General features: G+C 44.8%; 48 protein-coding genes (2 of these 48 running past the window's edge). 23 read left to right on the forward strand and 25 right to left on the reverse strand.

Annotation, left to right across the window (positions count from 1 at the left end):
* From R7F07_RS09465 to pspF, 3 genes are all read right to left on the reverse strand, one after another.
* Window positions 1-564 carry the 5' portion of an ABC transporter permease gene (locus tag R7F07_RS09465; protein ID WP_005378122.1) on the reverse strand. Its footprint begins 399 nt before the window's first position, so 564 of the gene's 963 nt are visible here — the first part of the coding sequence; the start codon lies at window positions 562-564; its stop codon lies off the left edge, out of view.
* Window positions 564-2,183, reverse strand: a complete 1,620-nt coding sequence (sapA, locus tag R7F07_RS09470; RefSeq protein WP_017820870.1) for an ABC transporter substrate-binding protein SapA — start codon at window positions 2,181-2,183, stop codon at window positions 564-566. The genes R7F07_RS09465 and sapA overlap by 1 nt, the downstream gene beginning before the upstream one ends.
* Before the next feature lie 205 nt (window positions 2,184-2,388).
* Window positions 2,389-3,396, reverse strand: a complete 1,008-nt coding sequence (gene pspF / locus R7F07_RS09475) for a phage shock protein operon transcriptional activator (RefSeq protein WP_017820869.1) — start codon at window positions 3,394-3,396, stop codon at window positions 2,389-2,391.
* A 232-nt stretch (window positions 3,397-3,628) separates the two neighbouring features.
* Between pspF and pspA the strand changes: the two genes are divergently transcribed.
* From pspA to R7F07_RS09510, 7 genes are all read left to right on the forward strand, one after another.
* Entirely contained in the window at window positions 3,629-4,300 is a 672-nt protein-coding gene (gene pspA, locus R7F07_RS09480; protein WP_005378119.1) for a phage shock protein PspA, read from the forward strand.
* 14 nt (window positions 4,301-4,314) lie between these two features.
* Window positions 4,315-4,548, forward strand: a complete 234-nt coding sequence (pspB, locus tag R7F07_RS09485) for an envelope stress response membrane protein PspB (RefSeq protein ID WP_005378117.1) — start codon at window positions 4,315-4,317, stop codon at window positions 4,546-4,548.
* Window positions 4,541-4,930: an envelope stress response membrane protein PspC gene (gene pspC, locus R7F07_RS09490; protein WP_025766867.1), complete on the forward strand. Its 390-nt coding sequence runs from the start codon at window positions 4,541-4,543 to the stop codon at window positions 4,928-4,930. The genes pspB and pspC overlap by 8 nt, the downstream gene beginning before the upstream one ends.
* Before the next feature lie 161 nt (window positions 4,931-5,091).
* Window positions 5,092-6,123 carry an efflux RND transporter periplasmic adaptor subunit gene (locus R7F07_RS09495; protein WP_005378114.1) on the forward strand — a complete coding sequence of 344 codons (1,032 nt, stop codon included), beginning with the start codon at window positions 5,092-5,094 and terminating at the stop codon, window positions 6,121-6,123.
* Between the two features lies 1 nt (window position 6,124).
* Window positions 6,125-7,222: an efflux RND transporter periplasmic adaptor subunit gene (locus tag R7F07_RS09500; protein WP_136976057.1), complete on the forward strand. Its 1,098-nt coding sequence runs from the start codon at window positions 6,125-6,127 to the stop codon at window positions 7,220-7,222.
* Window positions 7,219-10,329 carry an efflux RND transporter permease subunit VmeI gene (gene vmeI / locus R7F07_RS09505; protein WP_171342730.1) on the forward strand — a complete coding sequence of 1,037 codons (3,111 nt, stop codon included), beginning with the start codon at window positions 7,219-7,221 and terminating at the stop codon, window positions 10,327-10,329. The genes R7F07_RS09500 and vmeI overlap by 4 nt, the downstream gene beginning before the upstream one ends.
* A gap of 72 nt (window positions 10,330-10,401) precedes the next feature.
* Window positions 10,402-10,968 (forward strand): DNA-3-methyladenine glycosylase I, encoded by a 567-nt coding sequence (locus R7F07_RS09510; RefSeq protein WP_136976059.1) that lies wholly within the window; start codon window positions 10,402-10,404, stop codon window positions 10,966-10,968.
* Between the two features lie 24 nt (window positions 10,969-10,992).
* Here R7F07_RS09510 and R7F07_RS09515 read toward each other — a convergent pair whose 3' ends face one another.
* The 4 genes from R7F07_RS09515 to cls all read right to left on the reverse strand — a co-directional run bounded on the left by R7F07_RS09515 (window position 10,993) and on the right by cls (window position 15,891).
* Complete coding sequence (locus tag R7F07_RS09515) at window positions 10,993-11,853, reverse strand: lipase secretion chaperone (protein ID WP_171342729.1); 861 nt, start codon at window positions 11,851-11,853, stop codon at window positions 10,993-10,995.
* A 12-nt stretch (window positions 11,854-11,865) separates the two neighbouring features.
* A complete protein-coding gene (locus tag R7F07_RS09520) occupies window positions 11,866-12,771 on the reverse strand; it encodes an esterase/lipase family protein (protein ID WP_053349513.1) in 906 nt (301 codons plus the stop codon).
* Between the two features lie 248 nt (window positions 12,772-13,019).
* Window positions 13,020-14,225, reverse strand: coding sequence for a cystathionine beta-lyase (locus tag R7F07_RS09525; protein ID WP_053349514.1), 1,206 nt, complete (start codon window positions 14,223-14,225; stop codon window positions 13,020-13,022).
* 211 nt (window positions 14,226-14,436) lie between these two features.
* Window positions 14,437-15,891, reverse strand: coding sequence for a cardiolipin synthase (cls, locus tag R7F07_RS09530; protein ID WP_005378105.1), 1,455 nt, complete (start codon window positions 15,889-15,891; stop codon window positions 14,437-14,439).
* Window positions 15,892-16,321: 430 nt separating this feature from the next.
* Between cls and R7F07_RS09535 the strand changes: the two genes are divergently transcribed.
* The 3 genes from R7F07_RS09535 to R7F07_RS09545 all read left to right on the forward strand — a co-directional run bounded on the left by R7F07_RS09535 (window position 16,322) and on the right by R7F07_RS09545 (window position 19,440).
* Window positions 16,322-17,692 (forward strand): sodium-dependent transporter, encoded by a 1,371-nt coding sequence (locus R7F07_RS09535; RefSeq protein ID WP_065645418.1) that lies wholly within the window; start codon window positions 16,322-16,324, stop codon window positions 17,690-17,692.
* Between the two features lie 82 nt (window positions 17,693-17,774).
* Window positions 17,775-18,467 (forward strand): TIGR01621 family pseudouridine synthase, encoded by a 693-nt coding sequence (locus R7F07_RS09540; RefSeq protein WP_171342728.1) that lies wholly within the window; start codon window positions 17,775-17,777, stop codon window positions 18,465-18,467.
* A gap of 31 nt (window positions 18,468-18,498) precedes the next feature.
* On the forward strand, window positions 18,499-19,440 hold the full coding sequence (locus tag R7F07_RS09545) for a class I SAM-dependent methyltransferase (protein WP_171342727.1): 942 nt from the start codon (window positions 18,499-18,501) through the stop codon (window positions 19,438-19,440).
* A gap of 213 nt (window positions 19,441-19,653) precedes the next feature.
* Here the strand turns inward: R7F07_RS09545 and R7F07_RS09550 are convergent, their stop codons facing one another.
* The 9 genes from R7F07_RS09550 to R7F07_RS09590 form a co-directional block, all read right to left on the reverse strand.
* Window positions 19,654-20,709, reverse strand: coding sequence for an FAD-binding oxidoreductase (locus R7F07_RS09550; protein WP_005378100.1), 1,056 nt, complete (start codon window positions 20,707-20,709; stop codon window positions 19,654-19,656).
* An 80-nt stretch (window positions 20,710-20,789) separates the two neighbouring features.
* The gene (gene hcp, locus R7F07_RS09555) at window positions 20,790-22,451 is read right to left on the reverse strand and encodes a hydroxylamine reductase (RefSeq protein WP_171342726.1); all 1,662 of its coding nucleotides are present in this window, start codon (window positions 22,449-22,451) and stop codon (window positions 20,790-20,792) included.
* Between the two features lie 174 nt (window positions 22,452-22,625).
* The gene (gene norR / locus R7F07_RS09560; RefSeq protein WP_171342725.1) at window positions 22,626-24,155 is read right to left on the reverse strand and encodes a nitric oxide reductase transcriptional regulator NorR; all 1,530 of its coding nucleotides are present in this window, start codon (window positions 24,153-24,155) and stop codon (window positions 22,626-22,628) included.
* Between the two features lie 202 nt (window positions 24,156-24,357).
* Window positions 24,358-24,837 (reverse strand): glycine zipper 2TM domain-containing protein, encoded by a 480-nt coding sequence (locus R7F07_RS09565; protein ID WP_005386695.1) that lies wholly within the window; start codon window positions 24,835-24,837, stop codon window positions 24,358-24,360.
* A 123-nt stretch (window positions 24,838-24,960) separates the two neighbouring features.
* Window positions 24,961-25,572 carry a CDP-alcohol phosphatidyltransferase family protein gene (locus R7F07_RS09570; protein WP_042522015.1) on the reverse strand — a complete coding sequence of 204 codons (612 nt, stop codon included), beginning with the start codon at window positions 25,570-25,572 and terminating at the stop codon, window positions 24,961-24,963.
* Window positions 25,565-26,212 (reverse strand): ATP-binding cassette domain-containing protein, encoded by a 648-nt coding sequence (locus R7F07_RS09575; protein WP_065274385.1) that lies wholly within the window; start codon window positions 26,210-26,212, stop codon window positions 25,565-25,567. The genes R7F07_RS09570 and R7F07_RS09575 overlap by 8 nt, the downstream gene beginning before the upstream one ends.
* On the reverse strand, window positions 26,178-27,887 hold the full coding sequence (locus R7F07_RS09580; RefSeq protein WP_171342724.1) for an ABC transporter permease: 1,710 nt from the start codon (window positions 27,885-27,887) through the stop codon (window positions 26,178-26,180). The genes R7F07_RS09575 and R7F07_RS09580 overlap by 35 nt, the downstream gene beginning before the upstream one ends.
* A gap of 9 nt (window positions 27,888-27,896) precedes the next feature.
* Window positions 27,897-29,057, reverse strand: coding sequence for an ABC transporter substrate-binding protein (locus R7F07_RS09585; RefSeq protein WP_171342723.1), 1,161 nt, complete (start codon window positions 29,055-29,057; stop codon window positions 27,897-27,899).
* Window positions 29,058-29,492: 435 nt separating this feature from the next.
* Window positions 29,493-29,939, reverse strand: a complete 447-nt coding sequence (locus R7F07_RS09590; protein ID WP_005378077.1) for an META domain-containing protein — start codon at window positions 29,937-29,939, stop codon at window positions 29,493-29,495.
* A gap of 184 nt (window positions 29,940-30,123) precedes the next feature.
* Between R7F07_RS09590 and R7F07_RS09595 the strand changes: the two genes are divergently transcribed.
* Window positions 30,124-30,372, forward strand: coding sequence for a DUF1289 domain-containing protein (locus R7F07_RS09595; protein WP_005378062.1), 249 nt, complete (start codon window positions 30,124-30,126; stop codon window positions 30,370-30,372).
* Between the two features lie 135 nt (window positions 30,373-30,507).
* On the opposite strand, the gene R7F07_RS09600 is transcribed toward R7F07_RS09595, so the two are convergent.
* Together R7F07_RS09600 and ushA are read right to left on the reverse strand one after the other, a co-directional pair.
* Complete coding sequence (locus tag R7F07_RS09600; protein WP_005386686.1) at window positions 30,508-30,729, reverse strand: hypothetical protein; 222 nt, start codon at window positions 30,727-30,729, stop codon at window positions 30,508-30,510.
* Window positions 30,730-31,144: 415 nt separating this feature from the next.
* Entirely contained in the window at window positions 31,145-32,833 is a 1,689-nt protein-coding gene (gene ushA / locus R7F07_RS09605; RefSeq protein ID WP_017634888.1) for a bifunctional UDP-sugar hydrolase/5'-nucleotidase UshA, read from the reverse strand.
* Between the two features lie 752 nt (window positions 32,834-33,585).
* On the opposite strand from ushA, the gene R7F07_RS09610 reads away from it, so the two are divergent.
* A complete protein-coding gene (locus R7F07_RS09610) occupies window positions 33,586-34,101 on the forward strand; it encodes a GNAT family N-acetyltransferase (protein ID WP_017634886.1) in 516 nt (171 codons plus the stop codon).
* Window positions 34,102-34,248: 147 nt separating this feature from the next.
* On the opposite strand, the gene rplY is transcribed toward R7F07_RS09610, so the two are convergent.
* From rplY to R7F07_RS09635, 5 genes are all read right to left on the reverse strand, one after another.
* On the reverse strand, window positions 34,249-34,527 hold the full coding sequence (rplY, locus tag R7F07_RS09615) for a 50S ribosomal protein L25 (RefSeq protein ID WP_005378066.1): 279 nt from the start codon (window positions 34,525-34,527) through the stop codon (window positions 34,249-34,251).
* A 284-nt stretch (window positions 34,528-34,811) separates the two neighbouring features.
* Window positions 34,812-36,161 (reverse strand): ATP-binding protein, encoded by a 1,350-nt coding sequence (locus tag R7F07_RS09620; protein ID WP_005378071.1) that lies wholly within the window; start codon window positions 36,159-36,161, stop codon window positions 34,812-34,814.
* Window positions 36,151-36,810, reverse strand: coding sequence for a response regulator transcription factor (locus R7F07_RS09625; protein ID WP_005378073.1), 660 nt, complete (start codon window positions 36,808-36,810; stop codon window positions 36,151-36,153). Before R7F07_RS09625 ends, R7F07_RS09620 begins: the two co-directional genes overlap by 11 nt.
* Before the next feature lie 76 nt (window positions 36,811-36,886).
* On the reverse strand, window positions 36,887-37,252 hold the full coding sequence (locus tag R7F07_RS09630) for a PepSY domain-containing protein (protein ID WP_372008595.1): 366 nt from the start codon (window positions 37,250-37,252) through the stop codon (window positions 36,887-36,889).
* Window positions 37,253-37,407: 155 nt separating this feature from the next.
* Window positions 37,408-39,159: a DEAD/DEAH box helicase gene (locus R7F07_RS09635; protein ID WP_021707635.1), complete on the reverse strand. Its 1,752-nt coding sequence runs from the start codon at window positions 39,157-39,159 to the stop codon at window positions 37,408-37,410.
* A 121-nt stretch (window positions 39,160-39,280) separates the two neighbouring features.
* On the opposite strand from R7F07_RS09635, the gene rsuA reads away from it, so the two are divergent.
* The 3 genes from rsuA to R7F07_RS09650 all read left to right on the forward strand — a co-directional run bounded on the left by rsuA (window position 39,281) and on the right by R7F07_RS09650 (window position 42,283).
* Window positions 39,281-39,982 carry a 16S rRNA pseudouridine(516) synthase RsuA gene (gene rsuA / locus R7F07_RS09640; protein WP_017820850.1) on the forward strand — a complete coding sequence of 234 codons (702 nt, stop codon included), beginning with the start codon at window positions 39,281-39,283 and terminating at the stop codon, window positions 39,980-39,982.
* Window positions 39,983-40,418: 436 nt separating this feature from the next.
* Window positions 40,419-41,621 (forward strand): Bcr/CflA family multidrug efflux MFS transporter, encoded by a 1,203-nt coding sequence (locus R7F07_RS09645; RefSeq protein ID WP_017820848.1) that lies wholly within the window; start codon window positions 40,419-40,421, stop codon window positions 41,619-41,621.
* Complete coding sequence (locus tag R7F07_RS09650; RefSeq protein ID WP_005378053.1) at window positions 41,621-42,283, forward strand: DUF2913 family protein; 663 nt, start codon at window positions 41,621-41,623, stop codon at window positions 42,281-42,283. Before R7F07_RS09645 ends, R7F07_RS09650 begins: the two co-directional genes overlap by 1 nt.
* A 30-nt stretch (window positions 42,284-42,313) precedes the next feature.
* On the opposite strand, the gene R7F07_RS09655 is transcribed toward R7F07_RS09650, so the two are convergent.
* Entirely contained in the window at window positions 42,314-43,765 is a 1,452-nt protein-coding gene (locus R7F07_RS09655; RefSeq protein WP_171342722.1) for a DUF2867 domain-containing protein, read from the reverse strand.
* Between the two features lie 94 nt (window positions 43,766-43,859).
* Between R7F07_RS09655 and R7F07_RS09660 the strand changes: the two genes are divergently transcribed.
* The 8 genes from R7F07_RS09660 (at window position 43,860) to fabV (ending at window position 56,219) form a co-directional block, all read left to right on the forward strand.
* Window positions 43,860-45,236 (forward strand): MATE family efflux transporter, encoded by a 1,377-nt coding sequence (locus R7F07_RS09660; protein ID WP_005378048.1) that lies wholly within the window; start codon window positions 43,860-43,862, stop codon window positions 45,234-45,236.
* Window positions 45,237-45,423: 187 nt separating this feature from the next.
* Window positions 45,424-46,095 (forward strand): ABC transporter ATP-binding protein, encoded by a 672-nt coding sequence (locus R7F07_RS09665; RefSeq protein ID WP_005378040.1) that lies wholly within the window; start codon window positions 45,424-45,426, stop codon window positions 46,093-46,095.
* Window positions 46,076-48,529 carry an ABC transporter permease gene (locus R7F07_RS09670; protein WP_005378038.1) on the forward strand — a complete coding sequence of 818 codons (2,454 nt, stop codon included), beginning with the start codon at window positions 46,076-46,078 and terminating at the stop codon, window positions 48,527-48,529. The genes R7F07_RS09665 and R7F07_RS09670 overlap by 20 nt, the downstream gene beginning before the upstream one ends.
* Entirely contained in the window at window positions 48,529-49,653 is a 1,125-nt protein-coding gene (locus R7F07_RS09675) for a lipocalin-like domain-containing protein (RefSeq protein ID WP_042521997.1), read from the forward strand. Before R7F07_RS09670 ends, R7F07_RS09675 begins: the two co-directional genes overlap by 1 nt.
* A 330-nt stretch (window positions 49,654-49,983) precedes the next feature.
* Window positions 49,984-51,135 carry a Na+/H+ antiporter NhaA gene (nhaA, locus tag R7F07_RS09680; RefSeq protein WP_005378034.1) on the forward strand — a complete coding sequence of 384 codons (1,152 nt, stop codon included), beginning with the start codon at window positions 49,984-49,986 and terminating at the stop codon, window positions 51,133-51,135.
* Between the two features lie 717 nt (window positions 51,136-51,852).
* The gene (locus R7F07_RS09685; RefSeq protein ID WP_005378033.1) at window positions 51,853-52,488 is read left to right on the forward strand and encodes a TetR/AcrR family transcriptional regulator; all 636 of its coding nucleotides are present in this window, start codon (window positions 51,853-51,855) and stop codon (window positions 52,486-52,488) included.
* A gap of 71 nt (window positions 52,489-52,559) precedes the next feature.
* A complete protein-coding gene (locus tag R7F07_RS09690) occupies window positions 52,560-54,842 on the forward strand; it encodes an acyl-CoA dehydrogenase (RefSeq protein ID WP_017634878.1) in 2,283 nt (760 codons plus the stop codon).
* Between the two features lie 174 nt (window positions 54,843-55,016).
* Window positions 55,017-56,219: an enoyl-ACP reductase FabV gene (fabV, locus tag R7F07_RS09695; protein WP_005388648.1), complete on the forward strand. Its 1,203-nt coding sequence runs from the start codon at window positions 55,017-55,019 to the stop codon at window positions 56,217-56,219.
* Window positions 56,220-56,297: 78 nt separating this feature from the next.
* Here the strand turns inward: fabV and R7F07_RS09700 are convergent, their stop codons facing one another.
* Window positions 56,298-57,671, reverse strand: partial view of an aspartate:alanine antiporter gene (locus tag R7F07_RS09700; RefSeq protein WP_005378028.1) — the 3' portion only. 309 nt of this gene lie beyond the right edge of the window; 1,374 of the gene's 1,683 nt are visible here — the last part of the coding sequence; its start codon lies off the right edge, out of view; its stop codon occupies window positions 56,298-56,300.

Here is a 57,671-nt window from a genome sequence, read left to right on the forward strand (position 1 = left end):
CACCAAACATGGCAGCACCATATGCTCAATGACGCTTTGCAGTGCGTGAGCGCGGTATTCACCTTTCGCCATGAATGCGTCGATAATGGCAAATCCGGTTACATGATCAATTTCGTAAAGCAGGTCATATCGTCCTGCCACGGGAAAGAGTTGGTACTCTAATGAAAAAACCATGATAAGTAACAGAGCCACCCAAAAAATTGGGGCGGAATAACCAGACATCGACATGAATGAAATGCTGGTGTCGAGCCATTTACCTTGCTTCATCCCAGCCACGGTTCCAAGTGGAATACCGATCAAAAGGGACACCAAAAAGGCAAAAAAGCACAGTTCCAAAGTGGCAGGGAATACGACGGCGAGCTCGTCATAAATCGCGTTGCCGTTTTTACTTATGCCAAAATCAAGCTGAGAAAGGTTGATTAAGTAAGTTTGCCAACCAGACCAAAAATCAACGTTTGCCCAGTGCGAGAGAGGGTCAAGGCGAAGCAGAGAAAAACCCACTAATGTAAGGATCATCAAAGTGATGATAAATAGGTTAAAGCGTCGAACGGTATACCAAAACATCAGTGAATTCTCTCAACTCTATCAAACGGTTGGGCATTGAAAGGGCTTGATTTGAAGCCTGTCAGCGATTTGTCGTGCACACGGAACTGCACGCCATGCGCCAGAGGAATAACCGGGAACTCTTGATTCAAAATGTTCTGTGCTTGGCGATATAGGTTCAAACGGTAACGCGGTTCTTGAGTTTCTAACGCCAAATCGAGCAAGAAATCGAAGTCATCGTTACACCACATGGACACGTTAAGGCCAACGCGGTCAGACTCGCAAGATAATAAAGGGCGGAAAAAGTTGTCAGGATCCCCGGTATCACCAATCCAACCTGTTAAAAGTAAATCGATATCGTTGATGTTCTCCAAATCCACACGTTCAAACCTATCATCGGTCAGTAGCGTTAATTTAACCCCAATATCGGCAAAATTCGCTTGGATTAACTCCGCAGTCTTGCGAGGGCTTGGGTTAAAAGCACGTGGTTCAAGTGGTACCCACATGGTCAATTCTAGGCCGTCTTCGTAGCCTGCATCTCGAAGTAGTGCCAATGCATAATTCCGGTCATAACGAATTTTTACGCTGTCTTTTTGATAAGCCCATGAATTTGGTGGTAGCAAGGTATAAGCTTGGGAGCCAGTTCCGTAGTAAACCGAATCTAAAATATTTTGACGGTTGATCGCTAAGTTAAGAGCTTGGCGAACTCGAGCATCACTCAGCGCGGTGGTTTCTGTGTTTATCGCAATAAAGGAAACGTTGTTAGCTGGTGTAGCCGTCAGCTCAAGGTTGTCATTTTCTTGAATGACAGGTATTTGGCTCGAAATAGGTGAAGAGAGTACGTCACACTCGTTTCTTAAAAGTTTAGCTAATGTACCCGTGCCTCTGTGAGAGATATCGAACACCACTTGTTCCATTTTTGCTGGTGACTTCCAGTAATTAGAATGACGCTCTAATCGAATCAAATCGTTCACTTGGTACTCTTTTAATTGATAAGGGCCGGTACCGATAGGAAGTTGGTCGATTTCTTCTTTATGATCTTTTGCTGCCAATTGCTGTCCATACTCCGCAGACAAGATAACCGCATGGCTGGTGGCAATATTGGCCAAGAAAGAAAAGTTTGGCTGAGATAACGTAAACCTTACCGTATGCTCATCTATTGCAACCACGTCTTGGAGTAGGTTTTGAAAATCTAACCCTGCAAACCATGGATAAAAACCACCACCTACTTGGTGAAAAGGATGGTCTACATCGATGATTCGCTTGAAGCTAAATACCACATCTTTTGCATTCAATGGGCGAGTGGGTGTGAACCAAGGCGTGGTTTGGAATTTAACACCACGTTTAAGCTTAAACGTGTATTCCGTCCCTGATTCATTTACTGACCAACTCTCGGCGATGCTTGCCACGGGCTGATGTGATTTAGGATCGAGCGTGAGCAGCGTATCGTACAGCTGCGGGCTCAGAGCCTCTGCGGTAATACCGCTATCAATAAGCTGAGGGTTAAACGTGGTCGGCTTACCTTGTCCGCAAAACACAAAGCCAGCTTTGCGAATATCATTGTGGTCAATTTCATCGCCACAAGCGGTCAGTAGGCTAATCCCAATAAGGCTCAGCGATAATCTTATAAAAGCATTCATAATATGAAATGTTCATTGGATCTTGCTCGTTTCGTTTGATCTTACTCTTTCAAAGCTAACAAGCGAAAATGATCTCGCTAATTTATCACCTTTGTGAACTCGCTCCAAACATAAAATCCATACACTGTAAGGTGTTATGCCATAAATGCATGCGAATTAGAGCGCAGTCACGAGCTCGTGTATTGATTGAGTACTCTCGGTCAAGTTAGCTTTGTCCGACCAAACCATATTTTCTAACCATCCCTCGTAATTGGTGATAGCTCAAGCCAAGTAGCTCGGCTGCTTGTCGTTGATTAAACTTGGCTTCTTCCAATGCACGATTGAGTAAATGGATATCTTGTTCCTCTTGCCATTGTTTATAGTCTAGAGGGAATTGGATAGTGTTGCTTGATGCTTCCTCTTCTTGTTGTTCTGCTTGTTTTGCACTATGGCCAAGCGCGCTGTGCCAAACCGTTTCAAAGGGATTGAAAACCAGTTCATCAATTGGGTGAGCATTCAGACCATGTTGGTAAATCGCACGTTCAATCACGTTTTTTAGTTCGCGGACGTTACCGGGCCATTCATATTCAATAAGCGACTGCTGCGCTTTTGGGGTAAAACCGACAAAGTATTCCAGTTGCAGTTCACGACACATTTTCATCGCGTAGTGCTCTGCTAAAGAGAGAATGTCTTCTTTGCGCTCGCGAAGAGGCGGCAACATAATGACATCGAAGGCTAGCCTGTCGAGCAGATCTGCACGAAAATCACCTTGCTCTGCCAATTTTGGTAGGTCGGCATTGGTTGCACAAACAAGTCGAACATCCGCATTGAGAGCGGTATGACCGCCAACTCGCTCATATTCACCATATTCAATGACACGTAATAGCTTTTCTTGAACTAAAAGTGGTGCGGTTGCCAGTTCGTCAAGAAACAAAGTACCGCCCTCGGCACGCTCGAAACGCCCTTTATGTTTACCTTTAGAGCCCGTGAAGGAGCCGGATTCATGTCCAAACAATTCGGAATCTATTAGCCCTTCGCTTAATGTCGCACAGTTGAGTGATAGTAGTGGTTTATCCCAACGTCTTGATAAATAATGCAAACGCTGAGCGATGAGTTCTTTACCCGTACCTCGTTCACCAATGATGAGGACAGGGCGCTCAATGGGTGCAAGTTGTGATACTTTATCTAGTACAGCGAGAAAAGCAGGTGATTCACCAATCAGGTTTTGCTTCATAAAGTCCTTCTTATTTAACAGCCGAGCCATGATTTAGAGATAGAGTTAGTAAATTTCACCAACAGTTGGTGAAAAACATCATAGCACAATAGTGTGTAACGACAACAAAATGAATAACACTCTGATTTAAAAGAAAATTATAAGTTGGCACGTTACTTGTTATATATTCAGGGAGACACAAGGTTAATCACCACCTTGTCGAGTTTAAATAGGAAAAAAGAGGAGTTCCGTTATGGGTATTTTTTCTCGATTTGCAGATATCGTTAACTCAAACATCAGTGCATTACTGGACAAGGCGGAAGATCCTGAAAAAATGATCCGTCTTATCATTCAAGAAATGGAAGACACACTTGTTGAAGTGCGTACTAACTCGGCTAAAGCGATTGCAGACAAGAAAGAGTTGGCTCGTAAGGTTGAAACGTTAGAAGAGCAAATTGGCGAATGGGGCCAAAAAGCGAGCTTAGCATTAGTTAAAGAGCGCGAAGATCTAGCTCGTGCAGCGTTAATTGAAAAGCAAAAGCTAGAGCAAGTGATTAAAGGCCTCCACACTGAGCAAACCTTAGTGGAAGAAACGATCGATAAGCTTACTGGTGAGATTGGTAAGTTGGAAAGCAAAATTGCTGAAACGCGCGCAAAACAGCAAGCACTAGCAATTCGTAACCAAACTGCATCTAACCGTCGTGATGTGCAAAAACACCTGCACACTAGCCGTACTAATGAAGCGATGGCGAAATTTGAGCAGTACTCACGTAAAGTGGATGAAATGGAAGCGGAAGCAGACCTGTATGCTCAAACTGGTAATGCTAAATCGCTAGAACAAGAGTTTGCAGAGTTGCAGGCACAAGACGAAATTGAAAAAGAGTTGGCAAAGCTGAAAGAACAGATGTCATCGAAAGATAAATAAGAAAGGAGCCATTTATGTCGGCATTTTTTATAGCAGGACCAGTGATTGTCTTTTTAATCTTTGTCGCTCCACTATGGCTCTTCTTACACTATCGCAGCAAACGCAAAACAGATAGTGCACTGTCGAGCCAAGATTTAGAGCGCCTTCAGGTACTATCTGAAAAAGCGGAAGCGATGCAGTCCCGAGTTGATACATTGGAGCGCATCTTGGATGCTGAGTCACCAACATGGAGACGCAAGTATGAATAATCGAGAACTGTATCGTGATCCAGTAAATGGCAAAATCTCCGGTGTTTGCGCCGGAATTGCCAACTACTTTGGTGCAGAAGTTTGGTTGATTCGTATTGTAGTGATTTCTGCAGCGCTGTTAGGTGGTACGTTTTTGGTATTGTTAGCGTACATCGCGATGGCGTTTATGTTAGAAAAGCAACCAGTAACGTATTCTGAAAATATCAGAGCGCAGCAAGAGCATACGCTCAAAAGTAAGCCTTGGCAGAAAGGGCAAAGCCCTGATCAACTGCTCAGTGTGTTGGAAAGGGATTTTGACCGTCTTGATGGCAAAATTCGTAACATGGAAGCGTATGTTACGTCTGATACATATAGGGTGAACAGAGAATTCAGTAAGCTCTAGGCATTTTGTATCCAAAGAAGATTTAACTGAAGCAGGCATAAAGCCTGCTTTTTTATCTCAAATTACTAATTTTAAAGCACTATTAATCTTTTCTGCTCTGGAAGTTCGTTCAAAATTCATCTACTTTAAAAATAATCCCCCAATTTTTATGGATGAATGTAATGAGAAAATTGCTCATTCCTATTGCCATCTCGGCTGTCTTGTCGGGGTGCGGTAAAGAACTTCCTCCTGTTCCTGAACCTGAATCGCGTCCTGCGAAGCTATTTACAGTATCTGTTGGCAATGCCCAGTTTGAGCGACATTTTCCTGCCACGACGGAAGCTGGCGATAGAGCAGTACTGACATTTCGAGTTCCAGGGCTTCTTCAAACGATAGAAGTGAATGAAGGTCAAGTCGTCAGTAAAGGTGATGTTTTGGCGTCATTAAACCCAGATGAATATTCTCTGCTCGAACAGCAAGCTCGGGCAAATTTTTTGCTCGCAGATGTGCAATACAAGCGATACCAAAAGCTACGTAAAGACCAAGTAGTATCTGAGCAAGATTTTGATGAGGCAAAAGCGAACCACAACTCGGCAAAAGCTCAATGGAATCAAGCAAAGGCAAACTTAAGATATACCAAACTTGTCGCGCCATATGATGGCACTATTTCGTACATTCCAGCAGAAAACCATGAATATGTTGCCGCGAAAGAAGGGGTGATGAATATTCAGTCCAACCAACTCCTCAAAGTGATATTCCAAATCCCAGACTATCTTCTAAATCGTTACACCCAGGGGAGCGATGTCTCTGCCAGAATGATATTTGATGCGTTCCCCGAGCGAGCCTTTGACTTAACCTTTCAGGAAATCGATACAGAAGCCGACCCTAAAACGGGCAGTTACAAAGTCACGATGGTCATGGAGCGGCCAGCAGAAATAGGCCTTTTGCCGGGAATGTCTGGCAATGCTTACCTCCTGTCCAAAAGTGCAGGAGCGACAAAGATTCCTAACTCCGCGTTGCTAGAAGAAAACGGCAAAACATACGTTTGGCGTGTCGATGAGCAAGGCATTGTGTCTAAAGCCGCAATTGAGATGAATGACAAAAATCAAGTGTTAGCTGGGCTTAACGATGGCGACCAAATCATTATCTCGGGTGTCAGTGTAATTGAACCCGGAATTAAGGTAAGAGCGTGGATTAAGGAAAGAGGGTTGTAATATGAAAGGAATCATCTCTCTAGCGACTTTACTTTCAACGCTTTTTCTCGTTGGCTGTGGGGATAAGGCGCCAGAAAAAGAGCTCGAAACGCCACGAGTTAGAGTTACGTCATTAGCGGGAAACAAGGTGGACGACAACTTGTACTTCCCTGCGGTTGCGAATGCAGCGGATCGCTCTCATTTGAGCTTCAGAGTGGCAGGAGAAGTCAGCAGCATCATGGTAAAAGAGGGCGACAAAGTCACGAAGGGTGATGTTATTGCAACACTAGATCCCACGGACTATGAGTTGGATGTAGATAATGCGAGTGCGCGTTTTTCTGTTGTCGACAGTCAGTATCGCCGCTCACGCCCTTTGGTTGATAAAGGCCTATTAGCTAAGTCTCAGTTTGATGAAATTGCAGCACAACGACAAATCGCCTTAGCAGAGCTTCAGTTAGCCAAACTTCGTCTATCATTTACTGCCTTAAAAGCGCCCGTAGATGGGATTATTTCGCGAGTTAATATCGACCAATTCGAAAATGTTCAAGTCGGACAGCATATCGTTAATATTCACAGCTTGGAGCGAGTCGAAGTGTTGATTCAGCTTCCAGACCGCCTCTATGTGAACCAACCGCCAACGGAAGAGAGACTCACCGCGATCAAAGCATTGGTGCGCGTGCCCAGCGGTAACGAATACAACGCGACGGTAAAAGAGTTTACGACTGAGCCCGATCCAACAACAGGTACGTTTACTGTCACACTGTCGCTTCCTATGCCGGAAGAAGAGTACATTCTAGATGGGATGGCTGTTGAAGTAACTTCTAAAGACGAGAATGTTGGGCTTGATCTCAACCTAGGAATTAATGTTCCTATCGAAGCCATTTTTAATGCGGATGGTGACGAGCTGGGGCGCGAAAACAAATTTGTTTGGGTACTGAATGACGACAATACGGTATCGCGCAAACAGGTGCGAGCAGGTAAGGCATCTAAAACGTCCATTCAAATCCTTGATGGTCTCATGCTCAAAGACAAAGTTGTGATTGCCGGTGTTTCTCGATTAAGGGATGGCATGAAAGTGGAAGTGATACAGGAAATGGCTACGCAGGAGGCCGGTCTATGAGCGATCTTAATAAATCAGTGCCTCAAAGTGATGATGATGTGACCGGTATTGCTGCGTACTTCATCCGAAATCGCGTCATCAGTTGGATGGTTGCACTGATATTTTTGATTGGTGGTATCGCCGCATTCTTTGGTTTAGGGCGTCTTGAGGACCCTGCTTTTACTATTAAAGATGCGATGGTAGTGACCTCTTACCCTGGTGCGACACCGCAACAAGTCGAAGAAGAAGTGACGTATCCAATCGAAAAAGCGATTCAGCAGCTTACTTATGTTGATGAAGTGAATTCGATTTCTAGCCGAGGATTATCGCAAATCACGGTCACGATGAAGAACAATTATGGCCCTGATGATCTGCCACAAATCTGGGATGAGTTGCGCCGTAAAGTGAACGACCTTAAAGGGACGTTGCCTCCAGGTGTGAATGAACCTCAAGTGATCGATGATTTTGGTGATGTTTACGGGATTTTGTTAGCGGTGACTGGCGACGGTTATAGCTATAAAGAGCTACTGGATTACGTCGATTACTTACGCCGAGAGCTCGAACTGGTTGATGGCGTGAGTAAAGTTTCGGTATCCGGGCAACAGCAAGAACAAGTTTTCATCGAAGTATCGATGAAAAAGCTGAGCAGTATAGGTCTTGCTCCGGATACCGTGTTTAATCTTCTTTCGACGCAAAACGTGGTTTCTGACGCAGGAGCGATCAGAATTGGTGACGAGTACATCAGAATTCAGCCGACTGGCGAGTTCCAGAGTGTGGAGGAGCTGGGTGATTTGTTAATTACTGAGTCGGGCGCTCAGGGGCTCATTTTCTTGAAAGATGTGGCGGAAATAAAACGCGGGTATGTAGAAGTACCGAGTAATGTTATTAATTTTAACGGCAGCCTTGCACTGAACGTGGGTGTTTCTTTTGCTGAAGGCGTCAATGTGGTTGAAGTCGGAAAAGCATTTGATCATCGCCTTGCCGAGCTAAAGTACCAACAACCTGTCGGTATCGAAATCTCGGAAATTTACAGTCAGCCTAAAGAGGTGGATAAATCGGTTAGCGGTTTTGTTGTCAGCTTGGCTCAAGCTGTCGGTATCGTCATTATCGTACTTCTGTTCTTTATGGGGCTACGTTCTGGGCTACTTATCGGTTTAATCTTGCTGCTGACGGTGCTGGGTACGTTCATTTTCATGAAGTATCTCGCGATAGATTTACAGCGGATTTCATTAGGTGCCTTGGTTATCGCATTGGGTATGCTGGTGGACAATGCAATCGTCGTGGTTGAGGGGATTTTGATTGGTACTCAAAAAGGGCGAACTCGACTCCAAGCAGCGACCGACATTGTTACCCAAACAAAGTGGCCATTACTTGGGGCAACTGTGATTGCGGTAACTGCATTTGCGCCAATTGGACTGTCTGAAGACTCGACGGGCGAATACTGTGGCACTTTATTTACGGTTCTGCTGATCTCTTTAATGTTGAGCTGGTTTACCGCTATCTCGTTGACACCATTCTTTGCTGATATCTTCTTTAAAGGCCAGAAGATTAAACAAGGTGAAGGGGAAGAAAATGATCCATATAACGGGGTTATTTTCGTTATTTATAAAAAGTTTCTTCAGTTTTGTATGCGTCGTGCTTGGTTTACCGTTGTGGTGCTGATTGCGGGATTAGCGGCAAGTGTTTACGGGTTCACCTTTGTGAAGCAAGCGTTTTTCCCATCTTCGACAACGCCGATTTTTCAGTTAGATGTATGGATGCCAGAAGGAACTGATATTCGAGCAACCAACACAACGCTTAAAGAGTTAGAAAGTTGGTTAGCTAAGCAAGAGCATGTTGACCATATCACGACGACCGCGGGTAAAGGCTTACAGCGCTTCATGTTAACGTACGCGCCAGAGAAAAGTTATGCGGCTTATGGTGAGATAACCACTCGTGTGGAAAACTACGAAGCGTTAAAACCATTAATGGCGAAATTTCGAGAGTATTTAAAAGCCAACTACCCAGAAATCAATTACAAACTCAAACAGATTGAGTTAGGCCCTGGTGGTGGTGCAAAAATTGAAGCGCGCATTATTGGTTCAGATCCAACCGTCCTTCGTACGATAGCCGCTCAGGTCAAGGACATCATGTACGCCGATCCTCAGGCAACAAATATCAGGCATGATTGGCGTGAACGAACCCAAGTTCTTGAACCTCAGTTTAACGAGAGTCAGGCGCGTCGCTATGGCATTACCAAATCGGACGTCGATGATTTCTTGTCCATGTCATTCTCTGGAATGACGATAGGCTTATACCGAGACGGCACGACGCTCATGCCTATCGTGGCTCGTTTACCAGAAGATGAGCGCATTGATATCCGTAACATCGAAGGCATGAAAATATGGAGTCCAGCACAGAGTGAGTTTATCCCACTTCAACAAGTCACAATGGGTTACGACATGCGTTGGGAGGATCCTATCATCGTACGTAAGAACCGTAAGCGTATGCTCACTGTGATGGCAGACCCTGATATTCTAGGTGAAGAAACCGCATCGACGTTGCAAAAACGTTTACAGCCCCAAATCGAAGCGATTCAAATGCCTCCTGGCTATTCACTAGAGTGGGGTGGTGAATACGAATCTTCTGGTGATGCTCAAGAGTCGCTGTTTACTACCATGCCAATGGGGTACTTGTTCATGTTCTTGATCACTGTATTCCTATTTAACTCTATCAAAGAGCCACTCATTGTTTGGCTTACCGTGCCGCTGGCGTTAATTGGTGTCACTACCGGTTTGTTGGCGCTCAACACGCCGTTTGGTTTTATGGCATTGCTCGGCTTCTTAAGCTTATCGGGAATGGTGCTCAAAAATGGCATCGTATTACTGGACCAAATTGAAATTGAAATGAAGTCCGGTAAAGAGGCTTATGACGCGGTCGTTGATGCTGCGGTAAGTCGCGTCCGTCCCGTTTGTATGGCTGCTATCACGACGATCCTTGGTATGATCCCACTGTTGCCAGATATTTTCTTCAAACCAATGGCGGTTACGATTATGTTTGGTTTGGGTTTTGCGACAGTCCTGACACTGATTGTCGTGCCAGTGTTGTATCGTTTGTTCCATAAAGTGGCAGTACCGAAACAGGCTTAGTGCTACTGATATAACGATGAAAAATATCGCGCCTCTAGCTCATCAGTTAGAGGCGCTTTTTAAGGAAGAATAATGACAGAACAAAAAACGTGTGCGTGGGCGACGAATCACCCATTAGAGCGCAAATATCATGATTCCGAATGGGGCGTGCCAGTATATGACGACCAAGTCCTGTTTGAATTTATTACGTTGGAAGGTGCGCAAGCTGGGCTTAGTTGGATTACCATTCTTAAAAAGCGCGAAGGATATAGAGAAGCGTTCGAGAATTACGATCTAGATGCGTTGGAACAAAGAAATGAAGAACGCGCTGAATACATCGTGGAAAACTTCGATGTTGTGAGACATCGCGGAAAGATTAACTCGGTATTCAGTAATGCCAAAGCGGCTAAAGCGTTAATTGCTGAATACGGAAGTTTATCAGACGCGTTGTGGCAGTTCGTGGACGGCGAACCAATCATTAATCAATGGCAACATATGAGTGACGTGCCAGTTTCGACAGAGCAATCCAAAGCCATGAGTAAATTCCTAAAAAAGAAAGGCTTCAAGTTTGTCGGTGAAACCATCTGTTATGCTTTCATGCAAGCCGTCGGCATGGTGGATGACCATATCGTTGGATGTCCTAAAAAGCAGAATAAGTAACGTTTGGCGATTAAGCTAATGTTGTTAGTTCTGGCTATCATGAATACGTTCCAAAGCTTCGATTCGACGCCATTGAGTGGCATCGAAGCTTTGTTTTCTTAAAGCAGTGATTTCTGACTGTTTTTCGTCTTGCCCTAGAAAATCCCTATTCAGAATATTTTGACGCTGCTTTAAGTAAGTGGCGAGTTGAGTCTTAAATGATGCTCTTTGCTCATCAAGCTTTTGCAGCCTCTGCGCTCCGGCATCTCCTACCAGAGCAACACGGGCGATGTACTTGTCTTGTGAATCAAGCTGAGAAGCTTGCTCGAGCTGCTCTGCTAATGCGTTATTGCGTTCACTTTCTCGTATGTAATCCGGTTGTTCTGATAACGCTTGATTGAGAAGGTGTGTTTGACTCTCGATATCCGATGCCTGTTTTTTGATCGTCAGCTTTTCTAATGCAAGCTGGCGAAGTCGGTTTTCTTCGTCAAACAACTGGGTTATCTGCACCTCGTTAAAGTATTGAAGCTGTAAGTTCAGTATTGCTTCATTCAGCATGGTTAACTGTTCAAGCGTTAGGTGGTTGTGCTCAAAAGGCTCTAATGCAGTGAGTGCTTGCTTGTAGGAAAGGTAGGCTTGAAAAAGTGTGGCATCAATATTCAGAGTTTGCTTTGCTAAAGTGTCATCATTGACTTCCGCTTTGATCGTATCGAGATCTTCTTCGCCCAGCCGGCTAAGAGAATATTCGAAGAAATCTTTTGGAGAAGAGACATCGGCGGCTATATCTTGCTGAGATGGCGAATGGTTAGAGGTTATCTCTTGTTGTTTGTCGCTTTGCAACAGAGAAAGCGCTATCACGCCAAATATCGAGAGCAGGATAAAAGTGGTGAGAGCGACTTTCTTCATTGTGATGACCTCTTATAAACCTTGAAGTTTGAGACGATTTGCATGTTGGCGATAAAGCGTGACTGGATCGGTTTCAAAAAGATGATGAATACCGAGTAGGCCGTTAATTTCATCCAAATGGTTCATTTGATAATCATCACGTATGACTTTGCCCAAATGTGTGCTGCACGCACCAACTAAGCCATCATTTGGCCCATCAAAGGCTAAGCCAAGTACCATCATGGCAGCGTCGGTCGGATCGAAAACGTTTGTAAAAGTGGATGATCCGGTCCATGAGTAGTAATAAACGCCATTTGAAGCCAGAAAGTCACCATTACCACATTCACTGGTAGGGACTCCCTCCGGGTAGTGTTGGTTAAACGCTAATGATCCTTCCGTGGTTAATGCTGCTAGTGAGGCTAAAGGGTCTTGGTCGAGATCAGAACCACCTGATAGAAGATTAATAAGAGTAGTTAAGCCTTGCGCCAGTTTTACCGCGAGCTGCTCACTACCCGAACCCTCAGATACGGTGCCACGAACTAAATCTGCTACTTTAGACCCTTTATTAACGCCTCCTATACTCGTAACTGATGCGACTAGGTCAGGACGGACAGAGGCAACATAGCGCGTTGTTGGACCACCATGACTGTGACCAATGAGATTGACTTTCTCTGCGCCTGTTGCTGCAAGTAAGGTTTCTACTTGAGCAAGCAGTTGCTCCCCTCGAACTTCGCTGCTATTGGTCGCGGATACCTGTGCAACATAAACCGTAGCGCCATCTTTTGTTAAGGAATGTGGTATTCCGAAAAAGTAATCAACGCCTGCCAGGGTATCAAAACCAAACAAACCGTGAACCAGAACAATCGGATACTTGGTTTGGGTATAACCTGTTGCAGCGGATACGGAGGTTATTGGGACGGTAACTAAGGTAAAAAGCATTAGCGCTATAAATTTGAGTTTCAAAACTATCTCCTTGTGGTATGACCTCTTATGAATGATAAAAAGTAGGAGAGAAACTCTAAATTTGGAAAGCCTATTTGTGGCACATTATTTCATTCTGTGACTGCTCAATTGAAAAACAACACAAATGATTAACATTAATTAATGATTCGGGTGAATGTTAGTTAATTCTAATTAAGTCAGGGGCTTATAAAAACGCCCCGCAATGCAGGGCGATTCAATCATTGTTATAGGGAGGCTTCTTTTTCAAGCATTAAGGCATTATAACGCGCAAAACCAGCCTCTAAATCAGCGATCAAGTCATTTACGTCTTCTAAGCCAATATGAATACGAACCAAAGTACCTTCAAAGTGTGGGTGAGCTATGGTTCTCAGGCTGTTAAAGCTCTTAGGTTCGTTAGCTAGAATGAGGCTTTCATAACCGCCCCAAGAGTAACCCATACTGAAGTGTTTCATACCATCAAGCAGAGCCGTCGTCGCTTTTGGATAAGACGTTTTGAGAACAAATGAAAACAAGCCGTTTCCACCTGTGAAATCTCGTTTGAAAAACTCATGGCCAGGATTTGTTTCTAAAGCTGGATGGCGGACATGATCAACTTCTGGGCGAGAAGCGAGCCACTGAGCGACTTTTAAACTGCTTTCTGCGTGCTGTCTTAGGCGAACATCCAACGTGCGAATACCTCGAAGACCTAGGTATGCGTCGTCAGGAGAAACGCACTGACCCATCAGGTAGCTTTGTTCACGAAGCTGATCCCAATACTTTTCAGAAGCCACAGCAGTACCTAGCATGACATCTGAATGTCCAACGATATACTTAGTTGCCGCTTGAATGGAAATGTCTACGCCATGCTCGAAAGGAGAGAAGTTCACGCCAGCTCCCCATGTATTGTCTAGCATCACGATGATATCTTGCTCATGGGCAATGCGTGCTAATGTAGGTACATCTTGGACTTCCATGGTTATTGAACCAGGAGACTCCAAGAAAAGGACTTTGGTATTCGGCTGAATCAAGTCTCGGATACCTTCACCGATCATTGGGTCATAATAGGTGGTTTCGATGCCCATTTTCTTCATGATGGTGTTACAAAAGTCACGAGTTGGTTCGTAACAAGTGTCCACCATTAGAATGTGATCGCCAGTTTCAACGAAAGAGAGGATGGCATTTGAAATTGCTGCCGTTCCACAAGGGTAAAGCGCGCAACCAGCTCCACCTTCAATCTCAACCATTGCGTCTTGGAAAGCAAAGTGCGTGTTGGTGCCTCGGCGACCATAAAACAATGTTTTGTTTGCACGATTAATGGTGGCTTGGTTCTTTTCTGCAACGGTATTGAATACCACGGTTGAAGCGCGTTGAACGGGTGGGTTTACAACACCATTTGTCCACTTTTTATCGCGGCCAGCGGTAATGAGTTTGGTTTTTTTTCCCTCTGACATAAAAGTTCCCTGTCTTAAATATTGCGGTTTTGAATATTTAAAACATGGACGACGTAGGTTATGCAAGGGAAAAGTCAACTATCAGCCAATAACAGCCAAGATGAACAGGTAATGATGTCGAGAGGTATCGTGTAGATAGGGAGCTAAAAGAACAAACCTCCAGCAGGATGCATGTAGCGCTGGAGGTTTTTTAGTCGGTGTATTTGAGGTATTAGAGGAGTGGGTTGAAGAGATAGAACACTCGCTCTAAGAACCGAGAAAATAGGCTCCTTTTCTCCCATTCTTCCAATACAACAGTGTGAGATTGCTTAATATAGCTATCTTGTAACCAAGACATTTGCTTGGTGAACTCTTCGTCATCAACGGCGAGGGTCACTTCGAAGTTCAGCCACAAGCTGCGCATATCCATGTTTACGGTGCCAACTAAACAGAATTGGTCGTCAATTACGACAGATTTTGTATGCAGCAAACCACCATAAAACTCATAAATCTTGACCCCTGCACTCAAGAGCTCACTATAAAAAGCGCGTGACGCCCATTGCACCATCATAGAGTCATTTTTATGTGGAATAATGAGTTCAACGTCAATGCCTCGTTGTGCTGTCATCTTTAACGTTTCGAGTAAATCAGCATTGGGCACGAAATATGGTGTTGTGATTCGTACCGAGCGATTGGCTTGGTTTATTGCCAATGTTAATACTTGATAGATCAGATATTCCGGCATACCTGGGCCAGAAGGCACAACCTGAATAGGGTGTTGGAATTCACTCTCATCGATCTTGCATTCAGGTAGTCTTGGTAAATGACGTTCGCCAGTTTCGACTTCCCAATCCCAACAGTGGATGGCACTCAATACGTTTACCGTTGGTCCCGTAATGCGAACCATGATGTCCACCCAATGCCCGACGCCACTGTTTTGCTTGAAGTAAGCCGGGTCAACCAGGTTCATTGAACCGGTATAAGCAATTTCATCATCAATTACGATGATCTTGCGATGTTGGCGAAGATCAAGACGACGTAAGAAAATACGCCACATCTTCACTTCTAGCGCTTGAATAACTTCAATTCCAGCATCCTGCATCATTCGATACCAAGGGCTTCTGAAAAAACGCGGACTACCTGCTGAATCGAGCAATAGCTTGACATCTACGCCGCGTTTAGCCGCTTGGATAAGTGCAGAAGCGACAGAGTCAGCCAAACCACCTGGATGCCAAATGTAGAATACCATTCGAATACTGCTCTGCGCGTTTTCGATGTCTTCAATAATGGAATGCAAAATCTCATTAGGTGACTGTTGCAGCGACAATGTATTACCGCTCAATGCGGGAAGACCAAGGCGGTTGTTACAAAGTTCATCAATTCGGTAGATGTGCCTTCCCATCGTTTCTGGGTTGTGCGCGTTACAGTCGTTCAACTGACTGAACCACTTCTCGAATGGTGTAAACATCTCTTTCGCACGTTCGGCTCGCTTTCTGCCTAAGTTCAGTTCACCGAAGAGGAAATAACATGCGACACCCAGAACGGGAAGGATATAAATGATCATTAGCCAAGCTAAAGACACGCTCACTGCACGGCGCTTTAAAACGACACGAATGGTCACACCTGCGACCAGTAACCAATATAGCCCGATGCCAGCTAAAGTAAGAAAGTGATAAAACTTGTCCATATACGCTCAGAGTAATATGCCCTTCTAGGATATTAAGCATAAAAGTGGGTTGGGGGAATAGATTTCCCATTCAGACGTGGGATTGACCTTATATGAGGAACGAATTTCATAACAGCTGATTCTGTTATTTTAATGTGAAAAATAAGGTCATTCTTTAACTTTTGAACAAAAAAGCAGCATTTAACCTGCGTAACTCGACACTTGTGCGATAAATGTACTTTTTTGGGGTTCCAATTTTAAAGGGGAGCTGCTTTACTTTCTAGACATAGTGCGTCGAACGCTTATTTTATAAGTGTACAATAATTTTTACATAAACTTTTTAGACGCCTATCTCTATGCATACACAACAAACTAATTTTGGAGAAAAAGCGTGGCTACAACTAATACAGCAGCACCACGTGATACGTGGGGGTCTAAACTAGGCTTCGTAATGGCAGCAGCGGGTTCCGCTGTCGGTTTAGGCAATATATGGAAATTCCCTTACACAGCAGGTGAGAGTGGCGGCGGTGCATTCGTTGCTATCTATCTTATCTTTGTAATTTTTATCGGTTTTAGCGTGATGCTGACAGAGTTCGCTATTGGTCGTAAGACAGGTCTTTCTGCCGTAGGTGCATTCAAAACAACTGACCGACGCTGGACGTTCACTGGCGTTATGGGAGTTTTCAGTGGTCTTTTGATCATGGGCTTCTACCCTGTGGTTGGTGGTTGGGCATTGGCCTACATCTTTAAAGTGGGTGGTGGTCTACTCAGCTCGCCAGAAGCAATTGGCGACAGTTTTGGCGGTTTCATCTCAGATCCGATTCAACCTTTAATGTGGATGGGTGTTTACCTGTTCCTTAACGTCATGATCGTGATGAAAGGGATTTCGGGTGGTATTGAGAAAGCCGGTAAGGTTCTGATGCCGCTTCTGTTCTTAATCCTAATCGTTGTTTCTGTTAAGGGCTTAATGCTGCCAGGTGCAATGGCTGGCCTTGAGTTCTTATTCATGCCGGACTTTTCTAAAGTCGACAGCAACGTGGTTCTTGCTGCACTAGGACAGGCGTTCTTCTCACTTAGCTTAGGTATGGGTTGTATGATGACGTACGGTTCTTACCTGAAGAAGAAAGAGAACCTAGTTCAAACAACCGGTATGGTTACAGCGATGGATACTGGTGTCGCGATTCTTGCTGGTGTTGCTATGTTCCCAGCAATGTTTGCCTTTGGCATGGAGCCTGCGGCAGGCCCTGGTCTTGTATTCGTTGTCGTTCCTCAGCTATTTGCTGAAATGGGCGGAGTGATTGGGTTGCTATTCGCGTTGCTATTTTTCATCGGTTTGACGGTGGCGGCATTAACTTCTTCAGTATCACTATTGGAAGTTGTCGTGTCTTACCTAATCGACGAGAAAGGCATGAAGCGCTCTAACGCAGTTCTGTCTGCAAGCGCAGTTATGGCGGCATTATGTATTTTTGCGTCACTATCGTTAGGTGGAATGGGACCAACGCTGTTTGGTACCGGTGCCTTTGATATCTTTGACTTGCTAACGGACAAAATCTTCCTAGCGGTTGGTGGTATGTTGGTTTGTATCTTTGCTGGATGGCGCCTAAGCCGTGCTGAGCTAGAAAAAGAGATCACTAATGACGGCGAAGTATCCTTCCCGCTATTTGGATTGTGGTACAACCTAGTTAAATACCTGATTCCTGTTGCGATTGCTATTGTTGCCTTCATGGGGATTAAGTCTGGCTTTGATAGTGGTAAAGGTGAAATCATGCTGCTGGGTATCGCAATCATTGGTCTTGCTGGTATTTTCTCTAGAAAGCTCTAGCTCAGGCCTTAGGGCAAGCCTCGATAGCTTTGTCCGATAACTTATGTATACTGCTGGCTCCAAACGTGGAGCCAGTTTTTTTATGTTCGATATTCTACATACCCATCCCGATTTTCTGATCATCAATAAGCATCCCAACGTCTCTGTTCATAAAGACGATGGCGACACAATGCTGCTGCAAGAAGTGGCTAAGCAGAGTGGTGATCAGCAGCTCTATCTTATCCATCGCTTGGATAAAATGACATCGGGTATTCTGCTCCTCGGACGCAACGCCAAAGCGGCCAGTGCGTTATCGCAAGCCTTCGCTGACCGCCAAGTAGAAAAGTTCTACCTAGCGATTGGCTCTAAAAAGCCGAAAAAGAAACAAGGTTTGGTCGTTGGTGATATGGAGCGTTCGCGCCGTTCATCATGGAAGCTGGTCAACAGCAAAAATAACCCAGCCGTCACCCAGTTTTTCTCTCTTGCGGCAGAGCCCGGAGAGCGCCTATTTTTATGTAAGCCACACACTGGTAAAACGCATCAAATCCGCGTGGCATTAAAATCGGTTGGCTCAGGTATTGTTGGCGACCCGATTTACAATGCAGGCAATGAGGCTGATCGCGGTTACCTGCATGCATTTTCACTTTGCTTCCAATACCGAGATGAGCAATATCGCTTTGTTTGCGATCCACGAGAATACCAAGTGCTGGGTAACAAATGGCACAATGGAATCGTCTCTCAGGGTTTGGATACTTGGCTTTCCCCTTGGGAACTGAGCTGGCCTACGATCAAATAACCGTCACAAAGAAAACTAATAAGAGAACTCGATGCAAGTATCACAACTTCCGCTGTTTTTTCAGCATCTAGAAACCGAGCTCGCGCAAGCTCCGAACGAAATTCGTCGACTGTTTCATGGTCGTGGCCGTCGTTTTGAGGGCCTAGAGCAAATCACCTGTGACTGGTTACAAGGTCAGTTGATCATCAACTTGTTTAAAGAAGTCGACGACGCGTTTCTCGCTGAGCTGAAAAGCGGCCTCAATGCGTTGGCACAATCACAACTGTGGGCAGATAAGCAAGGTCGCACTATGGTTCTTCAGCACCGTTATGCCGATGGTGCGCCTTCAGAAGTGCTTGTCGGTGAATTAGACGCTCGCCCTGTCGTTGAAGAAAGCGGTTTGAAATACCAATTGGATATTGGCCGCAACCAAAACTTCGGTCTGTTTTTGGACATGCGCTACGGTCGTGATTGGGTTCGCGAAAATGCGAAGCACAAAAACGTGCTTAACTTGTTTGCTTACACCTGTGGCTTTTCTGTCGCTGCCATTGCGGGTGGCGCAGATAAAGTGGTTAACGTCGACATGGCAAAAGCGTCGCTGTCTAAAGGTCGTGAGAACCACAAGCTAAATGGTCATAACATCAACCAGGTAAGCTTTATGGGGCACGATATCTTTAAATCGTGGGGTAAGATTAAAAAATCTGGTCAGTATGACTTGATTATCATCGATCCGCCTTCATTCCAGAAAGGCAGCTTTGCGCTGACGAAAGATTACAAAAAGATTCTACGTCGATTGCCGGATTTGTTGGCAGAAGGCGGTCAAGTGATGGCATGTGTGAACTCGCCATCTGTGACAAGCGACTTCTTGATTGAAAGCATGAAAGAAGAAGCGCCAGAGTTGACATTCCGTGAGCGTCTGGATAACCCACCAGAGTTTATGGACGTAGACAGCGAAGCAGCATTGAAAGTGTTGTTGTTTAGCGAGAAGCAATGACGACGAAAAGAAAGTTGTACCTATCTATAGTACCAGCCGTTTGAGTACGGCTGGCATTTCCGCGATACCCCGTCAATCTGAATAGCGAGACGCGAGTGTGATTCAGAGTCTATTATCAGAATGAGTTATTCTTAACACGCTGATATTAGGTTCCTGATCTCGCCTAGGCTCGCCGGAATGACGGGAAACAATAAAAGATCGATACCAGCAGCATTAACCGATCTGCACTTCAAGATCCGCTTCGATGATTGATGAGCAGGCGAGCACATAGCCTTGTTCAATTTCTTCTGGCGTCAATGTTTCTAGGCTAGTGGAAGATACGTTGCCTTTACGAACCTTGCATTTGCACGAGCCACAAATTCCGCTTCGACAAGCGACGATTAATGGTAAACCTGCGCCTTCGAGCACATCGGCCAGTACCTGACCTTTTTGCGCATCGATGCTTTGAGCAAAATCAGGAACAGAAACGTTAACCGTCTCATCGGAGACCGATGATTCTGCGCCAGTCGCTGGCGTAAAACTCTCTTGGTAGAAGTTCGTCATGTCAAAACCAAGGTCATTCAAATAGCCGTGAACATCTTGCATAAACTGGCTTGGACCACACAGGTAAACGGTGCGCTGTTTGAAATCAGGAACAAGCTCTTTAAGCCAGTCGGCATTCAAACGACCTTGTGGATGCGATGTTCCTTCGCGGTTTTTCAGCAACAACTTTAAATTGAAGTTGGGATACACAGCGTCTAACGTTTCTAGCTGATCGTAGTAAATCGTCTCTTCTGGGCTGCGTGCAATATGAAGAAATGCGATGTCCACATCGTTGTCGTTTTCATCTTGATTACTCAGCCAGTGCTTTGCCATCGAAAATACGGGCGTGACGCCGCAACCTGCACTGATAAGCAAGGCTTTTGTTTCGCCATCACGTAAAACGGGTGGATGGTCAATGCAGTTAAATTCGCCCGCTGGTGGTAATGCTTGAACGGTATCACCAAGCAGCAGCGAGTCAACGATGTAGTTCGATACTTTACCGCCAGATACTCGTTTGATGGTGAGTTGAAGGTGATCGTCTTCATTGATCGAGCTGATTGAATAGGCACGAAACTCCATTTTTCCATCAATTTCGACGCCCAAGTTAATAAACTGGCCAGGCTTAAACTGAAACAGAAGTGATTCGGTTAGTTCGGCCAATTTGATGCTGACGGTGTCGTGTGTTTCGAAGTATTTGTCGATGCAACGGAGTGTGACGGGTTGGTTACCTTGCCATTCAAAAAACATAACAATCTCTTTGGTTGTGGCTATTTTTAGTTCGAAATAGATAGCGCCTCCACGTAAGGAGGCGCGAACAAGCAAGTTTATTAAGCTGCTAGGATGGCTTTTAGATCATCCTGAACATTGCCAATACTGCGCATATCGAACTTCTCTTGGATGATGGCGATTAGGTTTGGCGTTAGGAATGCCGGTGCAGTAGGGCCTGTGTAAATGCCTTTCACGCCCAATGCAAATAGCGTTAGCAAGATAACGATCGCTTTTTGCTCGAACCAAGAAAGCACAAGCGTGAGTGGTAGTTCATTGATATCACAGTCAAACTCTTTCGCCAGTGCAAGTGCAAGCTGGATTGCAGAGTAAGCATCGTTACATTGGCCCACATCCAATAGGCGAGGGATGCCGTTGATATCTCCGAACGTATTCTTATTGAAGCGGAACTTACCACACGCCAAGGTCAGGATTAGCGTGTCTTCTGGTGCTTCAGCCGTAAAATCGGTGTAGTAGCTACGTTCCGCTTTATCACCATCACAACCGCCGACTAGGAAGAAGTGCTTGATGTTGCCTTGCTTCACTTGGTCGATAACCGCAGGGGCGGCGTTCATCAGTGCATTTCGACCAAAACCAACCGTGATGTGGTGTTCGATTTCATCGTGTTGGAAACCGTCTTGCGCTAGAACACATTCAATCACTTGGCTAAAATCATCGCCTTCGATGTGAGCCACACCAGGCCAGCCAACAATACTACGAGTGAATAAACGGTCTGCGTATTGACCCACATTTGGATTCAACAAGCAGTTTGACGTCATTACGATTGCGCCAGGGAAGTTTGCGAATTCTTTCTGCTGGTTTTGCCATGCGCTGCCGTAGTTGCCGACAAGATGAGGGTATTTCTTCAGCTCAGGGTAGCCGTGTGCAGGTAGCATTTCACCGTTGGTGTAAACGTTAATGCCTTTGCCTTCAGTCTGTTGCAGGATTTTTTCTAGGTCATGCAAATCATGGCCAGAAACAAGAATACATTTGCCTTTTACTGGCTTGACGTTCACCGTGGTTGGTTCTGGATGGCCGAAAGTCATTGTTTCACCTTGGTCGAGCATTTCCATCACTTTGTAGTTCATCAGGCCGATGCGCATTGAGCAATCAAGTAGTTCACCAAGATCTTCAGGGTCTGTACCCAACCACGCCATGATTTCATGGTATTCGGCATAGATATCGTTGTTGGTTTGCTCAAGAACACGTGCGTGCTCCATGTATGCTGCGGCACCCTTAAGGCCGTATAGGCAAAGTAAGCGTAGGCCAATAACATCTTCATGTACTTGGTCCTTACCACGGTTAACCGCGACTTGAGGAGCAAAAGCTAAGATTGCTTCTGCGCTATTTGGTAGCTCAAAGTGAGCAACAACAGGAATGTCAGCAACTTCGGTATCGGCGAGTGTTGCAGCAGACATTACTTGCTCTTTTAGCAATGCTTTGTACGTTGCCGCTTGAGAAGTTAGCTCTAGGACACGTTCAGGGTCAAAGTTTACGTTCGTCAATGTAGAGAAAAATGCCTTTGGTGCCCATTGGTTGATTTCATCGTTAATGATGTTGAATTCAAGTGCTTTTGATGCCCAAAAAGAAACCCCTTGCAGTGTGTAAACCAACACGTCTTGAAGGTCAGATACTTCAGAAGTTTTACCACACATACCTTGTGCAAAAGAACAACCTTTAACAGCAGGGGTTTGAATTGTCTGTTCACATTGAATACAGAACATATTGGGTTCTCCAGTGATTGTTTTAATAGTCGTGATGTTGACCACTAGAGAGCAGAATGCGTGCCAATTATTATCTTGTTGATTTTTAATGATTTTATTTGTTTTTGATAGGGCGAGTGATGTAATTAAGACAACGTAAATGATGTCTTAATTACATCGGCTTCTTGTGGTTGGTTATTTATTGATCCCGAGCTTTTTACCCATTCGATATAAGTTCCCGCGATCCATTTGCAAAAACTCCGCTGCTTTTGCCCAAACGCCACCAGTTTGGCTTAAAGCATGTTCAATTAAATCACGTTGATAGCTTTCTATCAGTTCTCGCATTGGTTGGCTTTCTTTGGGTAAATAATGCGATGTGTTTTTTACATCACCGAGAGCCAATGAGGTGTCGAAATGGTTAAGCATGATCGTGCTTGCGCCTTGTTGAATGGCGTGCAAAGCCGCGCGCGTTAAAGTATGTTCGAGCTCGCGCACGTTTCCGTACCAAGGTGAAGATTCCAATTGAGTCAACACTTTAGGATGAACGTGCAGATTGGGTGCATTGAATTGTTGGCGTACTTTTTCCAACAAATATCCTGCTAAAACGGGAATATCCCCTTCACGGGCACGCAGTGGGGGGACTTGGATTGGGAACACGTTCAAACGGTGGAAAAGGTCAGCTCGAAACGTGCCAGATTCGACCTCTTTTTCTAATTGTCGATTGGTCGCGGCGATGATGCGCACATTGACCATCAAATGCTGATCGCTACCTACACGTTGCAGCTCGCCTTGCTGAATTACGCGCAGCAATTTTGCTTGCAAAATCAAAGGCAGTTCGCCCACTTCATCAAGGAAAATCGTTCCACCGTCTGCCAGTTCAAACTTACCGGCACGGTGGCTATTAGCACCTGTAAATGCGCCTTTGACATGGCCAAACAGTTCACTCTCAGCCAGACCTTCTGGTAAAGCCGCACAGTTGACGTAAATCATCGGCTTATCGCTACGATGAGATTGCGCGTGTACCGAGTGCGCGACCAGTTCTTTACCAGTTCCGGTTTCTCCTAAGATAAGTACCGCGTAATCTGATTGAGCAACAGTCGCAATGTTGTTTCGTAACTGGTTGATCTGCGGACTCAAACCCACCATTTCGCCATGTTGAGAACGGGCTTGCTGGATAAGGGTTTGAGTGACGCTTTTTTGCTTCTGGTTTTGCGCTTTGAGCGCTTTTAACTGAGCAATGTTACGCAATGTCGCAGCGGTCAAAGCCGCAAAGGTTTCGATAGCGACAGGATCGATGCCATCAAACGCGCCCACCGTTAGTGCATCCATCGTTAGTGCGCCAACAAGTTGGCCTTCGACATACAAGCTAAAGCCCATGCAATCGTGAACATCAATGCATTGGTCTTCAGTTAATAGTGTGCCGTCGAAAGGATCCGGCAGTGAACAATCGGCATCGAAACGCACCGGTTCACGGCTATGAATAATGGCATCTAAGCGAGGGTGCGCCTTGGGGAAATAGCGACGACCTAGGACTGAGCTGGATAAGCCTTTTACCGCGACAGGAGTTAGAAACCCATCCTCATCGAAGATAAACAGGCAGCTCGCATCACATGGGAATACTTGCGCGACCCCATCAATGAGATTTTGATATTGCTGCTCGTGAGAGCGATTTGAGCTGAGGTTTAGCGCGATATTAAGGAGTACGTGGTCAACAGTCGGAGTCATAACAAGCCCAAAGTTATCTGGAATGGGCTCATGCTAGCAACTTGATGTCATTTGAACATCGAAAGGTGTGGGAGATTGATGTTCCATTGACGACGATCAAGTTTGATACGAAAAGAAACGCGCAAGTTAACAAGCCAGTGATGTAAGCTTGCGCGGGTTAGGTGTTTGAATTAAAGCAGGCCAAAGGTTTGGTTCGTCCGAATTAACGAGGAACGACTCTGGCGTCATTACCAGAAACATTGATTTGGACCGCTTGGCCTGGTTGGAAAATCATGTTTGGATTTGCTTCTTGAACAATAGAGATAATCTTTCCGTCCTCTAAACGAATGGTCAGATTCACGCCATTTCTTTTCGCGGTTGCTTCAGCCGCTTTGCTGCCTGCATAGCCACCCAATAGACCACCACCAATGGCAGCGATATCCGAGCCAGAACCGCCCCCAACTTTTGAGCCTAAGATCCCGCCCACGGCAGCACCAGCGATGGTGCCAATGGCATTGGATTGGGTAGAGGCATCAATGGTTACGGGTTCTACTTTTTCTACTGTGCCGTAGTAAACCTGCTGAACTTTGCGAGTGTCGGATGAGCCGTATGCATCTCCGTACGGGTTAGGTGAGCTACAGCCGCCAAGCACGAGCGCACAAGTAATGGTGAGCAACATGCCTAAATTAATCTGTTTTTTCATATAGCCTCCGAATGGTTTCTTCATTCAAAGAGTATATACCCCAATTTAACCTGCGTTTTGGTGCTTTATAAAACAGTGGCTTAGCGGCTTGTCCCTTAAGGAAACGCGATTGTCTAAGCAGTATTAATGATCGTTAAGCGTATGAAACCCTGAATAAATACGTGTAAAAGTAGTAAACCAGCATGCCGCGCCAAAGATATACGCGATGACGGCAAAGTGTTGCGGTAGCAAACAAAATAAAACCAAGCAGCCAATGGTTTCTGTACCTTCGGTTAAGCCGCTCATGTAGTAAAGCGATTTGTTTTTATATACCGGATTATCGATGCCTTGTTTTCCTGCCATGATGGCAAAAGCCAAAAAGCTACTACCAGTGCCGATGAAGGAAAAAATCAAAAATGCGCCTGCAACGGCATTGTGCTCTGGGTTGGCAAGCACAAAGCCAAAAGGAATCAACGAATAGAACAAAAAATCTAAGCTGATATCAAGAAAACCACCCGCATCGGTAATGCCTTGAATCCTCGCCAGTGCACCGTCTAACCCATCACAGATTCTGTTCAGCAAAATAAACAGCAACGCCAACAAGTACTGTTCGGTGATCAAAGCCGGCAGGGCAAAACAGCCAAGTACAAAACCAAACACTGTCGTCTGATTTGCAGTGATACCACATTTATCGAGATATTTCGCACTGAGTGCCAGCGGTTTGCGGATGAGCTTTATACTCAGGCTATCAAGCATGATTTGTCTCCCACGGCCAGTTTAGGCAGCTGCTGCCATCAGGAATATCGTCTTCATCGTGCGTTACCATCAAAGTAGGGATGTTCGCTTGCTGCAATTGTTCGACCACCCAATTGCGAAATTGCACGCGCAGGTCTTTATCCAGCTTGCTATAGGGCTCATCAAGTAGCGCAACTTTTGGCTTTGCTAGCAGCATACGAGTCAATGAGATACGGGCACGTTGCCCTCCCGAAATTTGGTCAGGAAAGGACTCTGCTAGTTTGGTCAATGAAATGTTCTTCAGTGCTTGCATAGCGTGAGCTTTACGCTCTTCACCTTTGATTGAGTTTGGTAGCGCGAAGGCAAGGTTCTCCCACACCGTTAAATGAGGGAAGAGCAAATCTTCTTGGAATAGAATACCGACCTGACGCTTATGGGCAGGGAGGGCATCCAACTTTTCGTTATCAAGCGTAATGGATCCAGAGTAGTTGAACTCGGCGGATAGGTGCCCGGCAATGGCATCCAACAAAGTGGATTTACCACAACCGCTAGGCCCCATCAGGGTAACGATTTCACCTTTTTCTACGGTCATGTTGAACGCTGAAAAAAGCGCGTCGCCATTGGTTTTACGGATGGCGAGGTTTTCGAGACAAAGACTCATTCAGTAGTAAACCTTTTATAGACAAGCGGCGATACTTCCTGTGCAAGTGGCTAAGCAGTATCGCAAAAGAAAAGAACAAGAATGGCAGCAGAGCTTGCCAAATGGCGTAAATAGCGGTGACACGTCGGTCAAAACCACTGGATAGTGCAACGGCTTCGGTTGTGATGGTGCTAATGCGCCCAGCCCCTAGCACCAATGTTGGTAGGTATTGCGCCAGGCTGACACTAATACCGACAGCCCACGCGAATGCAATTGCAGGCAGGAGGATTGGCAGTTTCACTTTTAACCAAGCTTGCATCGGTGATTTACCCAAGCTGAGTGCGACGCGAGTTAAGCCGTTATCGAAGCTGCGCCACGGACCGTCTAGCGAGAGGTAAATAAATGGGAACGCAAAGAATACATGCGCCCAACATACCCAAAAGAAATACGCATTACTGTTTAAGTACAGCGTCACTACTTGCATACCGAATAGCACGGATAGCTGAGGAATCAGCATTGGGATGGCGATGATGTAACCGGGCACCTGCCAGCGATAACGGAGACGATACTCATGTGCTATTAAAGCAAGAACTAGCGCGACAGTCGCGCTGATTAGGGCGATTGACATACTTTGTTCTAGAGTCCCTAGAATACTGTGCCATTCGTATTCCCAAAAACGCAGGCTGTAACGGCTTGGGAGCAAATCTGGAAAGCGCCAACGTTGGGCAAAGCTCCACAGCACCATGAGTGGAATCATTAGAAGTGCAAGTAGCGCGACCAGTGAAAATAGGGTTTTACCGGGTAAACGAAACCCGTTTCGACCAGAGTACTGCCAGCGTTTGAAGCCTTTGGTAATACACCATTCCATTAAGCGTGCAAATCCAATCAAAAGGCTAGCGATCGCAAACAGTATTACTGCGCCAGCGGCAGCTCTTGGTAGGAGCGATAAATCTGGATCGTTAAACCATTGCCATACCAAAACCGCAAACGTGGGTGGGTTGGTAGGGCCAATAATCAGGGCGACATCGACAACGGACAAACTGTAAGCCAATACCGCCAGCATTGGGAAACGAAGTTTTGCTAACCATTGCGGAAATACGCATTTCCACCACGCTTGCGCGGAACTGTAGCCCATCGAGTGACTGACTTTTTCAACCTTATCGACTTTCAATTGCTGAAGGATCGGAATACTCATCAACAATAAAAACGGCACTTCTTTAATCGCAAGCATGATGATCAAACCGAGTGCATGTGGGTCCTTAATCAGCAATGCTAAGTCATTCACCGTTTGTGCATTCGGGTCGTAACCAAACAGTTGGTTGAGAACACGAACGCCCATACCAGTTGGGGCAAGCAAGAACGCAAAGCCAATTGCAAACGCGACGTGCGGCATAGCGAGAAGTGGGGAAAGGCTAACTTCAATTTTTCGCCAAAACTTGCTGCCCCAAGACGCCTGTAGAATGGCAAACGTGATGAAGCAAGCCAAGTAGCTACTGAAAATGGCGGAGTAGAAAGTAAGCCCGATGGATGTCCAAACACCTTCCCAATCAAAGACGGCATTGAAGCCATCAAAAGAAAAGTGGTGTAGACCGATAGGAGGTACATAACCGAGCGCAGAGACCACCACTCCAAGTAGCCCCGGAATGGTAGGCAAAATACAAACTGCGATAATGACTAAATACAGCGCTCTTAACATGGATTCTTACTAATTCCCGTAGCGTTTCAACCATTCTTTTTCCAACGCCGCTTGCCAACTTGGATGTGGCTCAGCGATAGATTTGAATTGTTGAGTGTTTTTGGCCGAACCAGTTAGGTATTGGTTGCTTAGTACCGAAGGGTCGCCCCAGATGTTTAGGTTACCTTTGCGAGACTGTGCTTCAGGGCTCAATAAAAAGTTTATCGCAACTTGTGCACCAGCACTGGCATTTGCGTTCCAAGGAATCGCTAAAAAGTGGATATTTGAGAGTGCTCCTGCGTCCATTGCGTACGCTTTGGTGCTCTCTGCAAGATTACCGCTCGACTGCGCAGAGAAAACCGCGTTCGGGTTAAAGGTAATCGCCAGGTCAGTCTGACCATCATCTAGTAGCTGAAGGGTTTCTGCTGTACCGCCTGGAAACTGCTTACCACCGCGCCAAGCGACTTTATGGAACTCATCTAGATAAGACCACAGCGGTTGAGTGACTTGTTCAAACGTGTCATCGGTAACTGGTTGTTGCAGCTCAGGGGCGTTGTTAGACAGTTCAATGAGTAATGCTTTGATAAAGCTTGTGCCATGAAACTCTGGTGGTCGAGGGTAAGTCAGGCGATTCGGGAACGCTTTTGCATAGCTCAGCATTTCTGAGAATGATTTTGGAGGGTTATGGAGGGTTTGCTCGTCATGGATAAACACTAATTGTCCTACTCCCCAAGGTGCTTCTAGACCTTCTGTTGGCTCGGAGAAGTCCACATCAATTGGTAGAGATTTATCCACATATTGCCAGCTTGGCAAACCTTCGGCAAAAGGACCAAATAGCAATTGGTTATCCTTCATTGATTTGAAGTTTTCGCCATTGATCCAAACCATATCAACACTACCACCGCTGTTTTTGCCTGCCGCTTTTTCTGCGATAAGTCGAGTAGTGGTCTCAGAAATATCAGTTACTTTAACGTGGTTTAGCGTCACGTTATAACGTGATTTTAGCTCTCTACTCGCCCACTGTATGTAGCGATTAATTTCTTGGCTCCCGCCCCAAGCATGAAAGTAGACGGATTGCCCGTCGGCTTGCTGTTCGATTTTTTGCCATTCACTATTCACTGATGAATCGGCAAAAGAAGGTGTCGCAAAAGTCGTGGCTAAAATGCCAATGCTGCTGAGTAGCTTTTTCATATCTATTCCGTGTTATGTCTTTTGGTTCTTGCTTTCGTTTCTATTGACGTTTTCGCAAGTCGTTCCGCTCTGTTACAAGGATAGTAATTCATCTCTCTCTATTATCAATGCCAATCCCAAACGGAATCACTCATTGATTCAAAGAATTACTCTCAATGTGAAGCAAAACGAAGAAAGGACAAATTTGGTGTCATTTTAGGAGCGGACCGTTTGTTTGAGGATATTCTTTCAAGTAATTGAAAATTATTGTCCCCAGAGATATGAATAGGTTGTTTTACAGAGCAAAATTGATGTCTAAAGCATGGGATTGAGGGCGAAAAGAGAAAGAAAGTTGGCCATTTAAATGACTTTAGCATGCATGACTAACGATTCATCGATATAAAAAAAGCAGCCGTTTGGCTGCTTTAAGATACTATCTGGTTTACTTAGTTGGGATTAGTTTACCCAGTCACGTAGTGTAAACGTCAATTCGTGATCGGCACTTTTCAGAACAAGACCATCTTTAGTTAGCGTGATATCGCTCCAGTTAGATAGTGTTTGTGTCATTGCGTTTTCGATCTTCATTTGATCTTCCATACACATCTTCATGGTCATGCCCATTTTTTCGATGCGTAGTTGGTTGTTTTTCAGCTCGGCTTGACCGAAGAAGTTGTTACAACCTGCGTTGCCGTTTGCGGTTAGATTTTCACCGATTTCTAGGCGAGCCGCTTTTTGGTGTTCGTCTAGAACGATATTTTTGCCATCAACTTGAACAAGTTCCCAGTTGTGGTGCTGCAAATCTTGAGCCGTTATTTCTTTCACATCATCACCGTTGCTAGCACAAGCAGTCATAAGAACAGGGAGAGAGATTGCTGTAACTAACGTTTTTAGGCTAAGCTTCATTTTATAGACTCCGTTTTTATAAACGCGGTAAGTATAAGTAATAAAACACTGTTTTTGTCAGCATAAGGTTATGGTTTCGTATGTTTTTGACATAACGAAGTATATAGCAAGTTTTGTTGCTGACTAATCTTCTCATTATTTAAACTAGGCCAATACGCCCTAATATGGAAAGAGCGGTTTTAGTATGGAGCAACTGGAGTTTTTTACTGTCCCAAGCCCTTGTGTTGGAGTATGTACCTCCGATGAAAAAGGGTATTGCAAGGGGTGTATGAGAAAGAGAGAGGAAAGGTTTAATTGGCTTAACTTAACCCCCGCTCAGCAGTTGCACGTTATTAAGTTGTGTCGTCAAAGGTACAGACGAAAGATGTTGGCAGGGAAGACGAAGCCAGAACAGCTTCAAGATGAGTCATCGCCTCAGCAAGACTTATTCTAGAATTCTTGTTCAGTCTGTGGGGTTACGCCTTCGCTTTCGGTTCTGATTAGGCTTTTACATATTCCCGGTCCGGCAAGGTGTCCTTTAAGAACCGGGAATCTCCTATCCATTTTCCCTATAGAGCGGTAATTGGCGTTATTTCATCGACCAACGGTCGCTAACCCAGCCTCCCGCTTGTTCGTCGAAGTGATTTCCTGAAAATCGATGATTGAATTCAACATCTAATTTACTTGTTGGGCGTTCATCCATCAGTTGATGAATATATCTCGCCATAGGATCCGTACAAGCTTCACGCTCTCTACGGGTAACTACTTCTTTGATCATTTGGAGTCTGTAGCTATTGCTGGCTCGTTTCATTTTTGACCTCCAGAACTCGATGGCAGCAGTTTGAACACATTGACGTCCAGATCGCTGCTCATTAGTGTGTGCGTGGAGGCACATCACCATCGTTTGAAGTCCAAAGACAAATTGTTTGAGAGCAGTGTTTGTAACGCCATTCACATCTTTCTCAGAATCATTGACTATGCGATTAAAAATGTTTCGCGAAATTTAGCCGATGAACCTGCATATTAAAAAGACCTTATCAAACATAGAAGCCCAACACAGGGGCGTCAATAACACAAATGAACAATTTTTGAACATATTGTGAAGGTGGAGAGTTTTCAGTAATTTATCGAAAATAAAAAACCGAAGCACAAAGCTTCGGTTTTGAGGAAAGCCCTGACGAAATTGCTTGTAAAAGCTCTTAGTGCCAGGGGTAAGGTGTTGAGTATTAGCTACCAGATGCAGGACAGCCTTTTACTGGTTGGCCATTACTGAAGTACTTGATGTTCTCTAAGTTCTTGTTGTAGTTATCCGCAGAGATTTGTGGGTTGTTTACGAAGAACTCGCGCAAAACGTATGCATCGGTTAGCTGTGTAGATTGAACATCGATGATTGGATAGTTATCGCCACCAGCAGCACTGAAGCTGATTACAGAGAATGTGTACGTTGCGTCTAGATCGAAGCCTTTATTGTTAATATCGGTAATGGTTACTGAGCCAGCATCACAATTTACATCTAAAGTGATGTTATCTAGTTGAGCGTAAGCACCAGAGCCTGCAGATTTCGTCGCAACCACGTCTAGGTATTCTTTAACTTCTTTACCTGTCATAGTTGCTTTAGTCACGAAGTTACCAAATGGCTGAACCGTTAGTACGTCACGGTAAGTGATATCACCATCTTGGATTGAATCACGCACGCCGCCAGAGTTCATCACACCAAAGTCAGCATTTACCGTTTTGTAAGTACGGTATGCCTCGCCGAGTAGGTGACCTAGGTTAGTTTGTTGAGAGCGAACTACGTTACGATCACCTTCTAACTTACCCGTCGTATTAGAAATCTTCTCATCTAATAACTCTTGACCTTGTTGTTGGTATGGCAGTAGTAACGCTTTTACTGTTGCATCTTGTTGAATTCGTTCACCGATAACTTCATCGTTTTCGTCTAGAAGGTTTACAGGAATCAGTGCGTAGTTCGCTAAGTGAAGCTTGCCGTCGTAGTATTCGAAGTCAGCACGACCCACATATTTACCCCACTCATGCGCTTGCATAATCCAAGTGCCTTTTTGTTGGTCTGGGGCACAATCATCCCCAGGTTTGAAATCAGCATACTCATTGGTACCTGGTTCCATACATACAGGGTTTTGCGAGTGACCACCGATGATAGCGTTTAGCTGTCCTTCTTCAAGAGAGCGAGCGAGTTTCACGTCACCTGGTGCTTCACTACCGTTTTTACCATCTTCGTAGTGACCCATGTGCGTCGTTGCAAATACTAGGTCTACCTTTTCGTTCTCTTCGATTTCCTTCAGTACCTTTTTGATTTCTACTTGAGGGTCTTCGAAGTGGATGTTTGATACGTTGTCTGGATTGACTAGCTTCGCAGTGTCTTGCGTTGTTAGACCAATAACAGCGATCTTAAGGCCGTTGATAGTAAATACTTTGTAAGGGTCGAAGTAACGCTCGTTTGTATCTTTTTTATAGATATTCGCAGCCAGCATAGGGAAGTCAGCTAGCTCGGCTTGCATATCGAGAATATCTAGTGAGTTATCAAATTCGTGGTTACCGACAGCCATTGCATCGTAACCAAGTAGGTTCATCCCTACGAAGTCTGGAACCGCATCTTGCATGTCTGATTCTGGTACACCGGTATTAATATCACCGCCAGATAGCAGAATGGTTTCACCGCCTTTTGCTTCGACTTCTGCGCGGATAGATTCGATTAAAGTGTGACGCGCAGCCATGCCGTATTCGCCGTCGCTGTTATGCCAAAAGCGACCATGGTTATCGTTAGTGTGGAGAACGGTGAACTTAGTACAAGAATCTGCAGTCTCGCAGGTTACTGGAGAATTGTCGCTGTCTGAGCCGCATCCTGCTAGCGCAGCGCCCACTGCCACTACCAAAAGAGATTTGGAAAACTTCATAAGGGATCCTTTCTTTGTGATTTTGTTATTGTTACGGCGTGAAATATACGGAATTAATGTGAAACTTTAGTGATCTATCTCTTATTTATACTTCTATCGGAGAAATGAATTAATAAGCCTGCAAACTACGTCTATAAATAAACAGAATTGGTATTTAGTATTTATTTTATATCGCTAGCTCTATTTTTTGTGAGGTAGTTAATTGAATGTGTGTTGTTTGTGTGAATCAATGCGCATTTTTGCGAAGTATTACGCTGATTTTGGTGATTATTTTGCCAAGTTTATGTTTTTCCTAATAGGTATGACACAAATCGTTATAAATTTTCGCTCTGATGATGAGGGGAGGCGGTTTGTATGCATAATGAACAGCACAGAGCTTAAACTCATTTGATCATGGCTTTATTCTGCCAAACTCTATCAAAAATTGTATTTATCTCTTTACTATAATTGCGATCGTTTAGAAACCTTATGCTTTAAGCATCGTTTATTTATCCTCATCCGATACCTTATCGTGCTTATTCCGCATTTGACACTCGAATGTTTAAACAAATAGATTCAACCTAATGAGTCAAAATGAAAAGTAAATAATGGATCGTTCTTCTTCGAGTATTATGATGTGAACTATCATTTAATTAATGAAAATGAAATGGATTAATGTAAAGCGTTGCGACTGTAGCTGTTATCTTTGAGCTTTGGTTTAAAGGGTAGGGTTAAAAGAATTTGTAAGTGGTGAACGCTAATAAAGGATGCTTATGAGATACACAGTAAGGGACGCACTCAAAAAGGAAGCAGCCCAAATCGCCAAGATACACGTTGACTCTTGGCAGGTGGCGTATAAAGGATTAATGCCAAAGAGCTACATAGAGCAGTTTACGATTGAGCGTCGAGAAAGGATGTGGGCACGAGTGATGACGGAGCAACTGGCCCAATTGATCGTAGTTGAGAGGCAAGGAGAAATTGTTGGCTTTTTAAGTTACGAGTTACCTAACCACACCAGCGAAGATAAAACGGCATTAGTGACATGTTGCTACGTTACGCCGCTACATTATGGGCAAGGAGCAGGAAGTGCACTGTTAGATGAGTTAGAGACACGTTTGCTCTCTACGTCAGTTATGCAGATCAGTTTGAAAGCACTGGATACTAATCAACAGGGGCTTAACTTTTACAAGAAGTGTGGTTTTGTGCGTACTGGAGAGGAAGAGTCGGAAGTGATTGAGAGTATGACGCTGACCGATCTCACTTTAGTGAAGTATATTGCCCGTTCATAAATCAAATGCTATATGCCAAATATAGTAAAACCCCGGAGGTGGTAAGACTCCGGGGTTTTGAAATTTTGTAGATGTCTCGGTTGGTAAGTCCGATTATCTTTTATGCAAAAGGTTTGGGTTTAATCCGATTAATTCCTTGGTAGGGAATTAGATACGGATGAAGTCCATGTGTTCAACTTTTGGCTTGAACGCGTGACGTTGAACGTCTTGTGGCTTAACTTTAACTTCTTTGCCATCGATAACTAGAACGATGCCTTCGTAGAATTCAGGCTTGTCCATTTGGTTTACGATGTCGTCGTGGTTAAGAACGATAGCTACTGCTGCTTCTTCACCGCCGTATACAACTGCAGGGAATTTGCCAGCGTGACGTAGGCGGCGGCTCGCACCTTTACCTAGTTCAGTACGTACTACTGCTTCGAATTTCATAGTATTTACTCTCAAATTAGTAAAAATCAAATGTTCACAATCAACAATGCGACCTTGTTGTTCGTGGTAAAGCTTGAAACAGGAACTGTTCAAGCGAGCGCGGATACTATCATTCCACTTATAAATGGGCAACCTAAATCGTATCCAAATCAACAAAAAGGTATGATTTAGCGGGGTGGAAGGCTATCCCTTTTAACGCTTTGCTTGGATATTGTTCACATCGACTTCATTTTCATCGGTTTACTGATCATGGTCCGAAAAACAAAGTTTATGTGTTATATGCTTTATGTTCGGCTGAGATGTAAGACTAAAGATGCTTTTAATCCACCTAAAGCGCTTGTATCCAATGTTAATTGACCTCGGTAACTGTGTGCCATTTCACTGACTATGTTTAGACCAAGACCTGAGCCAGGGGTTGTTTCATCCAATCTAACTCCTCTCTTGATTACTTGACTCAGTTTCTCTTTAGGGATGCCTGGCCCATCATCTTCAATAATGATGTGTATATTTTCCTTATCCTGAGAGGAGTGCACACGAATCATGCTGTTGGCCCACTTATAGCCATTTTCTAGCAAGTTACCTAGCATTTCATCGAGATCGGTCTGCTCTACTGCTACATTCAGCTCTGAATCAAGTTCATTAATTAAGGTAATGCTTCGGCTCGCATACACTTTATCAAACGCCATTGAGATAGCATCCACACGATCTGCTGGGTTCGACTTCACTGATAATATGTTCATCGATCCGGCCATACGGGCACGACCCAAATGGTAATCGATATGGTCTTGTATTTGATTGATTGGAGCTCGGAGACGGGATTGTGCCTCAGGTTCTAACGTCTGAACTTCATTTTTTAGAACAGAAAGTGGCGTTTTAAGTGCATGAGATAGGTTACCTGCATGATTGCGAGCTCTCTCTAGTAATTCTTGGTAATGGAACAGCAGAGCGTTGAGGTCGAAGATTAGAGGAGAAATCTCTTTTGGGTAGGTTTCTTCTAGACTCTTTTTATTACCAGACTTCAGCTCGGCTAATTCTTTTTGTAGCTTTGTAAGCGGACTCAATGACCAAGCAATTTGCAGTAAAATGACGGTAAGCACGCCCGCGAATAATAAACCCAAAATAAGCCAAAGTTGGCCGATTAACGTCTGAAGGGTATTTTTAATGGGCTCTTCGTCAATACCAATAATAATGTGAATAGGACCATCGTAATCAGGAAGATACAGCGCTTTTTCTAGCGTAATTAGTTTTTCGCCTCTTGCTCCATACGCATCTTTATCCAAACCTTTGTATTCGATTTTTTTGTCCCACAACGAACGAGAACGTTCGAGGCTTGCCTCTGTAGAGGCGCTCCAATACAAACCACTGTAAGGTCGGTTAAATCGAGGGTCTGATAGCTGAGCTGCGAGTGAAAGATGCCCGGTGTTATCGACTTCTAACTGTGCGGCGACTTCATCCATAAAAATGCTGAGCTGTGAGCGAGTGTCATCAACCATATAGTTATAGACCTGCGTCGGTATCGTCACACCAGCGGCGAGGATCATTGCCGTTAACCAAACGATCGCCGCTAAAACGAGGCGACTTTTGATACTCAGTCGTTTTATTGCGTTCAACGGTAGCCTGTTTCTATTCGGCATTTAATTGGTATCCCAACCCTCGGACAGTTTTGATGATCTTTGGTGCGATTTTTTTGCGAATTCGGCCGATAAAAACTTCGATTGTGTTGGAGTCACGATCAAAGTCTTGTTTGTAAATGTGCTCGACGAGTTCGGTTCGAGAAATCACTTTTTCCGGGTTATGCATAAAGTAAGCGACCACTTTATACTCTAGCGCCGTCAAGCTTACCGCTTGCCCTTGCCACATGACTTTAGAAGTGCGTGTATCCAAGCTCAAGTCGCCAATTTGCATCACAGGAGAGGCATTACCAGAGGCTCTTCGTAGCTGTGCACGAATACGAGCGATAAGCTCAACCATTTCAAATGGTTTAGTTAGGTAATCGTCTGCACCTGCGTTTAAGCCTTCAACTCGCTGCGTTAGGGTGTCGCGAGCGCTTAGAATCACGACAGGAGTATTAATGTTTTCATCTCGGATGCCTTTTAGGACGGTAAGACCATCCAGTTTTGGCAAGCCGAGGTCAAGAACAATGGCGTCCCATTCTTCCGAAGTCGCGCGATACAGAGCGTCTATGCCATCTTGGGACAGTTCTGGTACCCAGCCGGTACTTTCTAATGTTTCGATGATTTGCTCGCCTAAACGAGGATCATCTTCAACAACAAGTATTTTCATATTGATGATTCTTATTATGTTTGGATTTTTATCGAAGTAAGCTACGCATCGCGTCTGGATTACGCATTAGACAAGTTTAGTTGTTTTGCGGCTTTAACGCTTTGTTAAAGCTGCGACCTTTGATCTCAAGCATTTCCAGCGTGGCGGCGTCGTACTCAACTTTCAGGACGCTATTGTTGTACAGAATTTTCAATTCATACACCCAAGCATCATCATCTTCTTCAAGCTCGACCTTGATGATGCGGCCGTATAGGTCGTTTTCTACTGCGGCGTAAAGTTCCGAAAATGGTCGTATATATCCTTGTTGAACCGCGCGATAGACCTCATCTTGATCTTCATCGAATTCGATGCGTGTTCCTGGCTTTTCGACATCTTGCACGATGGCGTGGCCATTTTGTGATGTGTACTCGTTGCCATGCTTGGCAAAACTTGGTGCACACATGAATGTCGTGATAAGGCCGAAAAGTAACGCAGAATGTAGAGAAGTCGTTGCTTTATACATAGTCAAACCTTTTCTGGAGCGTTAGCCGCAGTATATCGGATATAGATGAACAGAGAGTGAATCAGCTAATTAAGTTTTGCCATGTGTTGTCGATGTTATTTCAACTCATCTTCAAAAATCTTATCCCGCAGCTTCCAAAAGCGACCAGATTTTCTAGCAATAACAAACTGAGGCAAACGGAAACGATGTTGATTAGCTACAACGCGTGTCGGTGAAGCCTCTTCAAAAGGGCGATGCTTGTCTGCTAAGTGGGGGCGTACGAACTGATCTTTAAACGTTTGTTTTTGTTTTTTGGTACTCAATGACCAAAACTCATGAACTAACGCATTGCCTTCGCCTTGGTATGGTTCACCAGAATACGTCACCTTTAGCTGAGATTTACCATCACTGGACTTAAATACAGATAGGTCCATTTCTGTGCATTCAAAGATTAATGCATCTTTGAGATTAAGGGCTTCTTTTAGCTTTTTATCTGGGTCAACGAGCGTCGCGTCACACTCATGACAAATTCGTGCAGCAATATCGTTGTCCGCACCACATTCACCACAGTATTTGGCACGAAAACGGTAGCCACAGTGTTCACGTTCGCCTGTGTCTTCATCTTCAAAGTAACCTTGGCAACGTCTGCCAAAGTGTTCAACCAAGAAACCGTTACTATCCAACTTACCCCAGAAGTTGTTATTGAATCCGCAAGCCGGGCAAGGAATCGTGATAATTTCACTGTCAGAGTCTGGTTTGGGATCACCGACTTCTGGTTGGTATAAATCGTAGCTGTTGCCTGCGTAATCAAGCACTAAACATTCTGATTTTCCGTCTGATAAGCGTAATCCTCGTCCTACTATCTGTTGGTACAGACTGACTGACTCTGTTGGTCGCAAAATCGCGATTAAATCGACATGCGGCGCATCAAACCCGGTTGTCAGTACCGAAACATTGACTAAGTATTTTATTTGACGATTCTTGAACGCTTGGATGATCGCATCGCGCTCCGGCGTAGGTGTATCACCAATGACGATTTCAGTTTCGCCTTCTGGCAATAAACTGTGTATCTCTTGTGCGTGTCGAACAGTTGCAGCGAAGATCATGACACCTTGACGCTCTTTCGCATATTGCATGATTTGCTCAACAATTTGCGGAGTCGCACGTTTGGCTTTATCGATCACCATGTCCATTTCTGCTTCTTTGTAGCGTCCGGTGTTAGCGGGCTTCAGCTGAGAGAAGTCGTAAGACAAAACGGGGGCATCCATCATGCGGGCTGGAGTGAGGAAGTTTTCGTCGAGCAAGTAACGGATCGGCAGTTCGAAAATACAATCGCGGAAGAATCGAGGCTCTTCGGTTCGCACTTGACCTCGGGTGTGATACTGATAAATCCAGCCCATTCCTAAACGATAGGGCGTTGCAGTTAGTCCCAGCACCTTAATGCCAGGGTTCAGTTCTCGTAAGTGAGTAATAACTTTTTGGTAGCTGCTGTTTTTGTCATCTGGCACACGATGGCACTCATCAATAACGAGCAGAGAAAACTGGTTTTTGAACGAATCTAAGTTACGTACGACCGATTGAACCGAAGCAAACACGACTTGCTGGTCAGTTTCTTTTCGTCCCAATCCTGCTGAGAAGATAGAACCTTTTAAACCATAACCTTCATACTTTGCGTGGTTTTGCTCGACCAGTTCTTTTACGTGGGCGAGGACTAACACTCGTCCTTTCGCAAGGCGAGCAAGTTCTGCGATCACCAAGCTTTTTCCTGCACCGGTTGGCAGCACGATCACTGCTGGTGTCGAGTGTTTACGAAAGTAATGAATAACGGCTTTAACCGAGTCGGCTTGATAAGGACGAAGTGTGTACATGAAAATATGTGAAATTGCTCAACTATTCGAACGAGGAACGCTATAATACCTGACTTTTATACCCAAGTGACCTTTAAACCAAGATTTAGAGATCACTTGGGTATAATTCAATGAGGTATTCATGCGTTTAGATAAATATTTGTGTGACGCTCTGGGTGCAACACGCAAACAGGCAACAAAGATCATCAAAAGTGGAGACATCACCGTTGACGGTGAGGTTCAAAAAAGTGGTGCATTTAAAGTACCTAAAGGTGCGGAAGTGATGTGGGAAGACCGTGTTATTGGTGCTCCTGGTCCTCGTTACATTATGTTGTATAAGCCTGCTGACTTTGTTTGTTCACATGAAGATGGCTACAACCAAACTGCATTCGCATTGCTTGATGAGCCTAAAATTGAAAACCTTCACTTTGCGGGCCGATTAGATGTCGACACAACTGGTTTAGTATTGATTACGGATGATGGTAAGTGGTCTCATCGTATTACCTCACCTAAGCATAAGTGTGAGAAAACGTACCGTGTTTGGCTCGTCGATGCTATTCAGCCAGATTACGAGGAAAAGCTCGAACAAGGCATCATTTTGCGCAATGAATCAGAAGCAACATTGCCTGCTCGTTTGGAAATCGTGAACGAGGCTGAGAATGAAGTATTGTTAACTATCGTGGAAGGTAAGTATCACCAAGTGAAACGTATGTTCGCGGCGTTAGGAAATAAAGTTGAGTACTTACATCGTGAGCGTATTGGTTCTATCGAACTTGATGAGGCACTAGAACCAGGTGATTATCGCTACCTCACGCAAGAAGAAATTGATTCTATTTGGAATTAATTGTCGGCATGGGAAATTCTTTAGTTCCTAATAGGAACTAGTCTTTTGGTAGGAATTGGCTCAAAACAAATTTTCCTACCAAAATTAGTGCCTAGACAATTCCGGTGTGCTTACTCATCTCAGTGATATACCTTTGCATTTAGCTGATGCATGCATACTCTTATTGCAAAGCCTTCGGCTACGGTGAATGGAATGATGGTGTCAACGCCATCATTTTTACTGCATTGTGTTTGTTTCCCATAAACACATTTCGCTTTCACATGCTTTTCTATGTCGAGTTCGTCAAGGTCACACCTTGGTACATATTTGCCCTTATGATTCTCGAACGTTGGATAGAACAGGTTTTTGGCTTCTACATTCAGCGATATGAGAACTTCCGTTATTTTCACTTTGTTCTGCAAGTATTGACGGTAGGGCTCCAACAAGAGGTAAAAGAATGACAGAAAAAGCTCAAAGTGCTCCGCAATCCCAAATCAGTTTTCTATTGTTTCTGGTACTAGGAGCGATTGGTGCTTTGACGCCTTTGGCGATCGATATGTATTTGCCTGCGATGCCGACAATAGCGAAAGATTTGGGGGTCGCGCCTGGCGCGGTTCAGATTACGTTGACGGCTTATACCGCGGGTTTTGCGATCGGCCAGTTAATTCACGGGCCGCTTGCCGATAGCTTTGGTCGCAGACCTGTGTTGATTTTAGGCGTACTTTTCTTCGGCTTGGCTGCTGTTGTGAGTGCGACAACAAATGGCATTGATGCGCTGACCTATGTACGTACGGCACAAGGTTTTGCTGGCGCGGCAGCGGCGGTCATTATCCAAGCCGTCGTGCGTGACATGTTTGACCGTGAAGACTTTGCACGCGCAATGTCCTTCGTTACTCTGGTCATTACTATTGCGCCGTTGGTGGCACCGATGATCGGTGGCCATCTCGCGATTTGGTTTGGTTGGCGTTCCATTTTTTGGGTACTAGCTATTTTCGCTGTAGTTGTGATTTTTCTCGTACTTTGGAAAATCCCTGAAACGTTACAGCCTGAAAATCGTCAGCCTCTTCGTTTCCGCACGACGCTGAGAAACTACGCCAGATTATGCTCCAATCCTGAAGCGATCGGTTTGATGCTCTCAGGTGCGTTTTCATTTTCCGGAATGTTTGCATTTTTGACGGCGGGTTCGTTTGTTTATATTGATTTATATGGTGTTCGACCAGACCACTTTGGTTACCTATTTGGTTTGAACATTGTGGCGATGATCATCATGACCAGTATTAATGGTCGCTTGGTGAAGAAAGTGGGTTCCCATGCCATGCTTCGTTTTGGGTTGTTCGTGCAACTTTTGGCGGGGATTGGTTTATTCGTAAGTTGGTTAATGGACTTCGGATTATGGGGCATTGTGCCTTTTGTTGTGCTGTTTATCGGTACATTGTCGACGATAGGTAGTAACGCGATGGCGCTGCTTTTAAGTGGTTACCCATCAATGGCGGGTACGGCGTCGTCTCTAGCGGGGACATTAAGATTCGGTATCGGTTCATTGGTTGGTGCGCTGGTGGCATCACTGCCCGGGAATGTTGCTTGGCCGATGATCATCGTGATGTTTGCTTGTTCTGTGCTTTCAGCACTGTTTTATTGGACTTTAGGAAGAAAGGCGTAATGTCGAATTACACCAAAGAAATTCAAAACTTGGTTAACTCAGCACTTGAAGAGTTAGATCAAGAGCATCGCTCAGGTAAGTTAGCCAATGCCCCTGTTGCGAATAACCATTATTTAGTGCGTTGGGTAACAAAGGCGCTAAAATCACAACGTTTCGGACGTACGGTAGGCGATGACTTAACGCGTTGGCAAAAAGCAGGTCGCTCAAAGGGGAACGATGCTGGTTTGTTGTTTATCTTTAAACGTATTTCTGCTTTTTATGCGCAATTCTTCCCTGAAGGTGAAGACTCCAAAGTGTTCAAAGATTCAGATATTGAGTCTTTTCTTGATTTGATGGAGCAAGCAGGCTGGGAAGTCTCAACGTCTGAGCAACTGATTGGGTGCGGCAAAGTACAAATCTTCACTGAAGGTCAAAACTCTTTAGCGTTATGTGCAGACCAATGCGAAAGCTGTTTTGATGGCGAGTTGCTCGTAAAGCCAATGAGTTGGTTTGTACGTGGCAATCATGCTGAGTTTGTTGAGAAAGCAGCGCAAGCGGGCTTTATGGTACATAAGGTAACAGACTACAAATCGATGGTGAAATACCATGGCGAGTACCTTATTTTTCCAGCAAACGAAGGCAACCAGTTAGCCGAAATTCCACTCTCGTTCAAAGCTGACTAAAGTGACATTTTGAGTGTTTAGAAGCCCCTGTTATTGGGGCTTTTTGTTTTCTAAACGGTTTGCTTCTTTCGCGATGGCTTTGACCATGCCTTTAAATATGAAAAGATGGGCTGGCATCATTGCAAACCAATAAAGCAGCCCAAGAAACCCTTGCGGGTGCCACCAGGCGGTAATATCCAATTCTCGTTCGTCACCGAGATCTTTGATGGTAATTTCTAAACGCCCAAGGCCTGGGCCTTTCATACCAAAAAACAGTGAAAGAAACTGATTATTATCGCAGCGAATCACTTTCCAAGAGTCAATAAAATCACCGACTTTAAGCTCTGGTCCAGGAGGAGAAACGCGAATCGGTTTTCCGCCACCAAAAAAGATATCGAGCCATTCACGTGTACGCCACAAGATGTTGGCAAAGTAATAGCCTTTTTCGCGACTCCCGATCTTTTGCGCCACTTTCCATAATGCCGCAGCGGAGGCTTGAGTTTTAATGCTCGCTCCAGCTTGTTTTGGGTAATAGCCATATCCTGGTTGCCATCGACGAAGCGCTGCGGGTTCAAACCCCCAGACATTACTGCGTACAAATGTGCCTTCATCTTGAATGGTATCAGTTACCGCTTGCTCGTAGCTGATCAGCGTTTGAGGAAATCGTTCTTCAATCGCTTTGGAGTCTGCAATGTAGTCGTGCTCTAAGCCTGCAAGTAATGCTTTACCGATACTAGTTGGCACTGAGGTAACTAAACCTAGCCAGTACGATGCCATTTTCGGAGTAAATAGCGGGGTCGACCACAACCGATACGGCTTGTTCGTGATTCGGCAAATGACCTTGAACTGCTCGCGGTAGCTAAGTGTATCTGGCCCTCCAACTTCATAAATTTCACTTTCTTCTGGATAGGGGGCTTCTGCTAACTTCAACAAATAGTGGTTGAGATTGGGCAAGGCGATAGGGTTCGCTTTTGAGTCGACCCATTTAGGCGCGATCAAAATAGGTAAGTTGTAGACAAAGTCACGCATGATTTCGAAAGCGGCAGAGCCGGGACCGATGATAACGCCAGCACGCAATTCAGTTACTGGAACACCAGACTGTCGAATTATTTTTCCCGTGGCTTTACGAGCGGCTAAATGGCGAGAGTTTCCGGTTTGAGGTTGAATGGCACTCAAATATACAACATGCTCGACGGAGCTTTGTTCCAACGCATATTTGAAGTTCAAAGCAAGGTTTAGTTCGTACTCAACAAAGTCATCACCTTGAGCCATCCCGTGCACGAGAAAAAAGACTAAATCAAAATCGTTCACTACAGCCTTCGTGGTCTCTGCGTCAGCCAAGTCGAGATACCTTAACGTTAAATTAGGGTGAGGCTGAGTTCTTGACTCTAAATAATCAATATGTCGCGCCGCTGCTGTGACGGCGTAACCTTTATCTAAAAGTAACGGAAGAAGTTGAGAGCCAATGTAACCCGAGGCGCCTAGCACCAACACCTTTTTCATTATCTGTCCTTTTATCGTTGGTGGAATAAACACCACAGAGTATAATCATGAGACACTTTCCCCATTCTATCAATAAGTTGTCGTTGGAGCGCTTGTGACTTTTCTTTCTCAACTCTCAATACACGCAGATAAAGCATTCTTACGTCGTTTATTTGCAATCGCGTTACCAATTACACTGCAAAGCATGATGTTTTCTAGCAGAAGCCTCGTCGATGTTCTTATGCTTGGTCAACTTGGTGAAGCTGAAATTGCCGCTGTTGGAGTTGCTGCGCGCGCGACTTTCGTCACCACCATCATGTTAGTTGGGGTGACAACGGGCGGTGCGTTGTTAACCGCTCAATATTGGGGGGCTGGCGATAAAGTTGGGGTGCGTCGCAGTACCGCTTTAACATGGATGATCGCAATGATGTTTGCTGCGATTGCTGTTGCTTTGTTTGTTGTTTTTCCACAGCCTATCATGAGTTTGACTACCGATTCACAAGAAGTGATTGAGCTAGGGGCCAGCTATCTCATTATTTCGTCGGTTAGCATGTTTGCTGTTGCATGTGTGGCCAGTATGTCGGTGGGCCTAAGGGCGATGCACCAACCAGGCTTAAGCACTTTTTTTAGTGGTATAGGCATTTTATCTAATGTTTTTCTTAACTGGGTTTTAATTTTTGGTCAATTAGGCTTTCCTGCTTTGGGTATTACGGGAGCAGCGATCGCAACGGTAATCAGTGGCGCGATCGAAGTAGGTTGCTTGTTTGGTTATCTATGGTTGAAAAAACACATAATCGCATTTGGCTGGGATGATATACGCGCAGGATTGGTCTTAGATAAAATTACGCGTTTCTTGAGCCTCTCTTTGCCAACCACATTTAACTTCTTGGCGTGGGCTGGTGGGTTGTTTGCTTATCACGCCATCATGGGGCAAGCAGGCGTGCAAGGTTTGGCGGCGCTTTCCGTAATGACACCTGTTGAGTCGATCGCATTGGCGATGATGATTGGTTTATCGAATGCGGCCGCAGTTCTAGTAGGGAACCAGCTCGGCGCTCGTAATTTTGAACCCGTTTATTATCAAGCATGGGCTACGGTCATTTTGAATGTGCTTATCGCATTTGTGGTCGCCGTCTTGTTGATAGTGTCAAATCAATGGATCCTTAATGCGTTTAGTGCACTGACAACGGACACTCGCGAGCTAGCTGAACAGTTTATGGTGATTCTTGCGTTGGGTGTCGTGCTACGCTCGGTGCCGATGATGGCTATTGTTGGTGTATTACGTGCGGGCGGTGATGTTAAGTTTTGTTTGTATCAAGACATCTTGGCGCAGTGGGTGATCGGGATTCCACTCGCAGCATTTGCAGCGATTTATCTCAATTGGGACCCACAATGGGTTTACTTACTCTTTTTGACGGAAGAAGTTGTGAAGTGGGCGATTTGCTTGCCAAGAATGGTTAGCCGAAAATGGATGAAAAACCTGATTGGCCAGTAAGGAGGAACAGAGTTTATTTTGGCTGCAAAAATCTGCTCAAAACGTCAACAAAATTAGCAACAGAAAGTGAATCGAGTTGCATTTGTACTTCCATAGTGTGATCAAGCATTCAAAATACTTTCTACTAACAGGATTTTAGTGTAGATTCTGATCCCAATTTTTAAACACCATCCGAGCGGCATAATCAATGTTAAAACTGTCAGACCTATGTAAAGGCTATGTAGACGGGGGAGAGTTTCACCCTGTATTACAAGGGGCAGAATTAACATTGCAGCAAGGCGACCAAGTTGCTCTGATGGGAGAAAGTGGTTCGGGTAAAAGTACTCTGCTGAATTTAATCGCCGGATTAGATACTGCTGACTCTGGTGAAGTGCAGTTTCCAAATTTTGCTATGCATGAAGCACCGGAGCATTTAAGAACCCTTTATCGCCGCAACAATATTGGGAATATCTTCCAACAATTCAACCTGCTTCCTACACTTAATATTGCCGACAATATTCGTTTTTGTCGTCAGTTAAAAGGTCTGCCGGAAGATAAAGAGTTGTGGCGTCAAATTCTTTCTGCTTTGGACTTAATGCCATTGCTAGGACGTTATCCGGAAGAGGCGTCTGGTGGTCAGCAACAACGTGCGGCGATTGCTCGTGCACTCTATATGGAACCCAAAATCCTGCTTGCTGATGAGCCAACTGGTAGTCTAGATGAGCGAAACGCAGAAGCAGTAATGCGCTTATTAACGAGTCTCGCTCGCCAACTGGAGTGTACTTTGCTGTTAGTGACGCACAGTGAAAAAGTGGCCGCCCATATGGAAGGAAAGATTCGACTTCAAGGAGGGCAGCTACATGTTATGGCCCGTAGTTAAGGCACTACTCGGTCATTACCGTCGTTACCCTCTACAAATTATTCTTGTCTGGCTGGGATTAACTTTAGGCGTGTCCCTCCTTGTTGGTGTTACTTCTATCAACCAGCATGCAAAACAAAGTTATGCTACTGGGGAAAAGCTTTTCTCCAATCCTTTGCCATACCGAATCCGAACGAAGCACTCTGCCAATAAAATTCCTCAAGGTTTCTATATTCAGTTACGTCGAGCTGGGTTCAACCAATGTGCACCGTTTGACGTGCTGCATCTAGATGCCAAGACCGATATGAGCCTGATGTTGGTGGGGATAGATCCTGTCGCGATGATCCCACTACAACAAGGAAAATCGCTAGGTGAGATGCCTGTTTTATCACTAATGAAGCCTCCTTATCCTATTCTCGTTAGTCAAGATTTGGCCGCTTACATGAGTTGGCAGGATGGGGACTTCATTGAGATGAATGACGGAAGCCGTCTTGGGCCTATTCAAGTAGATAAGGACAAGATGCTTTCGGGTACTCGGCTGGTTACTGATATATCGTTGTTGCGTATGCTCAAGCGGAGCTCAGGTTTGTCTGCGATTTCTTGTGGCGAAATGCCAGAGGAAAAGCTGATAGCACTGAAAAACATGTTGCCAAACGGAATGACGCTCGTTAGGAATACGCGTACTGAGCTTGAGTCGCTAACTAACGCATTCCATATGAATCTCACCGCGATGGGAATGCTGTCGTTTTTGGTCGGGTTGTTTATTTTTTATCAAGCGATGTCTCTGTCTTTCATCCAGCGACAACGTTTGGTAGGTATTTTGAGACAGACTGGTGTTAACGGAACACAGTTAGCGCAAGCCTTATTGCTAGAGTTGTCTTTGCTCGTCTTTATTGCGTGGGCGTGTGGTAACTTTTTTGGCTTGATCTTAGCGAATGAACTTATCCCAGCAGTGTCTTCGAGCCTGAGTGATTTGTATGATGCCAACGTAGGTTTAACCATAGGATGGTCATGGCAATCTAGCTTATATAGCCTAATCATGGCAGCGATGGGGGCGTTGATATCGTGTCTGTGGCCATTAATCCGTTTGCTGAAGTCACAACCAATCCGCCTCTCTTCTCGACTGTCGCTAATGCGATTTGCTGGAAGAGAGTTCTCTTGGCAGGCGCTTGCGGCATGTGCGTTTTGTGTCGCTGCAATAGCGGTATATCAGGCGCCGAAAACACAAGAAACCGGCTTTGCTATTATTGCGCTGATGTTGGTTAGTGTGGCGTTGTTTATGCCATTTATTATGTGGCATATGTTCCAAAGTTTTTCTTATACCATGCGATGGGTTCGTGTCCGTTGGTTTTTTGCTGATGCAGCAGCCAGCATGAGCTATCGCGGTGTGGCTACGATGGCGTTTATGTTAGCGCTGGCGGCAAACATTGGTGTAGAAACAATGGTCGGAAGCTTTCGAGATACAACCGATAAGTGGCTAAATCAGCGATTAGCGGCTGATGTGTACATCTATCCGACCAACAATTCAGCCGCTAGGATGAGCGCATGGCTCCAGAATCAGCCAGAGGTGAACTCGGTTTGGTGGCGCTGGGAAAAAGATATGCCGACCGAGCATGGTGCTCTGCAAGTTGTGAGTACGGGCTCTTCTGAAGGTGAGTTAGACTCACTTACCGTCAAGTTAGGTGTCCCAAATTACTGGTATCAACTGCACGCTACCAAGAGCTTAATGGTCAGTGAGTCGATGGCCTTGAAGCTGGATATCCGCCCTGGCGATTTCATTAACTTGCAAGAACCGCTTGGTGGTGATTGGCAAGTCGTAGGCGTTTACTACGATTATGGAAACCCATATAACCAGGTGATGATGTCGCACCGGAATTGGCTGTATGCATTTGCAGGTACGGGTAATGTTGGTCTTGGCGTAGTATTAAAAGATAACGTCAATGGAGAAGGGCTGAAAAATCGCTTAGAGAATGTATTCCGTCTTCCGCAAGATCGTGTGTTTGATAACGGTAATATTTATAGCCAAGCAATGAGAGTGTTTGATCATACCTTTGCTATAGCAGGAACCTTGGGCAATATCACGCTGATTATTGCCGTGTTTGGTTTATTCTTTGCGACGTTGGCAGGAGAACTTTCACGGCAGCGGCATTTTTCCTTATTAAGATGTATGGGTGTGTCCGGAAAAGAACTTGTCGTATTAGGTGGTTTGCAGCTATTCGTCTTCGGAGCCATTTCTGCGATTATTGCAGTGCCGCTCGGCTTGGCGCTCGCACATTTGATCGTTGATATTATCATTAAGCAATCATTTGGCTGGTCTCTAGAGCTTCAAACGATTCCATGGGAGTATGCTCAAACCATTGCTTGGGCGATGCTTGCCATTATGGTTGCTGGCGCATTGCCAGTTATTAGAATGATCAAAAGTACACCGATGAAGTCATTAAGGGACGCGTTGTAATGAAAAAAATGGGCTCTAAAAAACGCTTGTTGGTTTCAACGCTCATTGTTGTTACGTTCGCTTTTCTGACTGGGGCTGCTTTTTACTCAACTTTTTGGTTAGAGGCGACAGCAACACGAGAAAGCGAACTTGATTCTATCTTAACGCGTGAAAATCAAACGATTTTCGAGCCTGTACTACCTAATGAGCATGTCTCTTTACCCTCAGACTTTCGCTTTCATCCCGAGTATCAGCATGAATGGTGGCACTACTTTGCGAAACTAAAAGATGAGCAAGGCAAGATCTACAATGTTCAATGGAGCTATTTTAGGGTTGCGACGGACGAGCGAGAAACCAGCGGTTGGCAGAACCCTCAATTGTACATTTCACATGTTGTCGTCAGTCATGGCTCGCATGTATGGAAAGAGCAACGGGTAGCTAGAGGTGGGATAGGCCAAGCTGGTATGATCAATCGCCCTTTCAGGTTATGGATTGATAATTGGACTTGGCGATCACTCGGTGCGACGCCTTTCCCGGGCAACTTGAATGTGAATACTGATACGTTTGGACTTGAGCTCAATACCATGACAAGCGGCCCCTTTGTCGTGAATGGAGACAAAGGTTTCCAAGTTAAACATGCGTTGCAATCTGTTGCTTCTTTTAGCTTCAGTGCTCCATTTTTAAAAGTAAAAGGTAGCTTAAGCTTAAATGGTAAGCGATTCTCAGTGACGGGTTCTGCTTGGGCGCAAAAAGAATGGGGCAGCGGCTTAATTGGTGAGGGGCAACAAGGCTGGGATTGGTTTGTTTTCAATTTAGATGATGGTCGAGCATTAACTGTTAGCCGTTATCGTCACCATGGGCAAACACCGCACGTATTTGGCACGTTGTCGACACGCTCAGGTAAAGTCATCAACCTCTCAGACGATGATATCAGTATTAAACCAATGCAAGTGACCAGTTTATCCAATGGAAGAAGGTTACCTTTGCAGTGGATTATCAATATTCCGAAGCATCAAATTAATTTGACTACCCGCATTATCAAGTCAGATATGTGGCTACCCTTTGTAATACCTTACTGGGAAGGGCCTACTTTAGCCTCCGGCTCCAATGAGGCTTGGGGCTTTATGCAGCTGACAGGCTATTGAGTTGTGAAGAAAACCACCCCCTACGGGTGGTTTTTTAGTGCGCGAAGCTTCCTAGCTTTTTCTCAAAAGTACGGGGTTATCATGATGGTACAAGCCGTGTTATGCTGATTTTCTCATCATCTTGATAAATATTTGGTGCGACAAAAACAAATACGATCTCCGATCAAAATTGAGTGTCATGTTGGAAAATACGATGTATAGTAAACTTAACATCGAAAAAACCGAAGTTTATACTCTGAAGAAGCGATTATTCTAAAGTTTTCGACAGCTATACACTCTTATCACTCTTTGTTAATCGTTTATTAAGATAATAAATATAAGGACGAAACCATGAACGATGTCATTCGTGACTTTTTCAAAATGGAATCAGCAGGTGGTATTCTTCTCGTAATTGCAGCGGCAATTGCGATGACCATTGCTAACTCACCGCTGGGCGAAACTTATCAATCTGTACTGCATACTTATGTATTCGGTATGTCAGTTTCTCACTGGATTAATGACGGCCTAATGGCTGTTTTCTTCTTACTTATTGGCCTTGAAGTGAAGCGAGAGCTACTTGAAGGAGCGCTAAAATCAAAAGAAACCGCAATTTTCCCTGCGATTGCAGCGGTTGGTGGTATGTTAGCCCCTGCTCTTATTTACGTTGCGTTTAATGCTAACGACCCAGAGGCGGTTTCTGGCTGGGCCATTCCAGCTGCGACGGATATTGCATTTGCTCTAGGTATCATGGCGCTACTAGGTAAGCGCGTACCAGTAAGCCTTAAAGTATTTTTGTTAGCTCTCGCTATCATCGACGATTTAGGCGTGGTTGTTATTATTGCACTGTTTTACACAGGTGATCTTTCTAGCATGGCGCTGCTTGTTGGCTTCATCATGACTGGTGTCCTGTTCATGTTGAATGCGAAGGAAGTAACGAAACTGACGCCATACATGATAGTCGGCGCGATCTTATGGTTTGCGGTACTTAAATCTGGTGTTCACGCAACACTTGCAGGCGTAGTGATCGGCTTTGCTATTCCTCTTAAGGGTAAACAGGGCGAACATTCCCCACTTAAGCACATGGAGCATGCACTTCATCCATACGTGGCATTTGGTATCTTACCTCTATTCGCATTTGCAAATGCGGGGATTTCGCTAGAAGGCGTATCGATGTCAGGCCTAACTTCAATGCTGCCATTAGGTATTGCTTTGGGGCTACTGGTTGGTAAGCCTCTAGGTATCTTCACCTTTAGTTGGGCTGCTGTGAAAATGGGGGTAGCTAAGCTACCGGAAGGCATTAACTTCAAGCATATCTTTGCGGTATCTGTGTTGTGTGGTATCGGTTTTACAATGTCTATATTCATTTCCTCTTTAGCGTTTGGAAATGTAAGCCCTGAGTTTGATACCTATGCTCGACTAGGTATCTTAATGGGCTCGACGACAGCCGCGTTACTTGGCTACGCGTTACTGCACTTTTCTTTGCCTAAGAAAGCGCAAGCGTAAGATACACACTGTTTAGTAAAGCCTCCCATTCGGGAGGCTTTTTTATGTCTGCAGATCGGCACATCAACCACTTCAGGCTGGTTACTTTTGTGACCAACTAAGGTCTAGCTTATGGAGTTGGGGCAAATCATCGAAAGAGGCGCTTGGCAAATCTATAGGCGAAAAAAAGCCCAGCCGAAAATTTGACTGGGCGGATACAAACATAGGAGTTAATAAGAAAAAAGCAGCAACGTAACAATTAGATGGAAACAAGTTTGACGGCCAGTGAAACTTCAAATGCCCTAACTGTTACGTATATTCAGACCGAGCCTTTTCCAAACAGTTCCATTTTTTTTCAAAAAATTTCTACTTAATGCTTTCTAGCTTCTTACACACCCGAAAGTAATAGAAAAATCGAGATGGATTACCAACTTGGTGAAGTGACTAACTTCTGTGTTTCTCATTTTATCTCCCCTAGAACCGAAGATGTATTTCATACTCTCGTCGCTTACTCCGAGCCGTCAAGGCTATTGTTAGCGTTTCAATTGCGATGGTCTGAGAAGTTTGATCGTTTTCTTCTGACAAGCTTCACTGGAGTATTCGATTGAATTTCAAAAGATTAGATCACACCTTTTGCTGTCTGGTCAGACCAATTGGTTAAAGTGTGATGTTAATCATTTGTTAATCTTAAGTTTCGGGAGTATATTTTCAAACAGTTGTTTAATACGAGTGATTAAAATGGCCCCGAGAACATCAACAAAAGAAAAAATACTCGATGTCGCAGAAGGACTCTTTGCTGAACATGGCTTTAATGATACTTCGCTAAGAACGATAACAGGTAAAGCTAACGTTAACTTAGCATCGGTAAACTATCACTTTGGCGATAAAAAAACGCTGGTTAGAGCGGTTTTAGATAGGTATTTAGAAGCACTAATGCCGAGCATTAAGACTTCATTAATTGAGCTAAACACGCGCGATAGCTACAACATGGACGATGTCTTTGAGTCATTGCGATTACCTTTACGTACATTAAATGATGTACGCCCAAATGGTACTGCGCTATTTATGTTGTTAATTGGCCGCGGTTATACAGACGTTCAAGGTCATCTACGCTGGTTCATTACCACCAGATACGAAGAGGTACTGAACCTTTTCACTTTCTCGATAATGAAGGCGAACCCGGAACTATGTGAAGAACAGTTGTTTTGGCGACTGCACTTCACGTTAGGAACCTGTGTATTTACGATGGCTTCAAGCCAAGCTCTTTCGGAGCTGGCAGAAAGTAAGTTTGAAAAGGAAGTCGATGTGAAATCTGTCGTCGATTTACTGATTCCATATTTGTCAGCAGGAATGTCAGCAAAGCAGTTGGCATAAGACAAATAAGAAAGTTAAACCAATAATAAGATTATACCCCGAGCGGTTACGTGAACAAAAGGATCTGAACTATGAGCTCTCTACGAAGAAAATGGATTAGTGACCCGGCTTTTAAAGTGTTCAAAAAAGTATTGCCACCTCTGTCTAGCACCGAGAAAGAGGCGATGGAAGCGGGTAGTGTATGGTGGGATGCCGAACTATTCTCAGGCAAGCCAAACTTCACAACATTGCATCATTATCCAACGCCTACACTGACGGCAGAAGAGCAGTCATTTATGGATAATGAGCTTGAGACCCTGCTAGAAATGCTTGATGACCAGAAGATTGTCAAAGAAGACAGGGATTTACCGCCTGAAGTATGGGAGTACCTACGTAAAGAGCGATTTTTCTCTTTGATCATCTCGAAAGCATATGGTGGTCGTGAATTTTCCGCTTTGGCGAACTCAACCATTGTTTCTCGTATTGCGACTCGAAGTATCAGTACCGCGGTATCGGTAATGGTACCGAACTCTCTTGGTCCTGGTGAGCTGCTATCGCACTATGGTACGCAAGAGCAAAAAGATTACTGGTTGCCTCGTTTAGCTGATGGTACAGACATCCCTTGTTTCGCCCTAACTGGCCCTGAAGCGGGTTCTGATGCGGGTGGCATACCTGATCAAGGCGTGGTTTGTTACGGCACCCATGAAGGCAAAGAAGTGCTTGGCGTGCGAGTTAGTTGGAATAAACGCTACATCACGCTTGCGCCAGTTGCGACAGTGCTCGGGTTAGCATTTAAACTGCAGGATCCTGAAGGGCTACTTGGTGACAAGAAAGAGGTTGGCATTACATGTGCGTTGATTCCCGCTGACCATGAAGGTGTCGAGATAGGCGAACGCCATGATCCTCTGGGGTCTGCGTTTATGAATGGTCCTACTCGTGGTGAAGATGTCTTCATCCCTATGGACTGGTTGATCGGTGGCGCTGATTATGCAGGTAAAGGTTGGCGTATGCTGGTTGAGTGTCTTTCTGCTGGTCGCGGTATCTCTCTCCCAGCGCTTGGCACAGCGATTGGTCACCTTACTACACGTACAACAGGTGCTTATGCTTACGTGCGTAAACAGTTTGGAATGTCGATCGGTAAGTTTGAAGGTGTTGCAGAAGCAATGGGGCGCATTGGTGGTCTTACTTACCTACTAGAAGCGACGCGTACGCTAACGACGACTTCTCTCGATATGAAAGAGAAACCTGGGATTGTAACCGCGATTGCCAAGTACCACATGACGGAAATCGCGCGTACCATTCTAAATGATTCGTTTGATATCCATGCGGGTCGTGCGATTCAAGATGGCCCAATGAACTATCTTGCTAAACATTACCTTGGTATCCCGGTTGCTATCACCGTTGAAGGCGCGAATATTCTGACTCGTAACCTGATGATTTTTGGTCAAGGTGCGACTCGATGTCACCCATATGTTCTAAAAGAAATGGAAGCAGCGGCGAATCCAGATTCTGAACAAGGTGCGAAAGAATTTGACAACTTACTCTTTAAACACATCAAGCACGCGCTCGGTAATACATTCGGTGCATTTGGTGCAGCACTAACTGGTTCTCGATTTGTTAACGCGCACATGAGTGGCCCAACGCAGCAATACTACAAAGACATTACTCGTCTCAGTCGTGCACTTGCAGTAAGTGCAGACTTTGCGATGTTAACCTTAGGTGGAGACTTGAAGCGTAAAGAAATGATCTCCGCACGTTTGGGTGATGGATTAAGCTATCTATACATGGCATCTGCTGCCTTGAAAAAGTATGAAGATGAAGGCCGTCAACAAGGCGATCTAGACTTCGTTCATTACGCTGTTCAACACTGTTTGTATAACGCTTCTAAGTCATTAAATGAGGCTTACACCAACTTCCCTGTGAAATACGTTGGCGGTGTGCTTAAGGGGCTATTGTTCCCGCTTGGTAATCATTTCAATAAGCCAAGTGATGAGCTGTGTGTGAATTTGGCTGAAGCGATGATGACGCCAGGCGCGCAACGTGATCGCCTCACGCATCTGTGCTACATCGGAAAATCAGAGGATGACAGCGTAGGCTTAATGGAGAATGCATTCCTTGCAATGTACGACATTAAACCTTTGGAGCGTAAACTTATGAAGGCTGCGAAGGATGGTAAAGTGGCTCGTAAAGGTTTGCTGCATGACCGTTTGCAGCAAGCATTTGAAGCAGGCGTGTTAACTGAGCAAGAAATTGATCAAATCATGGCTGCAGATAAATTGCGCTACAAGGCGATTCAAGTTGACCACTTTAGTCATGACTTTTCTGAAGTGCGAACTCATAGCCCAAAAAAGTCGCAGTTGAATCCGGCGGCATAATAGACAACTAATGTTAAGAAAAGCACCTCAATGAGGTGCTTTTTTGTATTCTTGGGGAGTGGATGGTGGGATAGTGCTCCAACCACTTGCCTTTTAAGAGCATTTTTACAGAAATTAGATGCGAAATCCCAACGAAACTTTTATCCTAACAAGGTTTTTTAAAGGAAGTTGAATATGATCATCAAACCTAGAATTCGTGGATTTATCTGTACTACAACGCACCCTGTTGGTTGTGAAGCTAACGTAAAAGAACAAATTGCGTACACCAAAGCGCAAGGTCCAATCAAAAACGCACCTAAGCGTGTTCTTGTTGTTGGTGCATCAAGTGGCTACGGTCTATCTTCTCGTATCGCTGCGGCATTTGGTGGCGGTGCATCAACTATCGGTGTTTTCTTCGAAAAAGAAGGTACTGAGAAGAAACCAGGTACAGCAGGTTTTTACAATGCCGCTGCTTTTGAAAAGCTAGCGCGTGAAGAAGGTCTGTACGCAAAAAGCTTAAACGGCGACGCTTTCTCAAATGAAGCGAAACAGAAAACTATCGAGCTGATCAAAGAAGACTTAGGTCAAATCGATATGGTGGTTTACTCACTGGCATCTCCAGTACGTAAAATGCCAGAAACTGGTGAATTAGTTCGTTCATCTCTTAAACCTATCGGTGAAACTTACACATCAACGGCTGTTGATACCAACAAAGATGTGATCATCGAAGCTAGCGTTGAGCCTGCAACAGAAGAAGAAATCAAAGACACTGTCACTGTAATGGGCGGTGAAGATTGGGAACTTTGGATCAATGCGTTGTCTGATGCTGGTGTTCTTGCTGAAGGTTGTAAGACCGTCGCGTACAGCTACATTGGTACTGAGCTAACTTGGCCAATTTATTGGGATGGTGCACTAGGTAAAGCAAAAATGGACCTAGACCGTGCAGCGAAAGCGCTAAACGACAAGTTAGCAGCAACAGGTGGTAGTGCCAATGTTGCGGTACTTAAATCTGTTGTAACTCAGGCGAGTTCTGCAATTCCTGTTATGCCACTGTACATCGCAATGGTATTCAAGAAAATGCGCGAAGAAGGTGTACACGAAGGCTGTATGGAACAAATCTACCGTATGTTCAGCCAACGTCTATACAAAGAAGACGGTAGCGCGGCAGAAGTTGATGAGATGAACCGCCTACGTCTGGATGACTGGGAACTTCGTGACGACATTCAGCAGCACTGTCGTGAGCTATGGCCTCAAATTACGACTGAGAACCTAAAAGAGCTGACTGACTACGTTGAGTACAAAGAAGAGTTCTTGAAACTATTTGGTTTCGGCGTTGAAGGCGTAGATTACGAAGCGGATGTGAATCCAGCAGTTGAAGCAGACTTCATTCAAATCTAATCGAATCACAGACTAGATAACCAATAAACAAAAGGCGCTCATTGAGCGCCTTTTTGTATTTCATAGTCAAAGTGAGTATTAACTTAGTATTATCAGAATCGTACCAGCTAGCGTCATTAAAATATTCGCAATCGCATAGGTACCCGCATAACCAAGGGCAGGGATGGTGGACTTAGCGTAGTCGTTAACGACATCCATAGCTGGAGCGCAAGTACGGGCGCCAATAATGGCACCGAAGAGCAGGGCACGGTTCATCTTGAGTACGTGTGCGCCAACTAAGTAAGCCAGAACTACAGGCACGACACTGACAATAAATGCCAAACCAATGACTTTTGGACCTACTTGCGTTAGGTGCTCGAACATCTTTCCACCTGCACTTAGACCAATTCCCACCATAAAGAACATTAACCCTAGATCTTTGACCATATTCAGCGCCCCTTGTGGGACATAACCGAAAGTAGGGTGATTTGCTCGTAAGAAACCAAGCGTAATACCGGACAACAGAAGACCCACCGCATTACCCAAACTGAAAGACACCTGACCGAACGTCATTGTGATGAGGCCAAACAGAATACCCAAAATAAAGAAGCTACAAAAAGCGAGCAAATCGGCCATTTGACTGTGGATCGAGATGAAACCGATTTTTTCCGCCAGTCCATGTACTCGGCTTTTCTCGCCGCTCACTTGAAGGACGTCCCCTTTAGCGAGCACAATGTCTAAGTCCATAGGCATTTCAATCTGAGCGCGAACTACGCGGTTTAAGAAACAGCCAAACTCAGACAAATTCAAATCCGATAAACGCTTACCAGCGATAGCGTCACTTTTTACGACGATTTCTTCTTCAACGATGCGCAAATCAAGCAAGTTACGGTCGAATACTTCTTTACCATTACGGAAGCTAGGGTCTAAGCGAGCATGGCTGTCAGGGAAGCCAACCAGTGCAATTTCATCTCCCTCTTGCAAGATAGCATCACCATCTGGGTGGGCGAGAATACCATTGCGACGGATTCGTTCAATGTAACAGCCAGTTTGACGATAAATACCCAGTTCTCGCAAGTTTTTACCATCAGTCCAGTCAATTAGCTCTGGGCCCACTCGGTAAGCTCGAATAATGGGTAAATACACTTTTCTCTGGCTTGAATTTCCAAGGCCACGCTCTTGTGCGATTTGCTGCGCGGAATCAGAAAGGTTTTGTTTTTGCAGTTTTGGCAACAATTTAGCAAACATGATCATGCTAATTAAGCCGACCAGATAAGCCATCGCGTAGCCTACGGATAGATTTTCTAATACCAGAGAAAATTCCATATTCCGCGGTATAGTCGCAAGGCCAGAGTTAAGAGCATCTTGTGCACCAACCAGTACTGGCGTTGCGGTCAATGCGCCTGCCATCATACCGGCGGATAAGCCAAAATCGAGGCCGAAATAGTGACTCAAACCATACGTTAAGCTGAC

It is taken from the genome of Vibrio sp. YT-16 (assembly GCF_033337405.1).
GTDB classification, from domain to species: domain Bacteria; phylum Pseudomonadota; class Gammaproteobacteria; order Enterobacterales; family Vibrionaceae; genus Vibrio; species Vibrio alginolyticus.

Bases quoted from the DNA above. Each gene is read 5' to 3' on its own strand.
- sapA (WP_017820870.1), bottom strand. From the start codon at position 2,183: ATGAATGCTTTTATAAGATTATCGCTGAGCCTTATTGGGATTAGCCTA.
- pspF (WP_017820869.1), bottom strand. From the start codon at position 3,396: ATGAAGCAAAACCTGATTGGTGAATCACCTGCTTTTCTCGCTGTACTA.
- pspA (WP_005378119.1), top strand. From the start codon at position 3,629: ATGGGTATTTTTTCTCGATTTGCAGATATCGTTAACTCAAACATCAGT.
- pspB (WP_005378117.1), top strand. From the start codon at position 4,315: ATGTCGGCATTTTTTATAGCAGGACCAGTGATTGTCTTTTTAATCTTT.
- pspC (WP_025766867.1), top strand. From the start codon at position 4,541: ATGAATAATCGAGAACTGTATCGTGATCCAGTAAATGGCAAAATCTCC.
- R7F07_RS09495 (WP_005378114.1), top strand. From the start codon at position 5,092: ATGAGAAAATTGCTCATTCCTATTGCCATCTCGGCTGTCTTGTCGGGG.
- R7F07_RS09500 (WP_136976057.1), top strand. From the start codon at position 6,125: ATGAAAGGAATCATCTCTCTAGCGACTTTACTTTCAACGCTTTTTCTC.
- vmeI (WP_171342730.1), top strand. From the start codon at position 7,219: ATGAGCGATCTTAATAAATCAGTGCCTCAAAGTGATGATGATGTGACC.
- R7F07_RS09510 (WP_136976059.1), top strand. From the start codon at position 10,402: ATGACAGAACAAAAAACGTGTGCGTGGGCGACGAATCACCCATTAGAG.
- R7F07_RS09515 (WP_171342729.1), bottom strand. From the start codon at position 11,853: ATGAAGAAAGTCGCTCTCACCACTTTTATCCTGCTCTCGATATTTGGC.
- R7F07_RS09520 (WP_053349513.1), bottom strand. From the start codon at position 12,771: ATGCTTTTTACCTTAGTTACCGTCCCAATAACCTCCGTATCCGCTGCA.
- R7F07_RS09525 (WP_053349514.1), bottom strand. From the start codon at position 14,225: ATGTCAGAGGGAAAAAAAACCAAACTCATTACCGCTGGCCGCGATAAA.
- cls (WP_005378105.1), bottom strand. From the start codon at position 15,891: ATGGACAAGTTTTATCACTTTCTTACTTTAGCTGGCATCGGGCTATAT.
- R7F07_RS09535 (WP_065645418.1), top strand. From the start codon at position 16,322: ATGGCAGCAGCGGGTTCCGCTGTCGGTTTAGGCAATATATGGAAATTC.
- R7F07_RS09540 (WP_171342728.1), top strand. From the start codon at position 17,775: ATGTTCGATATTCTACATACCCATCCCGATTTTCTGATCATCAATAAG.
- R7F07_RS09545 (WP_171342727.1), top strand. From the start codon at position 18,499: ATGCAAGTATCACAACTTCCGCTGTTTTTTCAGCATCTAGAAACCGAG.
- R7F07_RS09550 (WP_005378100.1), bottom strand. From the start codon at position 20,709: ATGTTTTTTGAATGGCAAGGTAACCAACCCGTCACACTCCGTTGCATC.
- hcp (WP_171342726.1), bottom strand. From the start codon at position 22,451: ATGTTCTGTATTCAATGTGAACAGACAATTCAAACCCCTGCTGTTAAA.
- norR (WP_171342725.1), bottom strand. From the start codon at position 24,155: ATGACTCCGACTGTTGACCACGTACTCCTTAATATCGCGCTAAACCTC.
- R7F07_RS09565 (WP_005386695.1), bottom strand. From the start codon at position 24,837: ATGAAAAAACAGATTAATTTAGGCATGTTGCTCACCATTACTTGTGCG.
- R7F07_RS09570 (WP_042522015.1), bottom strand. From the start codon at position 25,572: ATGCTTGATAGCCTGAGTATAAAGCTCATCCGCAAACCGCTGGCACTC.
- R7F07_RS09575 (WP_065274385.1), bottom strand. From the start codon at position 26,212: ATGAGTCTTTGTCTCGAAAACCTCGCCATCCGTAAAACCAATGGCGAC.
- R7F07_RS09580 (WP_171342724.1), bottom strand. From the start codon at position 27,887: ATGTTAAGAGCGCTGTATTTAGTCATTATCGCAGTTTGTATTTTGCCT.
- R7F07_RS09585 (WP_171342723.1), bottom strand. From the start codon at position 29,057: ATGAAAAAGCTACTCAGCAGCATTGGCATTTTAGCCACGACTTTTGCG.
- R7F07_RS09590 (WP_005378077.1), bottom strand. From the start codon at position 29,939: ATGAAGCTTAGCCTAAAAACGTTAGTTACAGCAATCTCTCTCCCTGTT.
- R7F07_RS09595 (WP_005378062.1), top strand. From the start codon at position 30,124: ATGGAGCAACTGGAGTTTTTTACTGTCCCAAGCCCTTGTGTTGGAGTA.
- R7F07_RS09600 (WP_005386686.1), bottom strand. From the start codon at position 30,729: ATGAAACGAGCCAGCAATAGCTACAGACTCCAAATGATCAAAGAAGTA.
- ushA (WP_017634888.1), bottom strand. From the start codon at position 32,833: ATGAAGTTTTCCAAATCTCTTTTGGTAGTGGCAGTGGGCGCTGCGCTA.
- R7F07_RS09610 (WP_017634886.1), top strand. From the start codon at position 33,586: ATGAGATACACAGTAAGGGACGCACTCAAAAAGGAAGCAGCCCAAATC.
- rplY (WP_005378066.1), bottom strand. From the start codon at position 34,527: ATGAAATTCGAAGCAGTAGTACGTACTGAACTAGGTAAAGGTGCGAGC.
- R7F07_RS09620 (WP_005378071.1), bottom strand. From the start codon at position 36,161: ATGCCGAATAGAAACAGGCTACCGTTGAACGCAATAAAACGACTGAGT.
- R7F07_RS09625 (WP_005378073.1), bottom strand. From the start codon at position 36,810: ATGAAAATACTTGTTGTTGAAGATGATCCTCGTTTAGGCGAGCAAATC.
- R7F07_RS09630 (WP_372008595.1), bottom strand. From the start codon at position 37,252: ATGTGTGCACCAAGTTTTGCCAAGCATGGCAACGAGTACACATCACAA.
- R7F07_RS09635 (WP_021707635.1), bottom strand. From the start codon at position 39,159: ATGTACACACTTCGTCCTTATCAAGCCGACTCGGTTAAAGCCGTTATT.
- rsuA (WP_017820850.1), top strand. From the start codon at position 39,281: ATGCGTTTAGATAAATATTTGTGTGACGCTCTGGGTGCAACACGCAAA.
- R7F07_RS09645 (WP_017820848.1), top strand. From the start codon at position 40,419: ATGACAGAAAAAGCTCAAAGTGCTCCGCAATCCCAAATCAGTTTTCTA.
- R7F07_RS09650 (WP_005378053.1), top strand. From the start codon at position 41,621: ATGTCGAATTACACCAAAGAAATTCAAAACTTGGTTAACTCAGCACTT.
- R7F07_RS09655 (WP_171342722.1), bottom strand. From the start codon at position 43,765: ATGAAAAAGGTGTTGGTGCTAGGCGCCTCGGGTTACATTGGCTCTCAA.
- R7F07_RS09665 (WP_005378040.1), top strand. From the start codon at position 45,424: ATGTTAAAACTGTCAGACCTATGTAAAGGCTATGTAGACGGGGGAGAG.
- R7F07_RS09670 (WP_005378038.1), top strand. From the start codon at position 46,076: ATGTTATGGCCCGTAGTTAAGGCACTACTCGGTCATTACCGTCGTTAC.
- R7F07_RS09675 (WP_042521997.1), top strand. From the start codon at position 48,529: ATGAAAAAAATGGGCTCTAAAAAACGCTTGTTGGTTTCAACGCTCATT.
- nhaA (WP_005378034.1), top strand. From the start codon at position 49,984: ATGAACGATGTCATTCGTGACTTTTTCAAAATGGAATCAGCAGGTGGT.
- R7F07_RS09685 (WP_005378033.1), top strand. From the start codon at position 51,853: ATGGCCCCGAGAACATCAACAAAAGAAAAAATACTCGATGTCGCAGAA.
- R7F07_RS09690 (WP_017634878.1), top strand. From the start codon at position 52,560: ATGAGCTCTCTACGAAGAAAATGGATTAGTGACCCGGCTTTTAAAGTG.
- fabV (WP_005388648.1), top strand. From the start codon at position 55,017: ATGATCATCAAACCTAGAATTCGTGGATTTATCTGTACTACAACGCAC.